Annotated in this window: 42 protein-coding genes and 1 tRNA gene (1 of these 43 only partly in view); 39 read left to right on the forward strand and 4 right to left on the reverse strand. The window is 67.9% G+C overall.

Annotated features, from left to right (window positions below; genetic code table 11):
- Nucleotides 1-244 carry the 5' end (the start) of a nitrate regulatory protein gene (locus L0984_RS22695; protein WP_234196605.1) on the reverse strand. The gene continues 1,016 nt to the left of window position 1, outside the view, so the window shows 244 of its 1,260 coding nt (coding positions 1-244); the start codon lies at nucleotides 242-244; the stop codon falls past the left edge of the window.
- A gap of 167 nt (nucleotides 245-411) precedes the next feature.
- On the opposite strand from L0984_RS22695, the gene tsaD reads away from it, so the two are divergent.
- Nucleotides 412-1,473: a tRNA (adenosine(37)-N6)-threonylcarbamoyltransferase complex transferase subunit TsaD gene (gene tsaD, locus L0984_RS22700; protein WP_234196606.1), complete on the forward strand. Its 1,062-nt coding sequence runs from the start codon at nucleotides 412-414 to the stop codon at nucleotides 1,471-1,473.
- Here the strand turns inward: tsaD and L0984_RS22705 are convergent.
- A complete protein-coding gene (locus L0984_RS22705; RefSeq protein ID WP_234196607.1) occupies nucleotides 1,412-2,479 on the reverse strand; it encodes a LacI family DNA-binding transcriptional regulator in 1,068 nt (355 codons plus the stop codon). The genes tsaD and L0984_RS22705 overlap by 62 nt on opposite strands.
- 187 nt (nucleotides 2,480-2,666) lie before the next feature.
- Between L0984_RS22705 and ptsP the strand changes: the two genes are divergently transcribed.
- The 4 genes from ptsP (at nucleotide 2,667) to L0984_RS22725 (ending at nucleotide 9,005) form a co-directional block, all read left to right on the forward strand.
- Entirely contained in the window at nucleotides 2,667-5,225 is a 2,559-nt protein-coding gene (ptsP, locus tag L0984_RS22710; protein WP_255697558.1) for a phosphoenolpyruvate--protein phosphotransferase, read from the forward strand.
- A complete protein-coding gene (locus tag L0984_RS22715; protein ID WP_234196609.1) occupies nucleotides 5,222-6,190 on the forward strand; it encodes a 1-phosphofructokinase family hexose kinase in 969 nt (322 codons plus the stop codon). Before ptsP ends, L0984_RS22715 begins: the two co-directional genes overlap by 4 nt.
- 84 nt (nucleotides 6,191-6,274) lie before the next feature.
- Complete coding sequence (locus tag L0984_RS22720; protein WP_234196610.1) at nucleotides 6,275-8,056, forward strand: PTS fructose-like transporter subunit IIB; 1,782 nt, start codon at nucleotides 6,275-6,277, stop codon at nucleotides 8,054-8,056.
- Nucleotides 8,057-8,162: 106 nt separating this feature from the next.
- The gene (locus tag L0984_RS22725) at nucleotides 8,163-9,005 is read left to right on the forward strand and encodes a shikimate 5-dehydrogenase (RefSeq protein WP_234196611.1); all 843 of its coding nucleotides are present in this window, start codon (nucleotides 8,163-8,165) and stop codon (nucleotides 9,003-9,005) included.
- Between the two features lie 223 nt (nucleotides 9,006-9,228).
- Here L0984_RS22725 and L0984_RS22730 read toward each other — a convergent pair whose 3' ends face one another.
- Nucleotides 9,229-9,603, reverse strand: a complete 375-nt coding sequence (locus L0984_RS22730) for an Hsp20/alpha crystallin family protein (RefSeq protein WP_234196612.1) — start codon at nucleotides 9,601-9,603, stop codon at nucleotides 9,229-9,231.
- 125 nt (nucleotides 9,604-9,728) lie between these two features.
- On the opposite strand from L0984_RS22730, the gene L0984_RS22735 reads away from it, so the two are divergent.
- From L0984_RS22735 to L0984_RS22855, 25 genes are all read left to right on the forward strand, one after another.
- Nucleotides 9,729-11,012: a branched-chain amino acid ABC transporter substrate-binding protein gene (locus L0984_RS22735; RefSeq protein ID WP_234196613.1), complete on the forward strand. Its 1,284-nt coding sequence runs from the start codon at nucleotides 9,729-9,731 to the stop codon at nucleotides 11,010-11,012.
- A 163-nt stretch (nucleotides 11,013-11,175) separates the two neighbouring features.
- Nucleotides 11,176-12,345, forward strand: coding sequence for a pyridoxal phosphate-dependent aminotransferase (locus L0984_RS22740; protein ID WP_370646148.1), 1,170 nt, complete (start codon nucleotides 11,176-11,178; stop codon nucleotides 12,343-12,345).
- A 140-nt stretch (nucleotides 12,346-12,485) separates the two neighbouring features.
- On the forward strand, nucleotides 12,486-12,752 hold the full coding sequence (gene rpsO / locus L0984_RS22745) for a 30S ribosomal protein S15 (protein ID WP_017756937.1): 267 nt from the start codon (nucleotides 12,486-12,488) through the stop codon (nucleotides 12,750-12,752).
- Nucleotides 12,753-12,958: 206 nt separating this feature from the next.
- A complete protein-coding gene (gene pnp, locus L0984_RS22750) occupies nucleotides 12,959-15,313 on the forward strand; it encodes a polyribonucleotide nucleotidyltransferase (protein WP_234196615.1) in 2,355 nt (784 codons plus the stop codon).
- Between the two features lie 80 nt (nucleotides 15,314-15,393).
- Entirely contained in the window at nucleotides 15,394-16,383 is a 990-nt protein-coding gene (locus L0984_RS22755) for an NAD(P)H-quinone oxidoreductase (RefSeq protein WP_234196616.1), read from the forward strand.
- 28 nt (nucleotides 16,384-16,411) lie between these two features.
- The gene (gene tpiA, locus L0984_RS22760) at nucleotides 16,412-17,164 is read left to right on the forward strand and encodes a triose-phosphate isomerase (protein ID WP_234196617.1); all 753 of its coding nucleotides are present in this window, start codon (nucleotides 16,412-16,414) and stop codon (nucleotides 17,162-17,164) included.
- A 32-nt stretch (nucleotides 17,165-17,196) separates the two neighbouring features.
- Nucleotides 17,197-17,565, forward strand: coding sequence for a preprotein translocase subunit SecG (gene secG, locus L0984_RS22765; RefSeq protein ID WP_017756933.1), 369 nt, complete (start codon nucleotides 17,197-17,199; stop codon nucleotides 17,563-17,565).
- 134 nt (nucleotides 17,566-17,699) lie between these two features.
- Nucleotides 17,700-17,784 (forward strand) — tRNA-Leu (locus L0984_RS22770).
- 75 nt (nucleotides 17,785-17,859) lie between these two features.
- Nucleotides 17,860-18,219, forward strand: a complete 360-nt coding sequence (locus tag L0984_RS22775) for an NADH-quinone oxidoreductase subunit A (protein ID WP_017756932.1) — start codon at nucleotides 17,860-17,862, stop codon at nucleotides 18,217-18,219.
- Between the two features lie 30 nt (nucleotides 18,220-18,249).
- The gene (locus tag L0984_RS22780; protein WP_017756931.1) at nucleotides 18,250-18,732 is read left to right on the forward strand and encodes a NuoB/complex I 20 kDa subunit family protein; all 483 of its coding nucleotides are present in this window, start codon (nucleotides 18,250-18,252) and stop codon (nucleotides 18,730-18,732) included.
- A 13-nt stretch (nucleotides 18,733-18,745) separates the two neighbouring features.
- Nucleotides 18,746-19,354, forward strand: a complete 609-nt coding sequence (locus L0984_RS22785; RefSeq protein ID WP_017756930.1) for an NADH-quinone oxidoreductase subunit C — start codon at nucleotides 18,746-18,748, stop codon at nucleotides 19,352-19,354.
- Nucleotides 19,355-19,369: 15 nt separating this feature from the next.
- On the forward strand, nucleotides 19,370-20,623 hold the full coding sequence (locus tag L0984_RS22790) for an NADH-quinone oxidoreductase subunit D (protein WP_234196618.1): 1,254 nt from the start codon (nucleotides 19,370-19,372) through the stop codon (nucleotides 20,621-20,623).
- Between the two features lie 50 nt (nucleotides 20,624-20,673).
- Complete coding sequence (gene nuoE / locus L0984_RS22795) at nucleotides 20,674-21,165, forward strand: NADH-quinone oxidoreductase subunit NuoE (protein ID WP_234196658.1); 492 nt, start codon at nucleotides 20,674-20,676, stop codon at nucleotides 21,163-21,165.
- Nucleotides 21,165-22,505, forward strand: a complete 1,341-nt coding sequence (gene nuoF / locus L0984_RS22800) for an NADH-quinone oxidoreductase subunit NuoF (protein WP_234196619.1) — start codon at nucleotides 21,165-21,167, stop codon at nucleotides 22,503-22,505. The genes nuoE and nuoF overlap by 1 nt, the downstream gene beginning before the upstream one ends.
- Nucleotides 22,506-22,524: 19 nt before the next feature.
- Nucleotides 22,525-24,681: an NADH-quinone oxidoreductase subunit NuoG gene (gene nuoG, locus L0984_RS22805; RefSeq protein ID WP_234196620.1), complete on the forward strand. Its 2,157-nt coding sequence runs from the start codon at nucleotides 22,525-22,527 to the stop codon at nucleotides 24,679-24,681.
- Nucleotides 24,678-25,754 (forward strand): NADH-quinone oxidoreductase subunit NuoH, encoded by a 1,077-nt coding sequence (gene nuoH, locus L0984_RS22810; protein ID WP_234196621.1) that lies wholly within the window; start codon nucleotides 24,678-24,680, stop codon nucleotides 25,752-25,754. Before nuoG ends, nuoH begins: the two co-directional genes overlap by 4 nt.
- Nucleotides 25,755-25,766: 12 nt before the next feature.
- Nucleotides 25,767-26,276 carry an NADH-quinone oxidoreductase subunit NuoI gene (gene nuoI, locus L0984_RS22815; RefSeq protein WP_058641599.1) on the forward strand — a complete coding sequence of 170 codons (510 nt, stop codon included), beginning with the start codon at nucleotides 25,767-25,769 and terminating at the stop codon, nucleotides 26,274-26,276.
- A gap of 25 nt (nucleotides 26,277-26,301) precedes the next feature.
- Complete coding sequence (locus L0984_RS22820; RefSeq protein ID WP_234196622.1) at nucleotides 26,302-26,943, forward strand: NADH-quinone oxidoreductase subunit J; 642 nt, start codon at nucleotides 26,302-26,304, stop codon at nucleotides 26,941-26,943.
- Nucleotides 26,943-27,251 (forward strand): NADH-quinone oxidoreductase subunit NuoK, encoded by a 309-nt coding sequence (nuoK, locus tag L0984_RS22825; RefSeq protein WP_058641597.1) that lies wholly within the window; start codon nucleotides 26,943-26,945, stop codon nucleotides 27,249-27,251. The genes L0984_RS22820 and nuoK overlap by 1 nt, the downstream gene beginning before the upstream one ends.
- A gap of 2 nt (nucleotides 27,252-27,253) precedes the next feature.
- Nucleotides 27,254-29,281, forward strand: coding sequence for an NADH-quinone oxidoreductase subunit L (gene nuoL, locus L0984_RS22830; protein ID WP_234196623.1), 2,028 nt, complete (start codon nucleotides 27,254-27,256; stop codon nucleotides 29,279-29,281).
- Between the two features lie 22 nt (nucleotides 29,282-29,303).
- Entirely contained in the window at nucleotides 29,304-30,779 is a 1,476-nt protein-coding gene (locus L0984_RS22835; RefSeq protein ID WP_234196624.1) for an NADH-quinone oxidoreductase subunit M, read from the forward strand.
- 28 nt (nucleotides 30,780-30,807) lie between these two features.
- A complete protein-coding gene (gene nuoN / locus L0984_RS22840) occupies nucleotides 30,808-32,295 on the forward strand; it encodes an NADH-quinone oxidoreductase subunit NuoN (protein ID WP_234196625.1) in 1,488 nt (495 codons plus the stop codon).
- 7 nt (nucleotides 32,296-32,302) lie between these two features.
- Nucleotides 32,303-32,611: a DUF2818 family protein gene (locus L0984_RS22845; protein WP_234196626.1), complete on the forward strand. Its 309-nt coding sequence runs from the start codon at nucleotides 32,303-32,305 to the stop codon at nucleotides 32,609-32,611.
- Between the two features lie 3 nt (nucleotides 32,612-32,614).
- A complete protein-coding gene (locus tag L0984_RS22850) occupies nucleotides 32,615-33,208 on the forward strand; it encodes an NUDIX domain-containing protein (protein WP_234196627.1) in 594 nt (197 codons plus the stop codon).
- Nucleotides 33,205-33,648 carry a DUF1178 family protein gene (locus L0984_RS22855; protein ID WP_234196628.1) on the forward strand — a complete coding sequence of 148 codons (444 nt, stop codon included), beginning with the start codon at nucleotides 33,205-33,207 and terminating at the stop codon, nucleotides 33,646-33,648. Before L0984_RS22850 ends, L0984_RS22855 begins: the two co-directional genes overlap by 4 nt.
- A 147-nt stretch (nucleotides 33,649-33,795) precedes the next feature.
- Here the strand turns inward: L0984_RS22855 and L0984_RS22860 are convergent, their stop codons facing one another.
- On the reverse strand, nucleotides 33,796-35,484 hold the full coding sequence (locus L0984_RS22860; protein WP_370646142.1) for an ABC transporter transmembrane domain-containing protein: 1,689 nt from the start codon (nucleotides 35,482-35,484) through the stop codon (nucleotides 33,796-33,798).
- Between the two features lie 189 nt (nucleotides 35,485-35,673).
- On the opposite strand from L0984_RS22860, the gene L0984_RS22865 reads away from it, so the two are divergent.
- The 9 genes from L0984_RS22865 (at nucleotide 35,674) to L0984_RS22905 (ending at nucleotide 45,772) form a co-directional block, all read left to right on the forward strand.
- A complete protein-coding gene (locus L0984_RS22865; protein ID WP_017756914.1) occupies nucleotides 35,674-36,219 on the forward strand; it encodes a MarR family winged helix-turn-helix transcriptional regulator in 546 nt (181 codons plus the stop codon).
- Complete coding sequence (locus L0984_RS22870) at nucleotides 36,216-37,706, forward strand: efflux transporter outer membrane subunit (RefSeq protein ID WP_234196630.1); 1,491 nt, start codon at nucleotides 36,216-36,218, stop codon at nucleotides 37,704-37,706. Before L0984_RS22865 ends, L0984_RS22870 begins: the two co-directional genes overlap by 4 nt.
- Before the next feature lie 35 nt (nucleotides 37,707-37,741).
- Nucleotides 37,742-39,088 carry an efflux RND transporter periplasmic adaptor subunit gene (locus tag L0984_RS22875; protein WP_234196631.1) on the forward strand — a complete coding sequence of 449 codons (1,347 nt, stop codon included), beginning with the start codon at nucleotides 37,742-37,744 and terminating at the stop codon, nucleotides 39,086-39,088.
- A 21-nt stretch (nucleotides 39,089-39,109) separates the two neighbouring features.
- Nucleotides 39,110-40,678 carry a DHA2 family efflux MFS transporter permease subunit gene (locus tag L0984_RS22880; RefSeq protein ID WP_234196632.1) on the forward strand — a complete coding sequence of 523 codons (1,569 nt, stop codon included), beginning with the start codon at nucleotides 39,110-39,112 and terminating at the stop codon, nucleotides 40,676-40,678.
- Between the two features lie 331 nt (nucleotides 40,679-41,009).
- Complete coding sequence (locus tag L0984_RS22885) at nucleotides 41,010-41,780, forward strand: ABC transporter ATP-binding protein (RefSeq protein ID WP_234196633.1); 771 nt, start codon at nucleotides 41,010-41,012, stop codon at nucleotides 41,778-41,780.
- 77 nt (nucleotides 41,781-41,857) lie between these two features.
- Entirely contained in the window at nucleotides 41,858-42,568 is a 711-nt protein-coding gene (locus tag L0984_RS22890) for an ABC transporter ATP-binding protein (protein WP_234196634.1), read from the forward strand.
- 43 nt (nucleotides 42,569-42,611) lie between these two features.
- Nucleotides 42,612-43,805: an ABC transporter substrate-binding protein gene (locus tag L0984_RS22895; RefSeq protein ID WP_234196635.1), complete on the forward strand. Its 1,194-nt coding sequence runs from the start codon at nucleotides 42,612-42,614 to the stop codon at nucleotides 43,803-43,805.
- 96 nt (nucleotides 43,806-43,901) lie between these two features.
- The gene (locus tag L0984_RS22900) at nucleotides 43,902-44,777 is read left to right on the forward strand and encodes a branched-chain amino acid ABC transporter permease (RefSeq protein ID WP_114803985.1); all 876 of its coding nucleotides are present in this window, start codon (nucleotides 43,902-43,904) and stop codon (nucleotides 44,775-44,777) included.
- Between the two features lie 17 nt (nucleotides 44,778-44,794).
- On the forward strand, nucleotides 44,795-45,772 hold the full coding sequence (locus L0984_RS22905; protein WP_234196636.1) for a branched-chain amino acid ABC transporter permease: 978 nt from the start codon (nucleotides 44,795-44,797) through the stop codon (nucleotides 45,770-45,772).
- Nucleotides 45,773-46,125 lie beyond the last annotated feature (353 nt).

Consider the following 46,125-nt stretch of genomic DNA (forward strand, 5'->3'; position numbering starts at 1 on the left):
GCGGATCGAGTGCGGCGCGGACCTGCTGCTCCCGGGCCAGGCAGTCGGCCACCTGCGCGGCCCGCTCGGCGGCGAAGCGCTGGCCGCCCGAGCCCAGGAAGACGTTGGTGATGCCGCGCTCGCGCTGCAGCGCATGCACCAGCCGGCCCAGCGTGCCCACCAGCTCGCTGGTGCGGGCGAGCTGGTCGAGCTCGTCGATCTCGCAACGGCGGGCGGCGATCAGGAAGCCAAGGCTGGTCGTCATGGGTGAGGCGGCAATGAAGCAGGAAAACGTGGGGGCGAGAGCATGCCGCAAATTCCATGCCCCTCGGCGGGCAACCCCGCTGGCTCGCCGGCCTTGCACGCCGGGCCGGCGCAGGGGCATGGGGTTGCCGCCCGGCCCCGCGCAGGAGCGCCGCCTACACTGCCGCGATGCGCATCCTGGGCATCGAATCCTCCTGCGACGAAACGGGCGTGGCCCTCGTCGAGACCCTGGCCGACGGCGGCGTGCCGCGCCTGGCGGCCCACGCCCTGCACAGCCAGATCGCCATGCATCAGGCCTACGGCGGCGTGGTGCCCGAGCTGGCCAGCCGCGACCACATCCGCCGCGTGCTGCCCCTGACCGAGGCGGTGCTGACCGAGGCTGGGTGGACGCGGGCCGACATCGACGTCGTCGCCTTCACCCGCGGCCCCGGCCTGGCCGGCGCGCTGCTGGTGGGCGCCGGCGTGGCCTGCGCCCTGGGCGCGGCGCTGGGCCGGCCGGTGCTGGGCGTGCACCACCTGGAAGGGCACCTGCTCTCGCCCTTCCTCAGCGCCGACCCGCCGCAGTTCCCCTTCGTGGCGCTGCTGGTGTCGGGCGGCCACACGCAGCTGATGCGGGTGGAAGGTGTCGGGCGCTACGAGCTGCTGGGCGAGACCATCGACGACGCCGCCGGCGAGGCCTTCGACAAGAGCGCCAAGCTGATGGGGCTGCCCTATCCCGGCGGGCCCTGGCTGTCTAAGCTGGCGGAGGGCGGCGATGGCCAGGCCTTCAAGCTGCCGCGTCCGCTGCTGCACAGCGGCGACCTGGACTTCTCCTTCGCCGGCCTCAAGACGGCCGTGCTCACGCAGACGAAGAAGCTCGGCACCGAGCTGGAAGCGCGCAAGGCCGACCTGGCCGCGTCGACCCAGGCGGCCATCGTCGAGGTGCTGGTGCGCAAGTCGCTCGCGGCGCTGGAGCGCACTGGCCTCAAGCGCCTGGTGGTGGCCGGCGGCGTGGGCGCCAACCGGCTGCTGCGCGAGCAGCTCGATGCCGCCTGCGCCAAGCGCAAGGTGCGCGTGCACTACCCGGAGCTGGCGCTGTGCACCGACAACGGCGCCATGATCGCCCTGGCGGCGGCCATGCGTATCCAGTCCGGCCTGTCCCAGCCGGAGGCGCGCTACGCCTTCGACGTCAAGCCGCGCTGGCCGCTGGATGCGCTGGCCGAGGCGGCGCCACCGTCGCCGACGGCCTGAGCACGCTCGAGCCCCGCACCAGCAGCTCGCCTTCGAGCACGATGCGCCGCGGCGGCCGGCCGGGTTCGGCCATGCGCTGCAGCAGTAGTTCGGCCGCGGTGCGGCCGATGTCGGCGGTGGGCTGGGCCATCACGGTGACGGCGGGCTCGGGCAGGATGGTCCAGTCGTTGTTGTCGAAGCCGGCGATGGCCACGTCCTCGGGCATGGCCAGGCCGGCCTCCCGCACCGCCTTCCAGGCCCCTAATAGAAGAAGGCCGTTGGTGGCCAGCAAGGCGTCCGGGCGCTCGGTCTGGGCCAGCAGCGTGGCGGCCGCGGCCTGGCCTTCGGCCGCCAGGGGACGCAGGGCCACCACCTGCGGCTGCAGGCCGGCCTCGCGCATGGCGGCCTCGTAGCCGGCCTGGCGCTCGCGGCCGGTGCTGCTGCGCGAGCCCGCCAGCAGTGCGATGCGGCGGCAGCCCTGGGCGATCAGATGTTCGGTCAGGCGGCGGGCGGCGGGGGCGTTGTCCAGCAGCACCAGGTCGCTGGGCGTGCTGCCTTCGGGCGCCCGGTCGACCATCACCACGGGAAAGGGGTGCTGCCCGGCGCGGAAGCGCCGCGTCAGCTCCAGCGTGGGCGAGAGGATCACGCCGCTGGCCTGCTCGTCGGCCATCAACTCCAGGTAGGACTGCTCCTTGGCCGGGTCCTCGTCGCTGTTGCACAGGATCAGGCGCAGGCCGTGGCGGTAGGCGATGTCCTCCACCGCCCGGCTGATCTCGGTGAAGAAGGGGTTGCGGATGTCCGAGACGATCAGCCCGATCAGCGAGGCCCGCTGCTGCCGCAGCCGCCGTGCGGCCAGGTTGGGCCGGTAGCCCAGTTCGTCGATGGCCTGCTGCACCCGCTGGCGCAGGTCGGGCCGCACCGCCTCGGGATGGCTCAACACCCGCGAGACGGTGGTGGTGGAGGCGCCGGCGCGCTCGGCCACATCCTTGATGCTGGCGCTCTGGCGGTGAGAAAGAGGCTGTGTCATGTCGAATGACTGGAATCGTTACCAGGATTCTGCATTCTGAGTTGGAAACTGCCGCCCAGGTTTCAAGTCCTCGATCTCAGTGTTTACCCTGATTTTTGAGGCAAATCAGCGGGTTTCGATGGACAGCCAAGCGCCCAATTCGATAATTCCGCCATTGGTATCGATTCCAAAATTCACAGGAGACGGTATGGATCTACCCGTGCAAGTCCAACTCGCCGCCACGGTCGCCGACCGTGAGGCCGCCATCCGCGCCGCTGGCGCCCTGCTGGTCCAGGCCGGCTTCTGCGACCCCGCCTATGCCGACAGCCTGCTGCGGCGCGAGCAGGTCGCCACCACCTACATGGGCCGCGGTCTGGCCGTGCCGCACGGCATGGTGGAAGACAAGGGCCTGGTGCGCCGCACCGGCCTGGCCGTGGTGCAGATTCCGGGCGGCGTCGCTTGGGACGCGCCCGACCACCGCGTGCAGCTCGTCGTGGCGGTGGCCGCCGCCTCCGACCAGCACATCGCCGTGCTGCGTCGCCTGACCCGGCTGATGGCCGACGGCCAGCGCCTCGAAACCCTGGCCGCCACGGGCAATGCGGAAGAGATCGTGGCGGCGCTCACCCGCGACGGCGCCGCCCCCGTCGCCACCGCCGTGCCCGAAGACCTGCCGATGGCGCAGGACGTGGTGCTCGACTACCCGAACGGCCTGCATGCCCGCCCCGCCACGCAGTGGGCCCAGGTGGCCTCGCGCTTCCTGGCCGAGTTGCGCGTGCGTCATGGCGACACCGTAGCCGACGCGCGCAGCATGCCCGCGCTGCTGGGCCTGGGCGCAGGCCGCGGCGCGCGCCTGCGCATCTCGGCCGCCGGCCCGGACGCCGCGCAGGCGCTGGCCGCCCTCAAGGACGTGATCGTGCGCCTGGCGCAGGACGAAAAACGCCAGGCCGAGCAGGCCGCCGCCCGCGAGAAGCAGGCGCACGGCCTGGGCCGCGAACTGGCGGGCTGGCAGCCCGAGGCGCGCCAGCACATCGGCGGCATCGCGGCCAGCCCTGGCCTCGTGATCGGCACGCTGGTGATGGCCGACGCCCCCGCGCTGGAGGTGGCCGACCAGCCCGGCCAGGGCGTGGCTGCCGCCGCCGCAGCGCTCGACGAGGCCCTGGCCGCTGCCGAGGCCGAACTGATCGACCTGGCCGAAGGCGCCCGCCGCAAGAACGCCGCCGAGCAGGCCGGCATCTTCGAGGCGCATCGCCAGATCCTGGCCCACGCCGACCTGCTGCGCGACGCCACCCGCCTGGTGGTGCAGGGCCACGGCGCCGCCTGGTCCTGGCGCCATGCGCTGGCCGGCCATGTGGCGGCCCAGCGCGCCGTGGCCGATCCGGTGCTGGCCGCCCGCGCCGCCGACCTGCAGGACGTGGGCGACCGCGTGCTGCGCGCCCTGGTGGGCGAGGCCGGCGCCGCCGCGCAGGACCCGTCGCGCTGGCCCGCCGACAGCCTGCTGCTGGCCGACGACCTGTCGCCCTCGGTCACGGCGCAGATCGACGTGCAGCGCGTCAAGGGTTTCTGCACCGCCCGCGGCGGCCCGACCGCCCATACCGCCATCCTGGCACGCGCCCTGGGCCTGCCGGCCGTGGTGGCCGCCGGCCCCGCCGTGCTGGCCGCCCGCAGCGGCGAGCGCGCCATCCTCGACGGCTACCGCGGCCAGCTGCACATCGGCCCCAGCGACGAGGCGCTGGCCGAGGCCCAGGCCATGATCGACCGCCTGGCCCGCCGCCAGGCCGAGGAGGCCCGCAGCCGCCTGCAGCCCGTGACCACGCTGGACGGCCACGGCCTGGAGATCGCCGCCAACATCAACAAGCCGGAGCAGGTGGCCAAGGCGCTGGACCACGGCGCCGAAAGCGTGGGCCTGATGCGCACCGAATTCCTCTTCCTGGAGCGCGACCACGTGCCCGACGAGGAAGAGCAGTACGCCGTCTACCGCGACATGGTGCGTGCCCTGGGCGGCCGGCCGCTGATCGTGCGCACGCTGGACATCGGCGGCGACAAGCAGGTGCCGCACCTGGACCTGCCGGTGGAAGAGAACCCCTTCCTCGGCCTGCGCGGCGCCCGCCTGTGCCTGGCCCGCGACGACCTGATGCTGCCGCAGCTGCGCGCCCTGGTGCGCGCCGCGCAGGAAGGGCCGCTGTCGCTGATGTTCCCCATGATCAGCACCCTCGACGAAGTGCGCCGCCTGCGCGAGCGCCTGGCCGAGGTGCAGCAGTCGCTGGGCCTGGCGCCCGAGCAGGGCGGCCGGCGCATTCCGGTCGGCATCATGATCGAGGTGCCCTCGGCGGCCATGATGGCCGACCGGCTGGCGGCGCATGTGGACTTCTTCTCCATCGGCACCAACGACCTGACGCAGTACGCGCTGGCGGTGGACCGCCAGCATCCGCAACTGGCCACCATGGCCGACAGCCTGCATCCCGCCGTGCTGCGCCTGATCGCGCAGACCGTGGAGGGCGCCCGCCGCCATGGCCGCTGGGTGGGCGTGTGCGGCGGCCTGGCCGGCGAGCCGCTGGGCGCGGCCCTGCTGGCCGGCCTGGGCGTGCAGGAGCTGAGCATGAGCGTGGGCGACATCGCCGGCGTCAAGGCCCTGCTGCGCCGCCACAGCCTGGCCGAGCTGCAGGCGCTGGCCCGCGCCGCGCTGGACATGGACGACGGCGACGCCGTGCGCGCCCTGGCCGCCCAGCTGCGCGACACCGCGCCGGCCGGCGACGAGGTGGCGGCATGACGCCCACCGTCATGCAGCTGATCACGGTCACGCCCAACCCGGCGATCGACCACACCGTTTCGCTCGACCGGCTGGAACCCGGCGCCGTGCACCGCGCCCGCGCCGAGCAGTTCGAGGCTGGCGGCAAGGGCATCGGCGTGGCGGCCGTGGCCGCGGCGCTGGGCCTGCGCACCGCGGCCTCGGGCTGGCTGGGCGACCAGAACCCGCAGCTGTTCGAGCGCGCCTTCGCCGAGCGCGGCATCGCCGACGCCATGGTGCGCGTGCCGGGCCGCACCCGCACCAACATCAAGCTGGCCGACGCCGCGCGCGGCGACAGCACCGACATCAACCTGGCCGGCATCGCCTTCGACGCCGACGCCACCGCGCAGGCCGAGGCTGCGCTGCTGGCGCGCCTGGCCCCGCTGGTGGGCGAGGGCACCTGGTGCACCCTGGCCGGCAGCCTGCCGCCGGGCGTGGGCGTCGAAAGCCTCGGGCGCCTGGCCGAGGCCCTGCGCGCCCGTGGCGCCCGCCTGATGGTGGACACCGGGGGCAAGGTGCTGGGCGAGCTGCTCGACCGGCTGCCGGCCGCGCCCGACTTCCTCAAGCCCAACCGCGCCGAGCTGGAAGAGCTGGTCGGCCAGCCGCTGCCCGCTGCGGCCGACGTGGCGCGCGCCGCGCTGGCGCTGCGTGCGCGCGGCGTCGGCCGGGTGGTCGTCTCGCTGGGCGGCGACGGCGCCGTCATCGCGGGCGAGGGCGGCTGCTGGCTGGCCCTGCCGCCGCGCGTGCCGGTGGCCACCACCGTCGGCGCCGGCGATGCGCTGGTGGCCGGCACGCTGGCGGCCCTGGTCGAAGGCCAGGCCTTCCCCGAAGCCGCCGTCTTCGGCATGGCCTGCGCCGCCGCCCGCATCCAGCGCATCGCGCCCGGCCTGCCGCCGCGCGCCGAGATCGAGGCCCTGGCCGCGCGCATCGCGCTGCAGCCGGTCTGACCGGCATCGAAGCCGCCGACGCCCCAATCCAGGTTCCGTTTTCCTTCTGTCACTCACCCCACCAAGACCCCGCCAGGAGACACCATGGCCTCACTCATCGCCATTGCCGCCAGCCAGGCCGGCCCCGCCCACAGCTTCATGCTGGGCGAGGTGCTGGCCGACGCCGCCCGCCAGCTCGGGCACGACCTGAAGCTGCAGGTGCAGAGCTCGCTCGGCACCCAGGGCAAGCTTTCGCCCGCCGAACTCGCCCAGGCCTCGGCCGTCATCGTGGCGGCCGACGCCGGTGCCGCCGTGGATCGCAGCGCGCTGCCCACCGGCCGCGTGCTGGACGTGGCGCCCGACGCCGTGTTCCGCGATGCCGGGGCCGTGCTGCGCCAGGCGCTGGCCCTGGCCGGCGCGCCGGCTTTGGCGCCTGTTTCCGCGGCGCCCGTGGCAGCCGTAGCAGCCGCAGCGGCAAAGCCGCTGAAGATCGTCGCCATCACCTCCTGCCCCACCGGCGTGGCCCACACCTTCATGGCCGCCGAGGCGCTGGAGCAGGGCGCCAAGGCGCTGGGTCATCAGATCCAGGTGGAGACGCAGGGCTCGGTCGGCGCGCAGAACACGCTGGGCGCCCAGGCCATCGACGAGGCCGACCTGGTGCTGATCGCCGCCGACACCCAGGTGGACCGCAGCCGCTTCGCCGGCAAGCGCCTGCATTCCTCGGGCACCAAGGCCGCCATCCACGATGCGCAGGGCCTGATCGCCAAGGCGCAGGCCGAGGCGGCTGTCTGGGGCGGGGAGGGCGCGGCTGCTGCGGCGGCGGCCGGGGCCGCGGCCGGTGCCAAGCCCGCGGGCAAGGTGGCCGCCACCGGCCCCTACAAGCACCTGATGACCGGCGTCTCCTTCATGCTGCCCTTCGTGGTGGCGGGCGGCCTGCTGATCGCGCTGGCGTTCGCGCTGGGCGGCATCTATGTCTACGACGACGCGCACAAGGGCACGCTGGGCTGGACGCTGTTCCAGGTCGGCGCCAAGGGCGGCTTCGCGCTGATGGTGCCGGCGCTGGCCGGCTACATCGCCTTCTCCATCGCCGACCGGCCCGGCATCGCGCCCGGCATGATCGGCGGCCTGCTGGCGGGCACCGTGGGCGCGGGCTTCCTGGGTGGCATCGCGGCGGGCTTCATCGCCGGCTATTCGGTGAATGCGCTCAACCGGTGGATCCGCCTGCCGCGCGGGCTGGAGGGCCTCAAGCCGGTGCTGATCCTGCCGCTGCTGGGCGCGGCCATCACGGGCGTGGCCATGATGCTGGTCATCGGCCAGCCGGTGGCAGCCATCATGGCGGCGCTGACCGACTGGCTCAAGGGCATGCAGACCAGCAGCGCCGTGCTGCTGGGCATCACGCTGGGCGCCATGATGGCGGCCGACATGGGCGGGCCGATCAACAAGGCGGCCTATGTGTTCTCCACGACGCTGATCGCCTCGGGCGTGGCCACGCCGATGGCCGCGGCCATGGCCGCCGGCATGGTGCCGCCGCTGGGCATCGCGCTGGCCTGCCGCCTGTTCGCCAGCCGCTTCACGCCCGACGAGCGCGAGGCCAGCAAGGCCGCCGCGGTGCTGGGCCTGGCCTTCATCACCGAGGGCGCGATTCCCTATGTGGCGCGCGATCCGCTGCGCGTGATCCCGGCCTGCGTGCTGGGCTCGGCCACCGCCGGTGCGCTGTCGATGATGTGGGGCATCGCCCTGCAAGCGCCGCACGGCGGCGTGTTCGTGCTGGCCATTCCCAATGCGGTCAACCATGTCGTCCTGTATGCGCTGGCCATCCTGATCGGCAGCGTGGTGACGGCGCTGGCGCTGGGGGCGTTCAAGAAGAAGGCGGTGGTGGCGGCCTGATTCAGCCCACACCGACTTCCGCCGGCGGCGGGCCTGTGCATGCGCGGGCCCGCCGCTTTTTTTGGCGCGTTAAGCTGCGCCGCCTGATTTCCAAGGAGAGCCATCCATGAGTGCTGCGAAGGACATGCGCCTGACCCTCAGCCGCGACACCCGACTGTGCATGTCGCTGTCGGGCCGGCCGAGCAACTTCGGCACCCGGCTGCACAACCACCTGTACCAGGCGCTGGGCCTTGACTATGTCTACAAGGCCTTCAGCACCACCGATCTGCCCGCCGCCATCGGTGGCGTGCGCGCGCTGGGCGTACGCGGCTGCGCGGTCTCCATGCCCTTCAAGGAGGCCTGCATCCCGCTGCTGGACGAGCTGACGCCCTCGGCCGCGCGGCTGCAGTCGGTCAACACCATCGTCAACACGGACAGCCGGCTGGTGGCCTACAACACCGATTACATCGCCGTCGCGGCGCTGCTGAAGTCGCACGGCGTGCCGCCGGGCACGCCCTTCGTGCTGCGCGGCAGCGGCGGCATGGGCCGGGCGGTGGCCGCGGCGCTGGTCGACCATGGCCTGGGCCTCGGCACGCTGGTGGCGCGCAATGCTGCAAGCGGCCGGGTGGTGGCCGATCTGCATGGGCTGCAATGGCAGCCCGAGTTGCCGGAGAAGGCGCCCGGCGCGGTCCTGGTCAACGTCACGCCGCTGGGCATGGCGGGCGCGGCGGAGTCCGAGGCGCAGGCCTTTCCCGATGCACTGATCGCCGAGGCGGCCTGGGTGTTCGACGTGGTGGCGCTGCCCTCCGAGACACCGCTGGTGCGCGCGGCGCTCCGGCTGGGCCGGCCCGTGATCACGGGCGAGGAGGTGATGGTGCTTCAGGCGGTGGAGCAGTTCGCGCTCTACACCGGCGTGCGGCCCGATGCGGCGCGGGTGGCCGAGGCGGCGGCCTTCGCGCGGGCCGGCTGAGCAACGGCGGCCCGCTGGGGTTGCTCATGCGGAAACGGCCCCTGCGGTGCAACGCCAGTCGTTTGTCCCGTTCGCCCTGAGCTTGTCGAAGGGCTTGGGTCCGTGCGTGCCTTGGCTTCGACAGGCTCAGCCCGAACGGACCTGGGTCAACTGACTGGAATTGGGCCGCGGAGGCCGTTCTTCATGTTCACGGGGGGCAAAGCCCCCGCGTCCGTCGCCAAGCTCAGGCGACGGTCAGCTGCGTGACCTTGCTCACCGGCGCCAGGCGGGCCAGCTTCAGGGTCAGCACGCCGTTCTCCAGCTTGGCTTCGCTGGCGCCAGCGTCGATCTCCTGCGGGAGCTCGTAGGCGGCCTTGTACTGGCGCTTGGCCTCGGCGCGGGTCTCGATGCGCACCACCTGGCCCTCGATGCCCACGCCCAGGTCTTCACGGGCGATGCCGGGCACGTCCAGGCTCAGGGTCCAGCCCTGCTCGGTGCTTTCGACTTGTGCGCCGCGGGCGGTCGGGAAGAAGGCGTCGTTGACGAAGCGCTCGAAGCCGCGGTCGAAGTTGCGGGGCGAGGCGAGGGCGGCGGAACGGATGGCGGGTGCGAAGAGCATGGTTTCTCCAGTCTGAAAGAGGGTCGATACAAGGGCGCAGGATGCGCCCCTTACACTGCGCGGCCTTTCAGTCGTGAGTGCCGCTTGAAGCCTATCTAGGCACCCTCCCAGCGGCTTTCAAGAGCATGTCCCAGACCTATATTTCTCGCCGTCGCGCCTTGAAAAGCGGCGTTGCGGCGCTATGTGCATCGACCTTCGGCGGCCTGGCCCGCGCGCAGGGCGGGGCGCCCATCCGGCTGGCCCTGGTCGAGAGCCTGAGCGGTCCCTTCGCCAACACCGGCGAGGCCGTGTTCCGCAACCTGCTGTGGGCCGTGGAGCGCGTCAACGCGCGCGGCGGCATCGCGCTGCCAGGCGGTGCGCGTCCGCTGCAGCTGGACCGCTACGACAGCAAGGGGCAGACCGAAGAGGCGCTGTCCGCATTGCGCTCCGCTATCGACAACGGCGCGCAGGCGGTGCTGCAGGGCAACTCCTCGGCCACCGCTGCGGCCCTCCTGGATGCGGTGGACAAGCACAACGAGCGGGACGCGCGCCGGCGGCTGCTCTTTCTCAACTACTCGGCGGTGGACCCGATCCTCACCAACGAGCGCTGCAGCTTCTGGCACTTCCGTTTCGACGCCCATGCCGACATGCGCGTGGCCGCGCTGATGGCCGTGTTCAAGGAAGACCGGGCCGTCGGCAGCGCCTACCTGATCGGCCAGGACTACAGCTTCGGCCAGGCCGTGCTGCGCGAAAGCCGGCGCCGCATCGCCGAGCTGCGGCCGGACGTGCGCATCGTGGGCGAGGAGCTGCACCCCATGGGCAAGGTCAAGGACTTCGCGCCCTATGCCGTGAAGATCAAGGCCAGCGGCGCCCAGGCCGTGTTCACCGGCAACTGGGGCAACGACCTGACGCTGCTGGTCAAGGCGGCGCGCGAGGTCGGTTTCGAGGGCAAGTTCTACACCTTCTACGGCAATGCGCTGGGCGCGCCCGCCGCGCTGGGCGATGCCGGCGTGGGCAAGGTGATCGCGGTGGCCGACTGGCTGCCCAATGTGCCGACGCCGGAGTCGGCGGCCTTCTACAGGAGCTTCCGCGCGCGCTTCCCGAACCCGGCGGACGACTATGTGCACATGCGCATGCAGCTGATGATCGAGGCGCTGGCGCAGTCCATCGCCCAGGCCGGCAGCACCGAGGCGGCCGCCGTCGCGGCCCGACTGGAGAATGCGAAGGTGTCGCTGGCCGGCCGCAGCGGCCGCATGCGGGCGGCGGACCACCAGTTCCAGCAGCCGTTGGTCGTGGGCCTGATGGACCGTCAGGGCACGCCGGGCGTGACCTTCGATGTCGAGGGGTCAGGCTACGGCTTCCGCGTCATCAAGGACATCGCGCCCGAAGTGGCCGAGCTCCCCACCACCTGCCGCATGTCGCGGCCATAACCGACCACCCCCGTTTCTTGCTCACTTCGTGTAGCCGAATCCCCCCTCAAGGGGGCGCACCCGGCGGCCTGGCAGAGCCAGTTCCGCGGGTGCTCCCGCTTGGCCTGCTCCGCGGCCACCGGATTGGCTCCGTCTGAGTTGAGACTCAGAACCATCGAACAGGATTGATATGCGCCAAGCCATCGACAACCTCGAAGCCTCCAAGATCCGCGAAGTCGCCAACGCCGGCATGGGCCGCAGCGACGTGCTGGCCTTCTGGTTCGGCGAGAGCGACGAAGTCACGCCCGAGCCGGTGCGCCGGGCCGCCATCGAATCCATCGAGCGCGGCGAGACCTTCTATGCCCATAACCTGGGCCTGCCCGAGCTGCGCGAAGCCATCGCGCGCTATGCCTCGCGGCTGCACCCGGCCGTGGGCATGGAGCGCATCGCCGTCACCTCCGGCGGCGTCAGCGCGCTCATGATCGCCGTGCAGGCACTGGTGGACCCGGGCGACGAGGTGGTCGCGGTGACGCCGGTCTGGCCCAACCTGACGGCGCAGCCCGCCATCCTGGGCGCCACGGTGCGCTGCCTGCTGCTGCAGCCCGTCGACGGCAACTGGACGCTGGACCTGGACGCGCTGCGCGCCGCGGTGACGCCGGCCACGCGCCTGCTGATCCTGAATGCGCCCAACAACCCCACCGGGTGGACGCTGGCCCGCGCCGAGCAGCAGGCCATCCTGGACCACTGCCGCGCCACCGGCACCTGGATCCTGGCCGACGAGGTTTACGAGCGCCTCTACTTCGCCGGCGACACCGCCAACGGCTGTGCGCCAAGCTTCCTGGACATCGCCACCGCCGACGACCGGCTGGTGGTGGCGCACAGCTTCTCGAAGAGCTTCCTGATGACCGGCTGGCGCCTTGGGTGGCTGGTGGTGCCGCCGACGCTGCTGGACGCGGTGGGCAAGCTGATCGAGTTCAACACCTCCTGCGCCAGCGTGTTCAGCCAGCGCGCCGGCATCGCTGCGCTGGCGCACGAGGCTGAGATCACGCCGCGGGTGGTGGCGCATCTGCGGTCCTGCCGCGACACGCTGGTGCCGCTGCTCCAGGCGCTGCCAGGCCTGAAAGTGTCGGCCGCAAAGGGCGGCATGTACGCCTTCTTCCAGGTGGAGGGCGCCGCCGATTCGCTGGCGCTGGCCAAGCGCCTCGTGACCGAAGCCGGCCTGGGCCTGGCTCCGGGCAACGCCTTCGCGCCGGAGGCGCAGGGCTGGCTGCGCTGGTGCTTCGCCTCGCGGGACACCGGCCGGCTGGTGCAGGGCGTGGAGCGGCTTTCGGGCTGGCTGACCAGAAACTGCTAGAATTTCAAGGCTTTGCGCGTTGCAAAGCTCCACGGCACCCCCGGTTCCAGGGAGTGCCGCAAGTCAACAACCCCGCGCCCACGGCTTTGCGTTTCAACCCCGCAGGCCGCACCCGGTCGGGAATCACAGGACACATCATCATGATTTCTTTCGAAAAGAAGGCCGAGGTCGTCAAGGCCAATGCCCGCGCTGCCAACGACACCGGCAGTCCCGAAGTGCAGGTCGCCCTGCTGACGGCTCGCATCAACGAGCTGACCCCCCACTTCAAGCAGCATGCCAAGGACCACCACGGTCGCCGCGGCCTGCTGCGCATGGTGAGCCGCCGCCGCAAGCTGCTGGACTACCTGAAGTCCAAGGACGCCGAGCGCTACACCGCCCTGATCGCCAAGCTGGGCCTGCGCAAGTAAGCCGCTTCGCATCGCACGAACGCCTGAGTTAGCCCGCTAGCTCAGGCGTTTTTAACTTCGGAGACCGCAGAACGGATCGAAGCTGTGTCATTCCAACGGGCCCCTCGCGCGAGGGCTTCGCTGGAATGGCATCGTGTTCCGCCACTGCACTCCGCCACCCGCGGGCCGGCCTCGACGCCGGCACCGCACCACCCAAGGAGCAGAGCATGAGCCTCTTCAACAAAGTCACCAAGAGCTTCCAGTGGGGCGACAAGACCGTCGTCATGGAAACCGGCGAGATCGCCCGCCAGGCCACCGGCGCCGTGCTGGTGGACATCGACGGCACCGTGGTGCTGGCCACCGTCGTCGCCTCCAAGTCGGCCAAGCCCGGCCAGGACTTCTTCCCGCTGACCGTCGACTACATCGAGAAGACCTACGCCGCCGGCAAGATCCCCGGCAGCTTCTTCAAGCGCGAAGCCAAGCCCAGCGAACTCGAGACGCTGACCAGCCGCCTGATCGACCGCCCGATCCGCCCGCTGTTCCCCGAAGGCTTCCTGAACGAAGTGCATGTGGTCATCCACACGCTGTCGCTCAACCCCGAAGTCGACGCCGACATCGCCGCCATGATCGCCGTGAGCGCCGCCCTGTCGGTCTCGGGCATTCCGTTCAGCGGCCCCATCGGCGCCGCGCGCGTGGGCTACATCAACGGCCAGTACGTGCTGAACCCCGGCAAGACCGCCCGTGCCGACTCGCAGATGGACCTGGTGGTCGCCGGCACCGAAGCCGCCGTGCTGATGGTCGAATCCGAAGCGCTGCAGCTGTCCGAAGAGATCATGCTGGGTGCCGTGGTCTTCGGCCACGAGCAGGGCAAGATCGCCATCGAGGCCATCCACCAGCTGACCCGCGAAGCCGGCAAGCCGCTGTGGACCGAGAACGGCACCTGGGCCCCCGAAGCCAAGGACGAAGCCTTCGAAGCCAAGATCAAGGGCCTGGCCGAAGAGAAGCTGCGCGCCGTCTACCAGATCCGCAGCAAGCAGGCCCGCACGCAGGCCCTGCGCGAAGCCAACGCCAGCGTCTTCGAGGCGCTGAAGGCCGAAGGCGCCGAGTTCGACGCCGGCAAGGTCAGCGACCTGCTGTTTGCGATCGAAGCCAACATCGTGCGCAGCCAGATCCTGCAGGGCGAGCCCCGCATCGACGGCCGCGACACGCGCACCGTGCGCCCCATCGAGATCCGCAACAGCGTGCTGCCCCGCACGCACGGCTCGGCCCTGTTCACCCGCGGCGAGACGCAGGCGCTGGTCGTGACCACCCTGGGCACCGAGCGCGACGCGCAGCGCATCGACGCGCTGGCCGGCGAGTTCGAGGACCGCTTCCTGTTCCACTACAACATGCCTCCCTTCGCCACCGGCGAAGTGGGCCGCATGGGCTCCACCAAGCGTCGCGAAGTGGGCCACGGCCGTCTGGCCAAGCGCGCCCTGGTGGCCGTGCTGCCGCAGAAGGACGAGTTCCCCTACACCATCCGCGTGGTCAGCGAGATCACCGAATCCAACGGCTCCTCGTCGATGGCCTCGGTGTGCGGCGGCTGCCTGTCGATGATGGACGCCGGCGTGCCGCTGAAGGCGCACGTGGCCGGCATCGCCATGGGCCTGATCAAGGACGGCAACAAGTTCGCGGTGCTGACCGACATCCTGGGCGATGAAGATCATCTGGGCGACATGGACTTCAAGGTGGCCGGCACGACCAACGGCATCACCGCCCTGCAGATGGACATCAAGATCCAGGGCATCACCAAGGAAATCATGCAGGTCGCCCTGGCCCAGGCCAAGGAAGCGCGCATGCACATCCTGGGCAAGATGCAGGACGCCATGGGCGAGGCCAAGGCCGAGATCTCGTCCTTCGCGCCCAAGCTCTACACGATGAAGATCAACCCCGAGAAGATCCGCGACGTGATCGGCAAGGGCGGCGCCACCATCCGCGCGCTGACCGAAGAGACCGGCTGCCAGATCAACATCGAGGAAGACGGCACCATCACCATCGCTGCGACCGACGCCGCCAAGGCCGACGTGGCCAAGCAGCGCATCGAGCAGATCACGGCGGAAGTCGAGATCGGCAAGATCTACGAAGGCCCGGTCACCAAGATCCTGGACTTCGGCGCGCTGATCAACCTGCTGCCCGGCAAGGACGGCCTGCTGCACATCAGCCAGATCGCCCACGAGCGCGTCGAGCGCGTGACCGACTACCTGACCGAAGGCCAGATCGTGAAGGTCAAGGTGCTCGAGACCGACGACAAGGGCCGCGTGAAGCTGTCGATGAAGGCCCTGGCCGAGCGTCCGGCCGGCATGCCCGAGTTCGGCGATCGCCCGCCGCGCGAAGACCGTGGCGATCGTCGCGAGCGTGGTGATCGTGGCGACCGTGGTGATCGCCGTGACCGTCCGCCGCGCGAAGAGCGCCAGCCGCGCGTGGAGCCCGGCAACAGCCAGGAGCCCACGGCTGACGCGGCGGCCGCAGCGGCGGCACAACAGCAGCAGGCCGCACCGCAGGGTGCCCAAGGCGGCGCCCAGGCGCCCGAGCAGCAAGGCTGATCGGCCTTGACCCGAGGCCGGCAGTCCACCTTGCGTGGCCTGCCGGCTTTCGTCCATCACTGCCCTGAACAGGAGATCGCATGAAAGCCGTCGAGATCAGCAGCCATGGCGCCCCCGAGGTGCTTCGCCTGTGCACGCGCGACGATCCGCAGCCGGGCGTCGGCGAACTGCTGATCCGCGTTGCGGCCAGCGGTGTGAACCGGCCCGATGTGCTGCAGCGCATGGGCCAATACCCGGTGCCGCCGGGTGCGTCGGACCTCCCGGGCCTGGAAGTCGCCGGCGAGATCGTCGGCGGCGATGCGGCCGAACTGGCGCAGGCCGGCTTCAAGCTGGGCGACCGCGTATGTGCGCTGGTCGCTGGCGGCGGCTATGCGCAGCTGTGCGTCGCGCCCATCGGCCAATGCCTGCCGGTGCCGGAGGGCTGGTCGGACATCGAGGCGGCAGCGCTGCCGGAGACCTTCTTCACCGTCTGGAGCAACGTCTTCGACCGCGGTCGGCTGCAGCAGGGAGAGACCTTCCTGGTGCAGGGTGGCACGAGCGGCATCGGCGTGACGGCCATTCAGCTGGCCAAGGCATTCGGCGCGACCGTGATCGCCACGGCGGGCAGTGCCGACAAGTGCAAGGCCTGCCTGTCCCTAGGTGCCGATCATGCGATCAACTACCGTGAGCAGGACTTCGCCGAAGAGGTCAAACGCATCACCGGCGGCCGCGGCGCGGACGTGATCCTCGACATGGTCGCTGGCGACTACGTGGCGCGCGAAGTGGGCTGCCTGGCCGAGGACGGCCGGCTGGTGATCATCGCCGTGCAGGGCGGCATCGAGAGCGGCTTCAACGCCGGGCTGGTGCTGCGCCGTCGGCTGACGATCACGGGCTCCACGCTGCGCCCGCGTCCGGTCGCCTTCAAGGCGGCCATCGCGCGCAGCCTGCGCGAGAAGGTCTGGCCGCTGCTGGCTACGCGCAAGGGCGTGCAGCCGGTGATCCATTCCACATTCGAGGCCGCGGATGCGGCCAAGGCCCATGCGCTGATGCAGTCCAATCAGCACATCGGCAAGATCGTGCTGACCTGGTGAGGGCTGGGCGGCTTATCCATCGAGAACCATGAGCAAGAAAAAACAACTCATCGCTGGCAACTGGAAGATGAATGGCGGCCTGGCCGCCAACGAGGCGCTGATTGGTGCGCTTCGTCAGGGAGTGGGCCAGCCGGTCTGTGATGTCGCGGTGTGCGTGCCCGCGCCCTATCTGGCGCAGGTGCAGGTGCTGACGCAGGGCTCGCCCATCGCGCTCGGCGCACAGGACGTGTCGGCCCATGCGCAGGGCGCCTTCACGGGCGAGCAGTCCGTGTCCATGCTGAAGGACTTCGGCGTGGGCTATGCCATCGTCGGCCATTCCGAGCGCCGCCAGTACCACGGGGAGACCGACGAGGTGGTGGCCGCCAAGGCGGGTGCCGCCCTGGCCGGCGGCATCACGCCCATCGTCTGCGTCGGCGAGACGCTGGCCGAGCGCGAAGCCGGCAAGACGGAAGAGGTGGTGCGTCGCCAATTGGCCGCCGTGATCCATGCCAACGGCCACTGCATCAGCGAGATCGTCGTCGCGTACGAGCCCGTCTGGGCCATCGGCACGGGCAAGACCGCGACGCCGGAGGAGGCGCAGGCTGTGCACGCCGTGCTGCGCGCGCAACTGCAGCATGCGGCCGGCGATGCCGCCGCACGGATCCGCATCCTCTACGGCGGCAGCATGAACGCCGCCAATGCCGCGTCGTTGCTGGCGCAGCCGGACATCGACGGCGGCCTCATCGGCGGTGCCTCGCTCAAGGCGCCCGACTTCCTCCAGATCATCGCGGCCGCGCGCTGACGCGATCGCACCCTTCAAGGAGTTCTCCACACATGACCATCGTCCACAACATCCTCATCGCCGTGCAGATCCTGGCCGCCATCGCCATGGTGGGCCTGATCCTCCTGCAGCACGGCAAGGGCGCCGACATGGGCGCCGCGTTCGGCAGCGGCAGCGCCGGCAGCCTGTTCGGTGCCAGCGGCAGTGCCAACTTCCTGTCGCGGACCACGGCCGTGCTGGCCGCCCTGTTCTTTGCCTGCACGCTGCTGCTGGCCTATTTCGGCACGCCGCGGGCGGCCGGCGGCGACAGCCTGCTCGAGCGGGCGCCCATCACGGCGCCGGCTTCCCAGATCCCGGCCGGCAACGCCGTGCCCGCACCTGCTGCGCCCGCTTCGGACGCGGCCCAGATCCCGGCCAAGTGACACAGGCATGCCCCGGGCATCACTTTGTGATGCAGTCCTGTCCAAACCGGGGCATTTCAGGGTAAACTCCAAGGCTGCCCCGGAAAGCCAATAACCTTCTTGGTTCCTCATGCCATCCGGGGCAAGCGTAAACCGCCGTCGTGGTGAAATTGGTAGACACGCTATCTTGAGGGGGTAGTGGCGAAAGCTGTGCGAGTTCGAGTCTCGCCGACGGCACCAATCTGCACCGGCTGATGCGCCAACCTACAACGGGTCTGGCCATCGGTCGGTGGCAAGCGGTGATAGAGCCCCCCGATGAACCTCGCGACCTACCTTCCCGTTCTGTTGTTCATTCTGGTGGGGGTGGCGGTAGGCATACTCCCGCAAGTTCTGGGTTTCGTTCTGGGCCCGAACCGGCCCGACGCGGCCAAGAATTCCCCTTACGAGTGCGGCTTCGAGGCGTTCGAGAACGCCCGCATGCAGTTCGACGTCCGCTACTACCTCGTCGCCATTCTCTTCATCCTCTTCGACCTGGAAATCGCCTTCCTCTTCCCGTGGGCCGTCGCCTTCAAGGAAGTGGGTCCGCTGGGCTTCTGGGCGGCGGTGGTGTTCCTGGCCATCCTCGTCGTGGGCTTCGCCTACGAGTGGAAAAAAGGCGCCCTGGATTGGGAATGAGGCGAAGCAACCCGAGAGGAAAAGCTGGCCATGGCCATTGAAGGTGTGTTCAAGGAAGGCTTCATCACCACGTCCTACGACGCGGTGGTGAACTGGGCAAAGACGGGCTCGCTGTGGCCCATGACCTTCGGCCTCGCCTGCTGCGCGGTCGAGATGATGCACGCGGCCGCGGCCCGCTACGACATCGGCCGCTTCGGCGCCGAGGTGTTCCGGGCCAGTCCGCGCCAGTCCGATCTGATGATCGTGGCCGGGACGTTGTGCAACAAGATGGCGCCGGCCCTGCGCAAGGTGTACGACCAGATGGCCGAGCCCCGCTGGGTGCTCTCCATGGGTTCCTGCGCCAACGGCGGCGGCTACTACCACTACAGCTATTCGGTGGTGCGCGGCTGCGACCGCATCGTGCCGGTCGACGTCTACGTTCCCGGCTGCCCGCCGACGGCCGAGGCGCTGATCTACGGGATCATCCAGCTGCAGCAGAAGGTGCGCCGCACCAACACCATCGCGCGTGCCTGAGCGCGCCCCTCCCATGACATCGATTGCCATTGATCCGCAGGTCCTGAAGGACCAGCTTGCACTTGCCCTGGGCGACAAGGTGCGCGAGGTCAGCCTCGCGTTGGGCGAGGTGACGATCATCGTCAGCGCCGCCAATTACCTGGACGTGATGAAGACGCTGCGCGACACCGCCGGCATGCAGTTCGAGCAGCTCATCGACCTGTGCGGGATGGACTATTCCGCCTGGCGCGACGAGGTGTGGGAAGGCCCGCGCTTCGCCGTGGTGGCGCACCTGCTGTCGGTGAGCCTCAACCAGCGCGTGCGCGTGCGCGCCTTCTGCCCCGACGACGACCTGCCGGTGATCGCCTCCGTCAACGAGCTGTGGGCCGCCGCCAACTGGTTCGAGCGCGAGGCCTTCGATCTGTATGGCATCGTCTTCGACGGCCACCCGGACCTGCGCCGCATCCTGACCGACTATGGCTTCATCGGCCACCCGTTCCGCAAGGACTTCCCGCTGTCGGGCCATGTCGAGATGCGCTACGACGAGCAGATGCAGCGCGTGGTCTACCAGCCGGTGACCATCGAGCCGCGCGAGATCACGCCGCGCGTGATCCGCGAAGAGCACTACGGCGGCCTGCACTGAACCCCCGACCGACCCATGGCTGAAATCAAGAACTACACGCTCAACTTCGGGCCGCAGCACCCGGCCGCGCACGGTGTGCTGCGCCTGGTGCTGGAGCTCGACGGCGAAGTGGTGCAACGCGCCGACCCGCACATCGGCCTGCTGCACCGCGCCACCGAGAAGCTGGCCGAGCACAAGACCTTCATCCAGTCGCTGCCCTACATGGACCGTCTCGACTACGTGTCCATGATGTGCAACGAGCACGCCTACTGCCTGGCCATCGAGAAGCTGCTCGGCCTGGAAGTGCCGATCCGCGCCCAGTACATCCGTGTGATGTTCTCGGAGATCACGCGCATGCTCAACCACCTGATGTGGCTGGGCTCGCACGGCAACGACTGCGGCAGCTCCACGATCCTGATCTACGCCTTCCGCGAGCGCGAGGACCTGTTCGACGCCTACGAGGCCGTGTCGGGCGCGCGCATGCATGCGGCCTACTTCCGTCCGGGCGGCGTGTACCGCGACCTGCCGGACAGCATGCCGCAGTACAAGCACAGCAAGATCAAGAACGCCAAGGCCCTCGCTCGCATGAACGAGAACCGCCAGGGTTCGTTGCTGGACTTCCTCGAAGACTTCACGAAGCGCTTCGACACCTACCTGGCCGAATACCACACGCTGCTGACCGACAACCGCATCTGGAAGCAGCGCACCGTGGGCATCGGCGTCATGGACCCCGACCGCGCGCTCAACCTGGGCCTCACCGGCCCGATGCTGCGCGGCTCCGGCATCGCCTGGGATCTGCGCAAGACGCAGCCCTACGACGTCTACGACCAGCTCGACTTCGACATTCCGGTGGGCAAGACCGGTGACTGCTACGACCGCTACCTCGTGCGCATGGAGGAGCTCAACCAGTCGAACCGCATCATTGCCCAGTGCGTGAAGTGGCTCAAGGCCAACCCCGGCCCGGTCATCACGGACAACCACAAGGTGGCGGCTCCCAAGCGCGAGGCCATGAAGGCCAACATGGAAGAGCTGATCCACCACTTCAAGCTCTTCACCGAGGGCTTCCGCGTGCCCGAAGGCGAGGCCTATGCCGCCGTCGAGCATCCCAAGGGCGAGTTCGGCATCTACCTGGTCAGCGACGGTGCCAACAAGCCTTACCGCCTGAAGATCCGGCCGCCGGGCTTCGTGCACCTGGCCGCGCTTGACGAGATGGCGCGCGGCCACATGCTGGCCGACACCGTGGCCATCATCGGCACGCTGGACATCGTCTTCGGAGAGATCGATCGATGAGCGATTCCCTCAACAATCCTCCCATCGCCCCCGCGGCACTGCCGCAGGACATGCTGGACCGCTTCGCCCGCGAAGTCGCCAAGTACCCCGACAGCGACGCCGGCCGCCAGTCCGCCGTGATGGCCTGCCTGTCCATCGTGCAGCAGGTCTACGGCTGGGTCAGCGACGAGAACGAGGCCGCCGTGGCCGCCTACCTGGGCATGCCCCAGATCGCGGCGCGCGAGGTGACCACGTTCTACAACATGTACAACCAGCAGCCGGTGGGCAAGTTCAAGCTGAACGTCTGCACCAACCTGCCGTGCCAGCTGCGCGACGGCTACAAGGCGCTGCACCACCTCGAAGCCAAGCTGGGCATCAAGATGGGCGAGACCACCGCCGACGGCATGTTCACGCTGCAGCAGAGCGAATGCCTGGGTGCCTGCGCCGATTCGCCGGTGATGCTGGTCAACGACCGCACCATGTGCAGCTTCATGAGCAACGAGAAGCTCGACCAGCTGGTCGACGGCCTGCGTGCCGCCGAGCCGCAAGGGGAGAAACGCTGATGACCCCCGATCAAGTCCTCTCGCAGTTCCGCGCCACCGGCGTGCAGACCTGCTTCCATGGCCGCCACATCGATCCGCAGATCTATGCCGGCCTGGACGGCACCAACTGGAGCCTCGCCGACTACGAGGCGCGCGGCGGCTACCAGGCGCTGCGCAAGATCCTCGCCGAGGGCCTGACGCAAGACCAAGTGATCGCCGAGGTCAAGACCTCCGGCCTGCGCGGCCGCGGCGGCGCCGGCTTTCCGACGGGACTGAAGTGGAGCTTCATGCCCCGCCAGTTCCCGGGCCAGAAGTACCTGGTCTGCAACTCGGACGAAGGCGAGCCCGGCACCTGCAAGGACCGCGACATCCTCATGTTCAACCCGCACATCGTCATCGAAGGCATGGCGATCGCGGCGTATGCCATGGGCATCAGCGTGGGCTACAACTACATCCACGGTGAGATCTTCGAGGTGTACGAGCGCTTCGAGGCGGCCCTGGAAGAGGCGCGCGCCGCCGGCTACCTGGGCGGCAACATCATGGGCAGCAACTTCAGCTTTCAGCTGCACGCGCACCATGGCTTCGGCGCCTACATCTGCGGCGAGGAAACCGCGCTGCTCGAATCGCTCGAAGGCAAGAAGGGCCAGCCGCGCTTCAAGCCGCCGTTCCCTGCCAGCTTCGGCCTGTACGGCAAGCCGACCACGATCAACAACACCGAGACCTTCGCGGCGGTGCCCTGGATCATCCGCAACGGCGGCCAGGCCTACCTGGAGTGTGGCAAGCCCAACAACGGCGGCACCAAGATCTACTCGGTCTCGGGCGACGTCGAGCTGCCCGGCAACTACGAAGTGCCGATGGGCACGCCCTTCTCCAAGCTGCTGGAGCTGGCGGGCGGCGTGCGCAAGGGGCGCAAGCTCAAGGCCGTGATCCCGGGCGGCTCGTCCGCGCCGGTGCTGCCAGCCGACATCATGATGTCCTGCACGATGGACTACGACTCCATCGCCAAGGCGGGCTCCATGCTGGGCTCGGGTGCCGTCATCGTGATGGACGACAGCCGCTGCATGGTCGAGTCGCTCAAGCGCCTGTCGTACTTCTACATGCACGAGTCCTGCGGTCAGTGCACGCCCTGCCGCGAAGGCACGGGCTGGCTGTGGCGCGTGGTCGACCGCATCCACCATGGCGAAGGCCGCGCCTCCGACATGGACCTGCTGAATTCCGTGGCCGACAACATCCAGGGCCGCACGATCTGCGCGCTGGGCGATGCCGCGGCCATGCCCGTGCGTGCCATGCTGAAGCACTTCCGTCACGAGTTCGAGGCCATGGTGCCCGGCTACGTGCCGAAGACGCCGGCCCAGGCCTGAGCGGGAGCGAGAACCTCACATGATCGAAATCGAACTCGACGGCAAGAAGGTCGAAGTGGCCGAAGGCAGCATGGTCATGCATGCGGCCGACAAGGCCGGGACCTACATCCCGCATTTCTGCTACCACAAGAAGCTCTCCATCGCCGCCAACTGCCGCATGTGCTTGGTGGACGTGGAGAAGGCGCCCAAGCCGATGCCGGCCTGCGCCACGCCCGTCACGCAGGGCATGATCGTGCGCACCCAGTCCGACAAGGCCGTCAAGGCCCAGAAGTCGGTCATGGAGTTCCTGCTGATCAACCATCCGCTGGACTGCCCCATCTGCGACCAGGGCGGCGAATGCCAGCTGCAGGATCTGGCGGTGGGCTACGGCGGTGGCGCCTCGCGCTACCAGGAAGAAAAGCGCGTGGTGTTCCACAAGGACGTGGGCCCGCTGATCTCCATGGAGGAGATGAGCCGCTGCATCCACTGCACCCGCTGCGTGCGCTTCGGCCAGGAAGTGGCCGGCATCATGGAACTGGGCATGGTGAACCGGGGCGAGCACTCCGAGATCACCACGGTGGTCGGCGACACCGTCGACTCCGAGCTGTCCGGCAACATGATCGACATCTGCCCGGTCGGCGCGCTCACGAGCAAGCCCTTCCGCTACAGCGCCCGCACCTGGGAACTGTCGCGCCGCAAGTCGGTGAGCCCGCACGATTCCACCGGCGCCAACCTGATCGTCCAGGTCAAGAACAACCGCGTGATGCGCGTTCTGCCGCTGGAGAACGAGGACGTCAACGAGTGCTGGATCGCCGACCGCGACCGCTTCTCCTATGAAGCCCTCGGCAGCGAAGAACGCCTGACGCAGCCCATGCTGAAGCAGGGCGGTCAATGGCAGGCCGTGGACTGGCAGACGGCCCTCGAGTATGTCGCCACCGGTCTCAAGCAGATCAAGGCCGACCATGGCGCTGGCGCCATCGGCGCGCTGGTGAGCCCGCACAGTACCGTGGAAGAACTGGCCCTGGCCGGCGCGCTGGTGCGCGGCCTCGGCAGCGAGAACATCGACCACCGTCTGCGCCATGCCGATTTCGGCAACGTCGGCGGCGGCATCCGCTGGCTGGGCACCTCCATCGCCTCGCTGTCGAACCTGCAGCGCGTGCTGGTGGTCGGCAGCAACCTGCGCAAGGACCATCCGCTGTTCGCGCAGCGCATCCGCCAGTCCGTGCGCAAGGGCGGCAAGCTGTTCGCCATCGCCACGGCCGAGCAACTGGCGGCCGACGCCTCGTGGGCCATTCCGCTGGCCGGCTTCCAGCAGGTCGACGCGGCCGGCTGGTACGGCGCGCTGGCCCAGATCGCGGCCGCCGTGGCGGCAGAGAAGGGCGTCGCCGCACCTGCACAGGCCGACGTCACCGATGCTGCACGCGGCGTGGCGCAGGCCCTGGTGGGCGGCGAGCGCAAGGCCATCCTGCTGGGCAATGGTGCCGCGCACCATGCCGAGGCCTCGCGCCTGCTGGCGCTGGCCCAGTGGATCGGCGCCCAGACCGGTGCCAGCGTCGGCTACCTGACCGAAGCGGCCAACACCGTCGGCGCGCAGTGGGTCAACGCCCAGCCGGGCGCCAAGGGCCTGAACGCCGGCCAGATGCTGGCAGGCGGCCTCAAGGCGGCACTGCTGCTCAACACCGAGCCGGTGTTCGATTCGGCCGCCGGTGCGCGTGCTGCGGACGCACTCGGTCAGGCGCAGATGGTGGTCACCCTGAGCCCCTTCAAGGCCAACCTCGAATTCAGCGACGTGCTGCTGCCCATCGCGCCCTTCAGCGAGACGCCGGGCACTTTCGTCAATGCCGAAGGCCGCATCCAGAGCTTCCATGCCGTGGTGCGCCCCCTGGGCGAGGCGCGTCCCGCGTGGAAGGTGCTGCGCGTGCTGGGCAACCTGCTGGGCCTGTCGGGCTTCGACTTCGAGTCGACGCAGGACGTGATGGCCAAGGTGCGTGGTTCGTCCGCTGCCGACTTCGTCGCCGCGGAGCGCCTGGGCAACGACGCCCCGGTCGTCGACCTGGCTTCTGCCTCGGCCGCCGGCCAGGCCGCGCCGGTCACCGCCGCCATCTACCAACTGGATTCGCTGGTGCGCCGCGCACCGTCGCTGCAACTGACGACCGACGGCCGCCGCGCCGCCGCCGCACAGGAGGTGTCGGCATGATCGACGCGCTGTACAACGCCGGCTACGGCCTCATCGGCGCCCACTGGTGGACGGCTGGCGGCTGGCCCGTCATCTGGGCGCTGCTCAAGATCATCGCCGTGCTGCTGCCCGTGCTGGGCGCCGTGGCCTATGCCACGCTGTGGGAGCGCAAGTTCCTCGGCTGGATCCAGGTGCGCCACGGACCCAACCGGGTCGGCCCCTTCGGCCTGCTGCAGCCGATCGCCGACGCGGTCAAGCTGCTGACCAAGGAGCTGATCAACCCGACGGCGGCGAGCTCCGGCCTGTTCCGCCTCGGCCCGGTCATGGCCATCATGCCGGCCCTCGCGGCCTGGGTGGCCATTCCCTTCGGGCCCGATGCGGTCATCGCGAACGTCAACGCCGGCCTGCTGCTGATCATGGCCATCACCTCCATCGAGGTGTACGGCGTGATCATCGCCGGCTGGGCCTCGAATTCGAAGTACGCCTTTCTGGGCGCGCTGCGCGCCTCGGCCCAGATGGTGAGCTATGAAATCGCGATGGGCTTCTGCTTCGTCGTGGTGATCATGGTCTCGGGCAGCCTGAGCCTGGGCGACATCGTCGCCGTGCAGGGCAAGGGCACCTTCGCCGACATGGGCCTGTCCTTCCTGTCCTGGAACTGGCTGCCGCTGCTGCCCATCTTCATCGTCTACCTGATCTCGGGCGTGGCCGAAACCAACCGCCACCCCTTCGACGTGGTCGAAGGCGAGGCCGAGATCGTGGCCGGCCACATGGTCGAGTACTCGGGCATGGGCTTCGCGATCTTCTTCCTGGCCGAGTACGCCAGCATGTGGCTGGTGTCGATCCTGGCCGTGCTCATGTTCCTGGGCGGCTGGCTGCCCCCGGTCGGCTTCCTGGCCTTCATCCCCGGCTGGATCTGGCTGGGCCTGAAGACCTTCTTCGTGCTGTCGCTGTTCATCTGGATCCGCGGCACCTTCCCGCGCTTCCGCTACGACCAGATCATGCGCCTGGGCTGGAAGATCTTCATCCCCGTCACGCTGGTCTGGCTGCTGATCGTCGGCGGCTGGATGCAGACGCCCTGGAACATCTGGAAATAAGGTGGACCACGAATGACCGCCGTCGCTGCTTCTCCTTTTTCGATCAAGGACTTCTTCAAGAGCTTCATGCTCGTGGAACTGTTCAAGGGCATGGCCCTGACGGGGCGCTATGCGCTGCGCCGCAAGGTGACCGTCCAGTTCCCTGAAGAAAAGACACCCCTGTCGCCGCGCTTCCGCGGCCTGCACGCCCTGCGCCGCTACGAGAACGGCGAAGAGCGCTGCATCGCCTGCAAGCTCTGCGAGGCCGTGTGCCCCGCCGTGGCCATCACCATCGAGTCCGCCGTGCGCGACGATGGCACCCGCCGCACCACCCGCTACGACATCGACCTGACCAAGTGCATCTTCTGCGGCTTCTGCGAAGAAAGCTGCCCGGTCGATTCGATCGTCGAGACGCACATCCTGGAGTACCACGGCGAGAAGCGCGGTGACCTGTACTTCACCAAGGACATGCTGCTGGCAGTGGGCGACCGCTACGAGCAAGAGATCGCGGCCAGCAAGGCGGCCGACGCCAAGTACCGCTGAACCGGCGAAGCGAAAAGAAAAACCCATGGACGCCAAGACCGGCTTCTTCTACCTGTTCTCGGTCGTGCTGTTGTTTGCAGCCTTCCGGGTCGTGACCGCCCGCAACCCCGTGCATGCGGTGCTGTACCTGATGCTCGCCTTCTCGCAGGCCTCCGCCGTGTGGCTGCTGCTCAAGGCCGAGTTCCTGGCCATCGTGCTCGTGCTGGTGTACCTCGGCGCGGTGATGGTGCTCTTCCTCTTCGTGGTGATGATGCTCGACCTCAACGTCGACCACCTGCGCCAGAACTTCTGGAAGCACTTTCCGCTGGCCGCGCTGGTGGGTGTGGTGATCGCCCTCGAGATGGCCTATGTGCTGATGGGCGGCTTCCGCCTGCAGACGCCGGCCGCCGAGGCCGTGGCTGCCGCCGGCCAGGTGTCCAACACCAAGGCGCTGGGCCTGCTGCTCTACAGCGAATACGTCTACCCGGTGCAGGTCGCCGCCGTGATCCTGGTCGTGGCCATGATCGCCGCCATCGCCTTGACGCTACGCCGCCGCAAGGACACGCGCTACGTGGATGTGAAGGACCAGATCCATGTGAAGGCCAGCGACCGCCTGCAGGTGGTCAAGGTGGCGCCCACCCAGGCCCCGCAACCCGCCGCGGCCGCCGCGGAAGGGGAGAGCAAGTGATGACATTGACCCTCGGCCACTACCTGTCGCTCGGCGCCATCCTGTTCGCGCTGGCCGTCATCGGCATCTTCCTCAACCGCAAGAACCTCATCGTGCTGCTGATGTGCATCGAGCTGATGCTTCTGGCGGTCAACATGAACTTCGTCGCCTTCTCCTCCTACCTGGGCGACATGCACGGACAGATCTTCGTGTTCTTCATCCTCACCGTGGCAGCGGCCGAATCGGCCATCGGTCTGGCACTGCTGGTGCTGCTGTTCCGCAACAAGTCGACCATCAACGTCGATGAACTCGACGCGCTGAAGGGATAACGATGGCCACGACCTTGTCTGCATCCACCCTGCTGGCAGTGCCGCTGGCACCGCTCGTTGGCTGCGTGCTCGCCGGCATCCTCGGCACGCAGTTCGGCGGCAACCGCATCGGCCGCGCCGCCTCGCACTCGCTGACCATTCTGGGCGTGTTCATCGCCTTCGCGTTGTCGGCCATGACGCTTTATAGCGTGGCCGTCGACGGCGCCCGCTTCAACGCCACCATCTACGAATGGATGGTGGTCGGCGGCCTGAAGATGGAAGTCGGTTTCATGATCGACAGCCTGACCGCCATGATGATGTGCGTCGTGACCTTCGTGTCGCTGATGGTGCACATCTACACCATCGGCTACATGGAAGAGGACGAAGGCTACAACCGCTTCTTCGCCTACATCTCGCTCTTCACCTTCTCCATGCTGATGCTGGTGATGAGCAACAACCTGCTGCAGCTGTTCTTCGGCTGGGAAGCGGTGGGCCTGGTGTCGTACCTGCTGATCGGCTTCTGGTACAACAAGCCGACGGCCATCTTCGCCAACATGAAGGCCTTCCTGGTCAACCGCGTGGGTGACTTCGGCTTCATCCTCGGCATCGGCCTGATCGCGGCCTACACGGGCACGCTCAACTACACCGAGATCTTTGCCAAGTCGGGCGAGCTGGGCAAGATGGGCTTCCCGGGCACCGACTGGATGCTGATCACCGTGATCTGCATCTGCCTGTTCATCGGCGCGATGGGCAAGAGCGCGCAGTTCCCGCTGCACGTCTGGCTGCCGGATTCGATGGAAGGCCCGACGCCCATCTCCGCACTGATCCACGCCGCCACGATGGTGACCGCCGGCATCTTCATGGTGTCGCGCATGTCGCCGCTGTTCGAGTTGTCGGACACGGCCCTGAACTTCATCCTGGTGATCGGTTCGATCACGGCGCTGTTCATGGGCTTCCTGGGCATCATCCAGAACGACATCAAGCGTGTGGTGGCCTACTCGACGCTGTCGCAACTGGGCTACATGACCGTGGCGCTGGGCGTTTCGGCCTACCCGGTCGCCGTGTTCCACCTGATGACGCACGCCTTCTTCAAGGCCCTGCTGTTCCTCGGCGCCGGCTCGGTGATCATGGGCATGCACCACAACCAGGACATCCGCTGGATGGGCGGCGTGCGCAAGTACATGCCCATCACCTGGATCACCTTCCTGCTGGCCTCGTTGGCGCTGATCGGCACGCCGTTCTTCTCGGGCTTCTATTCCAAGGACGCCATCATCGAGGCGGTGCATGCCAGCCATCTGCCGGCCGCGGGCTTCGCCTACTTCTCGGTGGTCGCCGGCGTGTTCGTCACGGCCTTCTACTCGTTCCGCCTGTACTTCCTGGTCTTCCACGGCAAGGAGCGCTACGACCAGAACCCGGACGCGCACCACGGTGATGCCCACGGCCACGGTGACCATCACGGCCATGGCCACCACGAGCCGCACGAGTCGCCGAAGGTGGTGACGGTGCCGCTGCTGCTGCTGATGATCCCGTCGGTGGTGATCGGCTTCTTCACGCTGATGCCGATGCTGAACAGCTTCTTCGACGGCGTGATCTTCGTTGACACGGTGCGTCACCCGGCCATGGCGGAGCTGCGCGAAGACATCCACGGCCCCGTCGCCATGGCCCTGCATTCGCTGACCAGCCTGCCGTTGTGGCTGGCCATCGCCGGCGTCGCCTTGTCGTACTACATGTACATGGTCAACCCGGCGCTGCCGGCGGCCATCAAGCGCGCCTGCATGCCGATCTACAGCCTGCTCGAGAACAAGTACTACCTCGACTGGATCAACGAGAACATCCTGGCCCGTGGTGCCCGTGCGCTGGGCACCGGCCTCTGGAAGGGTGGCGACCAGGCCATCATCGATGGCGCGCTGGTCAATGGCTCGTGGAAGCTGGTGGGCCGCATATCGGCCGCCATCCGCTGGATCCAGTCCGGTTACATCTATCACTACGCCTTCGCGATGCTGCTGGGGGTGTTCCTTCTCATGACGTACTTCGTCTGGTTCAAGCGCTGACGCGGGCTGGAGAACAAGAAAAATGGGTTTGCTGAGCCTTGCCATCTGGCTGCCGATCGTGATCGGCGCCTTGCTGCTGGCGTTTGGGCGGGACGACCAGGCGCGCTTCGTGCGCTGGGCGGCACTCGTCGGGTCGGTGGCGAGCTTCCTCGTCACCATTCCGGTGTACACGCGCTTCCAGACCGGCACCGCCGCGATGCAGTTCGTCGAGCGCGCGCCGTGGATCGAGCGCTTCAACATCAACTACCACCTGGGCGTCGATGGCCTGTCGATGTGGTTCGTGCTGCTCACGGCCTTCATCACGGTGATCGTCGTGATCTCGGCCTGGGAGGTGATCACCGAGCGCGTCAACCAGTACATGGGCGCGTTCCTGATCCTGTCGGGCCTGATGATCGGCGTGTTCGCCGCGCTGGACGGCATGCTGTTCTACGTGTTCTTCGAGGCCACGCTGATCCCGATGTACCTGATCATCGGTATCTGGGGTGGTCCGAACCGGATCTACGCGGCCTTCAAGTTCTTCCTGTACACGCTGCTCGGTTCGCTGCTGATGCTGGTGGCGCTGGTCTACCTGTACCGCGCCTCGGGCGGCAGCTTCGACATCGCGACCTGGCACCGCACGCCCCTGGGCGCGACGGCGCAGACGCTGATCTTCTTCGCCTTCTTCGCGGCCTTCGCAGTGAAGGTGCCGATGTGGCCCGTGCACACCTGGCTGCCCGACGTGCACGTCGAGGCGCCTACCGGCGGCTCTGCCGTGCTGGCCGCCATCATGCTGAAGCTGGGCGCTTACGGCTTCCTGCGCTTCTCCATGCCGATCGCGCCCGACGCTGCCCGTGAATGGGCCTGGCTGATGATCGCGCTGTCGATCGTGGCGGTGATCTACGTGGGCCTGGTGGCCATGGTCCAGCGCGACATGAAGAAGCTGGTGGCTTATTCGTCGGTCGCCCACATGGGCTTCGTGACGCTGGGCTTCTTCATCTTCAATCCGCTCGGCGTGGCTGGCGGCATCGTGCAGATGATCGCCCACGGCTTCGTGTCGGGCGCGATGTTCCTGTCCATCGGCGTGCTGTACGACCGCATGCACTCGCGCCAGATCGCCGACTACGGCGGCGTGGTCAACGTCATGCCCAAGTTCGCCGCGTTCGCGCTGCTGTTCGCCATGGCCAACTGCGGCCTACCTGCCACCGCCGGCTTCGTGGGCGAGTGGATGGTGATCCTGGGGGCCGTGAAGGCCAACTTCTGGATCGGCCTGATGGCTGCGACCGCGTTGATCTTCGGCGCCGCCTACACCCTGTGGATGTACAAGCGCGTGTACCTGGGCCCCATCGGCAACGACCATGTGAAGGAACTGACGGACATCAATGGCCGCGAGTTCTTCATGCTCGCCGTGCTGGCCGTGGCCGTGCTGTGGATGGGCCTGGATCCCAAGCCCTTCACCGACGTGATGGACGCTTCCGTGGCCGAGCTGCTGCGCCACGTGGCCGCCTCCAAGCTGCCCTGACCAGAGTCCACGCAGACAAGAGAACAAGATGATCGACAAACTCAGCTGGGTGGCTGTCTACCCCGAGATCCTGCTGCTGGTGATGGCCTGTGTCATCACGCTGTTCGACCTGCGCGTCAGCAGCACGCACCGCACCGCCACCCATTGGCTCACGATGCTCACGCTGGCCGCGACGGCGCTGCTGACCGGCATGAACGCCGTCGCCGGCCACACCTTCCACGGCTTCGGCGGCATGGTGGTGAGCGACCCGATGGGCAACTGGCTCAAGTGCTTCTCGGCCGTGGCGCTGATGGTCACGCTGGTCTATGGCCGTCCCTACGCGGCCGACCGCCAGATGCTGCGCGGCGGCGAGATGTTCACGCTCAGCCTGTTTTCGCTGCTGGGCATGTTCGTCATGATCTCGGGCAGCAACTTCCTGATGATCTACTTGGGCCTGGAACTGCTCACGCTGTCCAGTTATGCGCTGGTGGCCCTGCGCCGCGACCATGCGACGGCCAGCGAAGCCGCCATGAAGTATTTCGTGCTCGGCGCCATGGCCAGCGGCTTCCTGCTCTATGGCATGTCGATGATGTACGGCGCCACCGGCTCGCTGGACGTCAACGAGGTCTTCAAGAGCATCGCCAGCAGCAAGGTGAACCACCAGGTGCTGGTGTTCGGCCTGGTGTTCATCGTGGCCGGCCTGGCCTTCAAGCTGGGTGCAGCGCCCTTCCACATGTGGCTGCCGGACGTCTACCACGGCGCCCCGACGGCCGTGACGCTGCTGATCGGCGCCGCCCCCGAGCTGGCCGCCTTCGCCATCGTCATCCGTCTGCTGGTGGAAGGCATGCTGCCGCTGGCTTTCGACTGGCAGCAGATGCTGGCCGTGCTGGCCGTGGCCTCGCTGCTGGTGGGCAACCTGGCCGCCGTCGCACAGACCAACCTCAAGCGCATGCTGGCCTACTCGACCATCGCGCAGATGGGCTTCGTGCTGCTGGGCCTGGTGGCCGGTGTGATCGACGGCAACACGCTCAACGCCCAGTATGCGTACAGCGCGTCGATGTTCTACATCATCACCTATGTGCTGACCACGCTGGCGAGCTTCGGCATCATCCTGCTGCTGGCTCGCGAAGGCTTCGAGAGCGAAGAGATTTCCGACCTTGCCGGTCTCAACCAGCGCAGCCCGCTGTATGCCGGCGTGATGGCCATTGCGATGTTCTCGCTGGCCGGCATTCCTCCGCTGGTCGGCTTCTATGCCAAGCTGGCGGTGCTGCAGGCGCTGCTGGCTTCGGGGCAGGGCGTGTACATCGGTCTGGCGGTGTTCGCCGTGATCATGTCGCTGATCGGCGCCTTCTACTACCTGCGCGTGGTGAAGGTGATGTACTTCGACGCACCGCTGACGGCCACCACCGTGGCGGCGCCGCGCGACGTGCGGGCCGTGCTGTCGGTCAACGGCGCCCTGATCCTGATCCTGGGCATCCTGCCCGGCGGCTTGATGACCCTGTGCGCCCGGGCCATCGTGGCCACGCTGGGCAACTGATCGCGCTGTGGGCAGCAACGCATCGGCCTGGGTCGTCCTCGGCGTTGCGCTGGTCCTGGCCAACCTGCCTTTCCTGAACGAGCGGCTGTTCGCCGTGCTGCCTTGGCGCACGGCGGTCAAGCCGCTCGCGGTGCGTCTGGGGGAACTGGTGCTGTGCTATCTGCTGGCCGGCATGGTCGGCAGGCTCTTCGAGGGCAAGCAGGGCATGGTGGCGGCGCAGGGCTGGGAGTTCTATGCGGTGACGGCCGCCTTCTTCCTGGTGCTCGCCTTTCCAGGCTTCATCTGGTGCTACCTCCTCAAACGCAAAGGAAACTGAACCGTGACCGCTGACATCGCCCACCTGGAAGAAAAGAAGGTCGCGTCGGAGCGGCTGTTCGAGGGGCGGTTCCTGCGCGCCTACCGCGACACGGTCGCGCTGCCCGACGGCGGGACGGCGACGCGCGAGTACGTCATCCACCCGGGCGCGGTGGTGGTCATTCCGCTGCTGGATGACGGACGTGTCGTGCTCGAGCGCCAGTTCCGATACCCGGTGGGCCAGGTCATGGTCGAGTTCCCCGCCGGCAAGCTCGACGCCGGCGAGGATCCGCTGGTATGCGGTCAGCGCGAACTGCTGGAAGAAACCGGCTACCGCGCCCGCGAGTGGGCCAAGGCCGGGGTGATGCACCTGGCCGTGGCCTACTCGACGGAGGTCATCCACATCTACTTCGCGCGGGGCCTGAGTGCCGGCGATCGCAAGCTCGACCAGGGCGAGTTCCTCGACGTGTTCACGGCGTCGCCCGCGGATCTGCTGGGCTGGTGCCGTGATGGCACGGTGACGGATGCCAAGACGCTGGCCTGTTCGGTCTGGATGCAGAACGTGCTTTCCGGCGACTGGGCACTGGAATGGCGGGCTGCGGATAATCCCGCGCCATGAAGGTCCTGAATCTGCGTTGTGCCCATGGCCACGGTTTCGAGGGCTGGTTCGGCTCCGAGGCGGAGTTCGAGACCCAGCGCGACGGTGGCCAGATCGAATGCCCGCTTTGTGGTGACAAGGCCATTGTCAAAGGCCTGAGCGCACCGCGTCTCAACCTCGGTGCCGGGCGCGAGGCGCTGCCGGCCGAAGTGCAGCCCCCGCTGCCGCAGCAGCAGACCCCGGAAGCCCGCTGGATGCGCGCCGTCCGGGAGGTGCTGGCCAGGACCGAAGACGTGGGCGACCGGTTTGCGCAGGAAGCGCGGCGCATGCATCACGGCGAGGTGGAAGAGCGCGGAATCCGTGGCCAGGCCACGCCCGAGGAGACCGCCGCTTTGCTGGAGGAAGGCATTGCGGTGTTGCCGCTGCCGCTGCCGCCTGCACTCAAGGAAACCTTGCAGTAGGCTTGTGGATCGATGCGCGGTCGCCCGACCAGGCTGCTGCACCGCGCTCGCCACCGATGAGTCAGCCCGCCGTGTGCGGGCTTTATTGTGTCTGGGTGACGCCACACGGGCGCGAAGCGCCGGTTCCCGAAACCGGGTGCCGCAGGCTCAGGCCGTGAACTGCAGCGCCGCCAGCTTGGCGTAGCTGCCGCCGCGGGCGATCAATTCGGCATGGGTGCCTTGTTCGACGATGGCGCCGTGGTCCAGCACCACGATGCGGTCGGCCCTTTGCACCGTCGCAAGGCGGTGGGCAATGACCAGCGTGGTACGACCTTCCATTGCCGATTCGAGGGCGGCCTGAACGACCCGTTCGCTTTCCGCATCGAGCGCCGAGGTGGCCTCGTCCAGCAGCAGCAGCGGCGGCGCCTTCAGGATGGCGCGTGCAATCGAGAGACGCTGCTTCTGCCCCCCCGACAGACGCACGCCGCGTTCGCCCAGGAAGGTGTGGAAGCCGTCGGGCAGGGCGTCGATGAAGCCCTCGGCGTGCGCAAGGCGGGCCGCATGCCGGACTTCGGCCTCCGTCGCCTCCGGCCGGCCATAGCGGATGTTCTCGAACGCCGTGGTCGAGAAGATCACGGCGTCCTGCGGCACCAGGCCGATGCGTCCCCGAAGGTCATCCAGCGCAAATCGACGCAACGACTGACCGTCCAGCCGGATGTCGCCGGTCTGCGGATCGAAGAAGCGCAGCAGCAGCTGGAACACGGTGCTCTTGCCCGCGCCGCTCTCGCCCACCAGGGCCACGGTTTCGCCAGGCGCCACGTCGAGCGAGAAGTGGCGCAGGGCCGCCGTGCCCGGACGTGAGGGGTAATGGAAGCCGACATCCTCCAGCACCACCTGGGCGCCTGCGGAGGCGGGCGGCGCGGCCTGCGCGGCCTCCGGCGACGAAATGGCGATGGGCGCGTGCAGCAGTTCCATCAGCCGTTCCGTGGCGCCGGCCGCGCGCAGCAGGTCGCCGTAGACCTCGCCCAACACGGCCAGCGCGCTCGCCAGGATGACCACGTAGACCACCGTCTGGCCCATGTGGCCGGGACTGATCTCGCCCCGCAGCACGGCCTGCGTGCCGGCGTAAAGGCCCCAGAGCAAGGCGGCCGAGGTGGCAATGATGATGAAGGCGACCAGCACGGCCCGCGCCTTGGTGCGCCGCACGGCCGTCTCGAAGGCCGCCTGGGTGGAGCCGGCAAAGCGCTCGGCCTCGCGGGTCTCGGCCGTGTAGCTTTGCACCACCGGAATGGCATTGAGCACCTCGGCCGCGATGGCGCTGGCGTCGGCCACGCGGTCCTGGCTGGCTCGGGAGAGCCGACGGACCCGGCGACCGAAGGCCATGGCCGGCAGCACGACGAGCACGAGCACCAGCGCCACCTGGGCCATCAGCCAGGGATTGGTCCAGATCAGCATGGCCAGCGCGCCGACGCCCATGACCGCGTTGCGCAAGCCCATGCTGAGAGAAGAGCCCACCACGGTCTGGACCAGCGTCGTGTCGCCCGTGAGGCGCGACAGCACCTCGCCGGTCTGGGTGGTCTCGAAGAACTGCGGGCTCTGGTGCAGCACGCGGCCGTAGACGGCGGTGCGCACGTCGGCCGTGATGCGCTCGCCCAGCCAGCTCACCGTGTAGAAGCGCGCGGCAGAGAACAGCCCCAGCGCGATCGCCACGCCGAACAGGGCCAGGAAGTGCTCGCGCAGGGCCATCACCTGATCGCCGGGTGCCTTGGGTGCGAGACCGGCGTCGATCAGGCCGCGAAGCGCGATGGGAAACACCAGGGTCGTGACCGCCGCCATGACCAGGAACAGAGCCGCCATCGCAATCTGGAGGCGGTAGGGGCGAAGAAAGGGCGCCAGGCCGGCGAGCGAGCGGGGGGAGCTTTTGGCGTTCTTCACAGGAGTGCGGGGCAATCGCGGCGCAGTGGCCGGGCGGCGCGGATTCTAACGAGACCTTGCCGCCCCAGAATCAGCCTTGACAATATTTGACGAGGCAAATAATATCCGCCCATGTCCAAATCAGAGACCACTCCGCCCGGCGGCACCGCCGGGCCGCCGCCCGTGGATTTCTATCGGGCCGAGAGCTACACCGCCGAGGAAAGCCTGGGCTACGCGATGAAGCGCATCCTGACCTGCGTGTCGCAGGCAGTCGAAAGCGAACTGGTCGAGCCCGGCGGCCCGACCTATCCGCAGTGGGTGCCACTGCACAAGTTGCACATGGGCAGCGCCGGCACGGTGGCCGAGCTGGCCCGTGAGTGCCAACTGGACACCGGCGCCATGACGCGCCTGCTGGATCGACTCGAAGCCAAGGGGCTGGTGCGCCGGGTGCGCTCGCAGGAGGACCGGCGGGTCGTCAACCTCGAATTGACGCCCGAAGGCCTGAGTGCCGCCCAGAAGGTACCGGCCGTGCTCAGCCGGGTCCACAACGAGATGCTCGCCGGCTTCACGCAGGTGGAGTGGGAGCAGCTCAAGGATTACCTGAACCGCATCCTGGGGAACGCCCAGAGAAAGCAGGCCGCATGCCATCGGGCATCGGGCCAAGGAGTTTCGCGATGACTTTTTCTTCGACCCAGGGCCGCGAGGGCCGTCCGGCGCTGATGGCGGTGGGCCTGGCGGTTGCGTTGCTGGCCGCGGGCTGTGCCGACACCGCAGGCATCGCCTCCCACGCCCACATGCGGGATGCGGCGCAGGCGGGCGTGCCGGCGACCGCGCAGCCGGCCAACGATTTCGCGCAGGTCGACGCGCAGTGGTGGCATGCCTTCGGCGATGCCCAACTCGACACGCTTGAGCAGCAGGCCCTGGCGGCCAGCCCCAGCCTGCAGGTGGCCCAGGCCCGCGTCGCCAAGGCGCTCGCGGCGACCGGCGTGGCCGAAGCAGCCGGCCGACCGCAGCTCAGCGGCGATGCGCAAGTGCTGCGACAGCGCTACAGCGAGAACTACATCTATGGCGCGCTCGGCGGCACGGTGCAGGAAAACGGCACGCTGCAGCTCAATGGCAGTTGGGAGCTCGACTTCTTCGGCCGCAACCGCGCGGCCATCCAGGCTGCGGTCGGCAGTGCACGCGCCGCGCAGGCCGATGCGCAGGCGGCCCGCATCCTGCTGACCACCAATGTGGCGCGCAGCTACATCCAGTGGGCGCGGCTGGAGGCGCAGCGCGATGTCGCCCGCCGCACGCTGGCCCAGCGCGAGGAGACGCTGCGCCTGGTGCGTGATCGCGTGTCGGCCGGCCTGGACACCCAGCTGGAGCAGCGGCAGAGCGAAGGCGGGCTGCCCGAAGCACGTCAGCAGATCGAGGTGCTGAACGAGCAGATCGAGAACGCCCGGCATGCACTCGATGCGCTGGTGGCCGTGCCCGACGCCACCCGTGGTCTCACGCCGCCCGCGCTGGCGTCGCTGCAAGCGGTGCCGCTCGCCACGCAGATTCCCGCCGACCTGCTGGCCCGCCGCCCTGACGTGGCGGCCGCGCGCTGGCGCGTCGAGGCGGCGGCGCGCGACGAGGAAGGCGCCCGCGCCCAGTTCTATCCCAACATCAATCTCACCGCCTTCGTCGGCACGCAGTCCATCGGATTCGACAAGCTGGTCAAGTCGGGCAGCCTGCAATGGGGCGTGGGGCCCGCGCTGCACCTGCCCATCTTCGAGGGCGGGCGCCTGCGGGCCAACCTGGGTGGCAAGGCGGCCGACCACGACGCGGCCATCGAAAGCTACAACGGGGCCGTGATCGATGCCGTGCACGAGGTCGCCGACCAGGTCGCCAGCGCGCGGTCGATCGGCCGGCAACAGGTCGAGCAAGGCAATGCGCAACGCGCCGCCGAGGACGCCTACCACATCGCCCTGCAGCGCTATCAGGCAGGACTGGGCACGTACCTGAATGTGCTCACCGCCGAGACGGCGGTGCTCACCCAGCGCCGCCAGGCGGTGGACCTCGTGGCCCGGGCGCTCGATACCCAGGCCTCGCTTGCTCGCGCGCTGGGTGGCGGCTGGGCTGGCGACGCCCCCGCGGCCGAGAAAACGGCCGCCCTCAACGAATCCGCCGCGGCGCGCTGAGACGCAGCGTCCGCACGTCCGCAAGGAGCCAGACCATGAACGACAACATTGCTTCTTCTTCCCAGGCCGCCGACGAGAAGGCGCCCAACACCCGTCGCCGCAAGGCGCTGACGACCCTGGCCGCGGTGGTGGTGGTGGCCGGCGCCGGCTGGGCCGCCTACGAGTGGCTGGTCGCGAGCCATTACGAATCCACCGACAACGCCTACGTCCAGGGCAACATCATCCAGATCACGCCGCAGGTGGCCGGTACGGTGATGAGCATCGCGGCCGACGAGACCGACTACGTCAAGCAGGGCCAGCCACTGGTGCAGTTGGACCCGGCCGACGCCCAGGTGGCGCTCTCCCAGGCGGAGGCCGCACTGGGGCAGGCCGTGCGGCAGGCGCGCACGCTGTACGTCAACAACGGTTCGCTGGCCGCGCAGGTCAACCTGCGCCAGGCCGACGTGGTGAAGGCCCAGGCCGACGTCGCCCGTGCACAGGACGACCTGCAGCGCCGTCGCTCGCTCACCGGCAATGGCGCGGTCTCGAAGGAAGAGCTGAGCCATGCCGAGACGGCAGTCGCCAACGCCCGCAGCGCGCTGGCGGCTGCACAAGCGGGCGTTGCGGCGGCCCGCGAGCAACTGGCCAGCAACCGGTCGCTGACCGAAGGCACCACGGTCGAGGAACACCCCAGCGTCCAGGCCGCCGCGGCGAAGGTGCGCGAAGCCTGGCTGGCGACGCAGCGCGTCGCGCTGCCCGCGCCGGTCGATGGCTACGTGGCCAAGCGCACGGTCCAACTGGGCCAGCGCGTGGCGCCGGGCGCCCCGCTCATGTCCATCGTGCCGCTGGGCCAGTTGTGGGTCGACGCCAACTTCAAGGAAAGCCAGCTGCGCAGCATCCGCATCGACCAGCCCGTGACGCTGACGGCCGACGTGTACGGCAAGAAGGTGGTCTACCACGGCAAGGTCGCCGGCCTTGGCGTTGGCACGGGCGCGGCCTTTGCGCTGCTGCCGGCGCAGAACGCCACCGGCAACTGGATCAAGGTGGTGCAACGCGTGCCGGTGCGCATCAGCCTGGACGTCAATGAACTGAAGGCCAACCCGCTGCGGGTCGGCCTGTCGATGGACGCGGAAGTCGACGTGGCCAATAGCAACGGCAAGATGCTCGCCGATGCGCCGCGCGCCGCCGACTTCGCGTCCACCCAGGTCTACAACGGGCAGGACGATGGTGCCGAGAAGGCCGTGCAGCGGATCATCGCGGCCAACCTCGGGCGGCCGGTCCCGGCTTCGGCCGGCCCGGCGCCGGCTGGTGCCAAGCCGGCCGTGGCTTCGCCTTCGAGCCAGGCCGCCGAGGGTGGCGCCCGCCACGCGCTGCAGGCTTCGGCCGCCCAGCGCCCGCTCTGATCGCCGCCAGGAATTTCATCCATGGCTGCTTCTGAGCCGAAGGCGGCCCCGGCCGCCATTGCGCCACTGGAAGGCTCGGCGCGCGTGCTGGGCACCATTGCCCTGTCGGCCGCCACCTTCATGAATGTGCTGGACACGTCCATCGCGAACGTGTCGCTGCCCGCCATCTCGGGTGACCTGGGCGTCAGCCCGACGCAGGGCACCTGGGTCATCACCAGCTTTGGCGTGGCCAATGCCATTGCCGTGCCGCTCACCGGCTTCCTGACACAGCGCTTCGGGCAGGTCCGCCTGTTCATGGCCAGCGTGCTGCTGTTCGTGCTGAGCTCGTGGCTGTGCGGCATGGCCCCCAACATGACGATGCTGATCGCCTTCCGGGCGCTGCAGGGCTTCGTGGCGGGGCCGATGATCCCGCTGTCGCAGACGCTGTTGCTGTCGAGTTATCCGCGCGCCAAGGCGGGCCTGGCCATGGCGATGTGGTCCATCACCACGCTGGTGGCGCCGGTGATGGGGCCGCTGCTGGGCGGCTGGATCACCGACAACATCTCGTGGCCCTGGATCTTCTTCATCAACGTGCCAGTCGGCCTGTTGGCGGCGTCGGTCACCTGGAGCATCTACCGCAAGCGCGAGACGCCCACGCGGCACGTGCCCATCGACGTCATCGGCCTTGGTCTGCTGGTGGCCTGGGTGGGCGCGCTGCAGCTGATGCTGGACAAGGGCAAAGAGCTCGACTGGTTCCATTCCGGCGAGATCATCGCGCTGGCAGTGGTGGCGGTCGTGGGCTTTGCGTTCTTCCTGGTGTGGGAGTTGACCGAGAAGCATCCGGTGGTCGACCTGTCGCTCTTCAAGCGCCGCAACTTCTGGTCGGGGGCACTCGCCACGTCGGTGGGCTATGGTCTTTTCTTCGGAAACGTGGTGATCCTGCCTTTGTGGCTGCAGCAGTACATGGGCTACACGGCGACGAGCGCAGGCATGGTGCTGGCGCCGGTCGGCCTGTTCGCCATCGTGCTGTCGCCCATGGTCGGCCTCACGGTGGGCAAGGTCGATCCGCGCTACTACGCGACGATGTCCTTCATCGTGTTCGCGTTGGTGGTGTGGATGCGCTCGCACTTCACCACGCAGACGGACTTCGAGACGATCATGATCCCGACGCTCATCCAGGGCATCGCGATGGCCTTCTTCTTCATCCCGCTGGTGACCATCACGCTGTCCGGATTGCCTCCGGAGCGCATTCCGGCGGCGTCGGGGCTGTCGAACTTTGCGCGCATCACGGCAGGCGCGATGGGCACCTCGATCTCGACCACGCTGTGGGAGAACCGCGCGGCGCTGCACCATGCGCAACTGGCCGAAGCCGTCAATCCGAGCAGCCCCGCCGCGAGTGCCACCCTGTCGATGTTCGGCAATGCCGGTTTCAGCGCCGAGCAGGCGCTGGCGCAGATCAACCGGCTGGCGGACCAGCAGTCCTTCATGCTGGCCACGGCGGATCTGTTCTATGCGTCGGCGGTGCTCTTCATCCTGCTGATCCCGATCATCTGGATCGCGCGGCCCGCCAGGGGCGCAGCAGGAAGCGACGCCGCGGCAGGCGCCCACTGACCACGCGGCGGGGCCCGTCGGCCGCGCCGCGTTCCGCGAAACGAACAAGACAACGCCCGCCGGCAGACACGCCGGCGGGCGTTGTCGCATGCGCGGCGTGGAACTGCTCACCCGTCGGCGTGGCCGTGGCTCCCAAGGAATGGTCTGGACCCGCGCTGCGGCGCTTTTCGCGCATTGCACTGCAGCATCCGCATTTGCCCCAGTAGCAGCCGAGGGAGCCGCTGCCAACAATGCGCCAACGTTCGAGGCTTGCGATGCAGGCTCCCCTGGCACGACAACGACGGAGACGCATGACCCCAAGATTCGATGCGCAGCGGCAGGAGGCCCGCCGATGAGCGACATCATTCTCGAGACGCGGCAGCTCACCAAGGAGTTCAAGGGCTTCACTGCGGTCAGCAAGGTCGACCTCCGGGTCCAACGGGGCGCGATCCATGCACTGATCGGCCCCAACGGTGCCGGCAAGACCACCTGCTTCAACCTGCTCACCAAGTTCCTGGAGCCGACGTCGGGCACGATCCTGTTCAACGGGCTCGACATCACCCGCGAGCGGCCCGCGCAGATCGCACGCCGGGGCATCATCCGTTCCTTCCAGATCTCGGCGGTCTTCCCGCACCTGACCGTGCTGGAGAACGTGCGGCTCGCCCTGCAACGGGCGCTTGGGACCTCCTTCCACTTCTGGAAGAGCGACCGCACGCTCGTCCCACTGAATGCCCGGGCACGTGAGCTCCTGGCCGAGGTCGGCCTGGAGGCCATGGCGGACGACCTGGCGGTGAACCTTCCCTATGGGCGCAAGCGTGCCCTCGAGATCGCGACCACGCTGGCCATGGAGCCTGAGTTGATGCTGCTGGACGAACCCACCCAGGGCATGGGCCATGAGGACGTGCATCGCGTGGCCGAGTTGATCAAGCGCGTGTCCGCCGGGCGCACCATCCTGATGGTGGAACACAACATGAGCGTGGTCTCGACCATCGCCGACACCATCACCGTGCTTCAGCGCGGTGCCGTTCTGGCCGAAGGACCTTATTCCGCCGTGTCCCGCAATCCCCAGGTCATGGAAGCCTACATGGGCACCACCGACGGCCAGTTGCAAGGAGCCCATTGAATGCGCGAGTCCTCGTTGCCTGACGCGGGTTGGGTACGTGATCCGGCTGCAGCCTGCGCAGCCGCGAAGGAGCGTTCATGACCACGCCCGCATTGGCCATCGAAGGCCTGCATGCCTGGTATGGCGAGTCGCATGTGCTGCATGGCGTGGACCTTCATGTGAACCCTGGTGAGGTCGTCACCTTGCTGGGCCGCAATGGTGCCGGCCGCACCTCCACGTTGCGCGCCATCATGGGCCTGACAGGCGCCCGCAAGGGCAGCATCCGCGTCGGCGGACAGGAGACGATCGGACTGTCCACGCACCGCATCGCCCACCATGGCATCGGCTACTGCCCCGAGGAGCGGGGCATCTTCGCCAGCCTGTCGGCGGAGGAAAACCTCCTGCTGCCGCCCCCACTCAAAGGGGTGGGCGCCGGCATGTCGGTGGACGAGATCTACGCCATGTTCCCCAACCTCGCGGAGCGACGCCATAGCCAGGGGACACGCCTGTCTGGCGGCGAGCAGCAGATGCTGGCCGTCGCGCGCATCCTGCGCACGGGGGCCCGGCTGCTGCTGCTTGACGAGATCTCGGAAGGCCTGGCCCCCGTCATCGTGCAGGCCCTCGCCCGCATGATCACCACGCTGCGCGCCAAGGGTTATACGGTGCTCATGGTCGAACAGAACTTCCGCTTCGCGGCGCCGCTGGCCGACCGCTTCTATGTCATGGAGCACGGCTGCGTCGTCGAGTCCTTCGATGCGGCGCAGCTCGACGCCAAGATGCCGCTGCTCAACGAGTTGCTCGGCGTGTGATGCACCCCACACGCGTTCCGATTTCATCCCTAGGAGACACACCATGAAGATCACCCTTACCCGTGTTGCGACGGCTGTCCTGGCGCTGGGCCTTGCCGCACCGGTGCTCGCGCAGGAAAAGGTCAAGATCGGCCTCGTTACCGACATGTCCAGCCTTTACTCGGACGTGGAAGGCAAGGGCGGGGCGACGGCGATCCAGATGGCCATCGACGATTTCGGCGGCAAGGCACTTGGCCAGCCGATCGAGCTGCTGACTGCGGATCACCAGAACAAGGCGGACATCGCCGCATCCAAGGCGCGCGAGTGGATCGACACCGCGGGCGTGACCATGGTCTTCGGTGGTACCAACTCGGGCACGGCGCTCGCCACGGCCAAGGTGGCGGCCGAGAAGAAGCGGGTGTACTTCAACAACGGCGCGGCGACGTCCGCCCTCACCAACGAGCAGTGCACGCCCTACACGGTGCACTACGCCTACGACACGGTCGCGCTGGCCAAGGGCACCGGCGCAGCGGTGGTCGACCAGGGTGGCAAGAGCTGGTTCTTCCTGACGGCCGACTATGCATTCGGCCACGCGCTCGAGGCGGACACCACCAAGGTCATCAAGGAGAAGGGCGGTACCGTGGTCGGCTCCGTGCGCACGCCGCTCAACGCCAGCGACTTCTCGTCCTTCCTGCTGCAGGCGCAGAACTCCAAGGCGCAGATCCTGGGCCTTGCCAACGCGGGAGGCGACACCATCAACTCCATCAAGGCCGCCAAGGAATTCGGCATCGACAAGACGATGAAGACGGCGGGTCTGCTGGTCTTCCTGTCCGACATCCACAGCCTAGGCCTCAAGAACACCGAGGGCCTGCTTCACACCACCAGCTGGTACTGGGACATGAACGACGACTCCCGCAAGTGGGCGCAGCGCTTCTTCGACAAGACCAAGCGCATGCCCACGGACATCCAGGCGGCCGACTATTCGGCGACGATGACGTACCTCAAGGCTGTCGAGGCTGCCAAGACCACCGACTCGGACAAGGTGATGGAGCAACTCAAGAAGATGCCCATCAGCGACTTCTACGCCAAGGGCCAGATCCGCGCCGATGGCCGCTTCGTGCATGACATGTACCTGGTCGAGGCCAAGAAGCCCTCGGAATCGAAGCGGCCATGGGACTACCTCAAGGTCGTCAAGACGCTGCCGGGCGATCAGGTCTTCACCACCAAGGCCGAGAGCAAGTGCGCTCTCTGGAAGTGATGGACGCGGGCGGCTGAATCTTCAGTTCGTCCGGCCGGTTTCTTGTGCCGGGTCGCGCGTGCGGGCCCGGTCGGCAGTCTCTTCCAGCGCCATGACATGACCGTTTCCCTTCCTGCCTTGCTGAGCCAGCTGTTGCTGGGGCTCGTCAATGGATCGTTCTATGCGATCCTGAGCCTCGGCCTTGCCGTGATCTTCGGGTTGCTCAACGTCATCAACTTCGCCCATGGTGCGCTGTTCATGCTCGGCGCCGTCCTGAGTTGGGCGGCGATGAACTACTTCGGCATCGGCTACTGGTGGATGCTGATCCTGGCGCCGTTGATCGTCGGGCTGCTGGGCGTCGTCATCGAGCGGCTGCTGCTGCGCTGGATCTACAAGCTCGACCATCTCTATGGATTGCTGCTGACTTTGGGACTCACGCTGCTGGTGGAAGGTGTCGTTCGGTCCTTCTACGGCGTCTCCGGTCTGCAGTACGACGCGCCGGATCAGCTGTCCGGTGCCACCAACCTGGGCTTCATGATCCTGCCCAACTATCGGGCCTGGGTCGTCGTGGCTTCGCTCGTGGTGTGCCTGGCCACCTGGTTCGTGATCGAGAAGACCCGTCTGGGCGCCTACCTACGGGCGGGTACCGAGAACCCGAGGTTGGTCGAGGCCTTTGGCGTCAACGTGCCGTTGATGATCACGCTCACCTACGGCTTTGGTGTCGCGCTGGCCGCGTTCGCGGGTGTCCTGGCGGCACCCGTCATCCAGGTGTCTCCGCTGATGGGGCAGAACCTGATCATCGTGGTCTTTGCCGTGGTGGTCATCGGCGGGATGGGCTCGATCATGGGCGCAATCCTCACCGGACTCGGCTTGGGCGTCATCGAAGGCTTGACGAAGGTCTTCTATCCCGAGGCCTCCTCCACTGTGGTGTTCGTGATCATGGTCGTGGTGCTGCTGCTGCGTCCCGCAGGCCTGTTCGGCAAGGAAAAGTAGCAAAGGTGTCGCTCGCAATGAACTCCAGATCCACCTTGGGCTATGGCCTCTTGCTGGCGGCGTTGGTGGCCGCTCCGTGGCTGGGCGCCTACCCGGTCTTCGTGATGAAGCTCATGTGCTTCGCGCTGTTTGCCGCGGCTTTCAATCTCTTGCTGGGGTATACGGGCCTGCTGTCGTTCGGGCACGCTGCCTTTCTGGGCGGCTCTGCCTACGTGGCCGGCCATGCGATCAAGGTCTGGGGGCTGACCCCCGAACTGGGGTTACTGCTTGGGACGGCGGTGGGCGCGGCGCTAGGCTGGGTCTTCGGCATGCTGGCCATCCGTCGGCAGGGGATCTACTTCGCAATGATCACGCTGGCGCTGGCCCAGATGGTCTACTTCTTCGCGCTGCAAGCCCCGTTCACCGGCGGCGAGGATGGTCTGCAGGGCGTGCCGCGCGGAAAGCTGTTCGGCGTCCTCAGTCTGCAGAGCGACCTGACGATGTATTACGTGGCACTCGTTGTCGTGGCCCTGGCGTTCGCGCTGATCGTGCGCACGGTGCACTCGCCGTTCGGCCAACTGCTCAAGGGGATCAAGGAGAACGAGGCGAGGGCGCTTTCCCTTGGTTATGACGTCGGCCGTGTGAAGCTGGTGGCCTTCGTGATCTCCGCGGCGCTCTCGGGGCTGGCCGGCGCACTCAAGACGGTCGTCCTCGGCTTTGCCACGCTGACGGATGTGCACTGGTCCTCGTCGGGCTCCGTCATTCTGATGACGCTGCTGGGCGGCCTGGGCACGTTGTCGGGCCCGTTGGTCGGCGCCACGGTGGTGGTGGCGCTGGAGAACAAGATCGGTGAGTTGGGCAATCTTCTTGCGTCGGTGACAAAGGTTGACTGGTTCAGCACCCTCGGAGAGTCCGTGACGATCGTGACCGGCCTGATCTTCATGGTCTGCGTTCTCGCATTCCGACGCGGCATCATGGGCGAGGTGATCGCCTTCCGGAGCCGCAAGCGGCGATAGCTGCTCGGTGCATCGGGAAGAGCCGCCGCGTGGACGAAGGGTGGTGGGCGCTTCGGCAGCAGCCTTCATCTCTCACATGAGAACCCGCGTGCGAGCCGCAGTTGCCGAGCAACGTGACTCCACGCATGAATCTCTTCAGCGAGTTCCCGACGCGGGGGCGTCACTCAGCTTGGCGCCCTGACAGGCGGGACAAAGAATTTTGTCAGCAGCTTGCTTCCCAGCCGAAAACCCTCGTATACTGGCGGGCTCGCTGACTGACACGCATCTTTGTTGTGAGTTTGGCTGGTGAGGGGTTTGAGAGAATGACGGCAGCTTCTGGAAAAAAGAAGTTGCGCTTTTAGAAAAAAGCGTGT

The sequence above is a fragment of the Pseudacidovorax sp. NFM-22 genome (assembly GCF_021401245.1).
In the GTDB taxonomy this organism is placed as follows: domain Bacteria; phylum Pseudomonadota; class Gammaproteobacteria; order Burkholderiales; family Burkholderiaceae_C; genus Xenophilus.

What these genes read in the sequence shown, in the direction of transcription:
- tsaD (WP_234196606.1), top strand. Translation starts at nt 412, where the DNA reads ATGCGCATCCTGGGCATCGAATCCTCCTGCGACGAAACGGGCGTGGCC.
- L0984_RS22705 (WP_234196607.1), bottom strand. Translation starts at nt 2,479, where the DNA reads ATGACACAGCCTCTTTCTCACCGCCAGAGCGCCAGCATCAAGGATGTG.
- ptsP (WP_255697558.1), top strand. Translation starts at nt 2,667, where the DNA reads ATGGATCTACCCGTGCAAGTCCAACTCGCCGCCACGGTCGCCGACCGT.
- L0984_RS22715 (WP_234196609.1), top strand. Translation starts at nt 5,222, where the DNA reads ATGACGCCCACCGTCATGCAGCTGATCACGGTCACGCCCAACCCGGCG.
- L0984_RS22720 (WP_234196610.1), top strand. Translation starts at nt 6,275, where the DNA reads ATGGCCTCACTCATCGCCATTGCCGCCAGCCAGGCCGGCCCCGCCCAC.
- L0984_RS22725 (WP_234196611.1), top strand. Translation starts at nt 8,163, where the DNA reads ATGAGTGCTGCGAAGGACATGCGCCTGACCCTCAGCCGCGACACCCGA.
- L0984_RS22730 (WP_234196612.1), bottom strand. Translation starts at nt 9,603, where the DNA reads ATGCTCTTCGCACCCGCCATCCGTTCCGCCGCCCTCGCCTCGCCCCGC.
- L0984_RS22735 (WP_234196613.1), top strand. Translation starts at nt 9,729, where the DNA reads ATGTCCCAGACCTATATTTCTCGCCGTCGCGCCTTGAAAAGCGGCGTT.
- rpsO (WP_017756937.1), top strand. Translation starts at nt 12,486, where the DNA reads ATGATTTCTTTCGAAAAGAAGGCCGAGGTCGTCAAGGCCAATGCCCGC.
- pnp (WP_234196615.1), top strand. Translation starts at nt 12,959, where the DNA reads ATGAGCCTCTTCAACAAAGTCACCAAGAGCTTCCAGTGGGGCGACAAG.
- L0984_RS22755 (WP_234196616.1), top strand. Translation starts at nt 15,394, where the DNA reads ATGAAAGCCGTCGAGATCAGCAGCCATGGCGCCCCCGAGGTGCTTCGC.
- tpiA (WP_234196617.1), top strand. Translation starts at nt 16,412, where the DNA reads ATGAGCAAGAAAAAACAACTCATCGCTGGCAACTGGAAGATGAATGGC.
- secG (WP_017756933.1), top strand. Translation starts at nt 17,197, where the DNA reads ATGACCATCGTCCACAACATCCTCATCGCCGTGCAGATCCTGGCCGCC.
- L0984_RS22775 (WP_017756932.1), top strand. Translation starts at nt 17,860, where the DNA reads ATGAACCTCGCGACCTACCTTCCCGTTCTGTTGTTCATTCTGGTGGGG.
- L0984_RS22780 (WP_017756931.1), top strand. Translation starts at nt 18,250, where the DNA reads ATGGCCATTGAAGGTGTGTTCAAGGAAGGCTTCATCACCACGTCCTAC.
- L0984_RS22785 (WP_017756930.1), top strand. Translation starts at nt 18,746, where the DNA reads ATGACATCGATTGCCATTGATCCGCAGGTCCTGAAGGACCAGCTTGCA.
- L0984_RS22790 (WP_234196618.1), top strand. Translation starts at nt 19,370, where the DNA reads ATGGCTGAAATCAAGAACTACACGCTCAACTTCGGGCCGCAGCACCCG.
- nuoE (WP_234196658.1), top strand. Translation starts at nt 20,674, where the DNA reads ATGCTGGACCGCTTCGCCCGCGAAGTCGCCAAGTACCCCGACAGCGAC.
- nuoF (WP_234196619.1), top strand. Translation starts at nt 21,165, where the DNA reads ATGACCCCCGATCAAGTCCTCTCGCAGTTCCGCGCCACCGGCGTGCAG.
- nuoG (WP_234196620.1), top strand. Translation starts at nt 22,525, where the DNA reads ATGATCGAAATCGAACTCGACGGCAAGAAGGTCGAAGTGGCCGAAGGC.
- nuoH (WP_234196621.1), top strand. Translation starts at nt 24,678, where the DNA reads ATGATCGACGCGCTGTACAACGCCGGCTACGGCCTCATCGGCGCCCAC.
- nuoI (WP_058641599.1), top strand. Translation starts at nt 25,767, where the DNA reads ATGACCGCCGTCGCTGCTTCTCCTTTTTCGATCAAGGACTTCTTCAAG.
- L0984_RS22820 (WP_234196622.1), top strand. Translation starts at nt 26,302, where the DNA reads ATGGACGCCAAGACCGGCTTCTTCTACCTGTTCTCGGTCGTGCTGTTG.
- nuoK (WP_058641597.1), top strand. Translation starts at nt 26,943, where the DNA reads ATGACATTGACCCTCGGCCACTACCTGTCGCTCGGCGCCATCCTGTTC.
- nuoL (WP_234196623.1), top strand. Translation starts at nt 27,254, where the DNA reads ATGGCCACGACCTTGTCTGCATCCACCCTGCTGGCAGTGCCGCTGGCA.
- L0984_RS22835 (WP_234196624.1), top strand. Translation starts at nt 29,304, where the DNA reads ATGGGTTTGCTGAGCCTTGCCATCTGGCTGCCGATCGTGATCGGCGCC.
- nuoN (WP_234196625.1), top strand. Translation starts at nt 30,808, where the DNA reads ATGATCGACAAACTCAGCTGGGTGGCTGTCTACCCCGAGATCCTGCTG.
- L0984_RS22855 (WP_234196628.1), top strand. Translation starts at nt 33,205, where the DNA reads ATGAAGGTCCTGAATCTGCGTTGTGCCCATGGCCACGGTTTCGAGGGC.
- L0984_RS22860 (WP_370646142.1), bottom strand. Translation starts at nt 35,484, where the DNA reads ATGGCGGCTCTGTTCCTGGTCATGGCGGCGGTCACGACCCTGGTGTTT.
- L0984_RS22865 (WP_017756914.1), top strand. Translation starts at nt 35,674, where the DNA reads ATGTCCAAATCAGAGACCACTCCGCCCGGCGGCACCGCCGGGCCGCCG.
- L0984_RS22870 (WP_234196630.1), top strand. Translation starts at nt 36,216, where the DNA reads ATGACTTTTTCTTCGACCCAGGGCCGCGAGGGCCGTCCGGCGCTGATG.
- L0984_RS22875 (WP_234196631.1), top strand. Translation starts at nt 37,742, where the DNA reads ATGAACGACAACATTGCTTCTTCTTCCCAGGCCGCCGACGAGAAGGCG.
- L0984_RS22880 (WP_234196632.1), top strand. Translation starts at nt 39,110, where the DNA reads ATGGCTGCTTCTGAGCCGAAGGCGGCCCCGGCCGCCATTGCGCCACTG.
- L0984_RS22885 (WP_234196633.1), top strand. Translation starts at nt 41,010, where the DNA reads ATGAGCGACATCATTCTCGAGACGCGGCAGCTCACCAAGGAGTTCAAG.
- L0984_RS22890 (WP_234196634.1), top strand. Translation starts at nt 41,858, where the DNA reads ATGACCACGCCCGCATTGGCCATCGAAGGCCTGCATGCCTGGTATGGC.
- L0984_RS22895 (WP_234196635.1), top strand. Translation starts at nt 42,612, where the DNA reads ATGAAGATCACCCTTACCCGTGTTGCGACGGCTGTCCTGGCGCTGGGC.
- L0984_RS22900 (WP_114803985.1), top strand. Translation starts at nt 43,902, where the DNA reads ATGACCGTTTCCCTTCCTGCCTTGCTGAGCCAGCTGTTGCTGGGGCTC.
- L0984_RS22905 (WP_234196636.1), top strand. Translation starts at nt 44,795, where the DNA reads ATGAACTCCAGATCCACCTTGGGCTATGGCCTCTTGCTGGCGGCGTTG.